General features: G+C 72.9%; 52 protein-coding genes and 1 pseudogene (1 of these 53 only partly in view). 22 read left to right on the top strand and 31 right to left on the bottom strand.

What is annotated here, in order from left to right; translation table 11 throughout:
• Positions 1–3: 3 nt before the first annotated feature.
• Positions 4–426: a DUF350 domain-containing protein gene (locus tag ACIOJE_RS22855; protein ID WP_400665185.1), complete on the bottom strand. Its 423-nt coding sequence runs from the start codon at positions 424–426 to the stop codon at positions 4–6.
• 115 nt (positions 427–541) lie between these two features.
• Complete coding sequence (locus ACIOJE_RS22850) at positions 542–1,030, bottom strand: LURP-one-related/scramblase family protein (RefSeq protein WP_400778325.1); 489 nt, start codon at positions 1,028–1,030, stop codon at positions 542–544.
• Between the two features lie 90 nt (positions 1,031–1,120).
• On the opposite strand from ACIOJE_RS22850, the gene ACIOJE_RS22845 reads away from it, so the two are divergent.
• Positions 1,121–1,630, top strand: a complete 510-nt coding sequence (locus tag ACIOJE_RS22845) for a GNAT family N-acetyltransferase (RefSeq protein ID WP_280674025.1) — start codon at positions 1,121–1,123, stop codon at positions 1,628–1,630.
• A 6-nt stretch (positions 1,631–1,636) separates the two neighbouring features.
• Here the strand turns inward: ACIOJE_RS22845 and ACIOJE_RS22840 are convergent, their stop codons facing one another.
• Positions 1,637–1,885, bottom strand: a complete 249-nt coding sequence (locus tag ACIOJE_RS22840) for a hypothetical protein (RefSeq protein ID WP_280674024.1) — start codon at positions 1,883–1,885, stop codon at positions 1,637–1,639.
• Between the two features lie 114 nt (positions 1,886–1,999).
• On the opposite strand from ACIOJE_RS22840, the gene ACIOJE_RS22835 reads away from it, so the two are divergent.
• Positions 2,000–3,814, top strand: a complete 1,815-nt coding sequence (locus ACIOJE_RS22835) for an NHL domain-containing thioredoxin family protein (protein ID WP_400778321.1) — start codon at positions 2,000–2,002, stop codon at positions 3,812–3,814.
• A gap of 115 nt (positions 3,815–3,929) precedes the next feature.
• Here ACIOJE_RS22835 and ACIOJE_RS22830 read toward each other — a convergent pair whose 3' ends face one another.
• Positions 3,930–5,240, bottom strand: coding sequence for a M18 family aminopeptidase (locus ACIOJE_RS22830; RefSeq protein ID WP_400778318.1), 1,311 nt, complete (start codon positions 5,238–5,240; stop codon positions 3,930–3,932).
• A gap of 354 nt (positions 5,241–5,594) precedes the next feature.
• Entirely contained in the window at positions 5,595–7,424 is a 1,830-nt protein-coding gene (locus ACIOJE_RS22825) for an acyl-CoA dehydrogenase (protein ID WP_280674020.1), read from the bottom strand.
• 214 nt (positions 7,425–7,638) lie between these two features.
• Between ACIOJE_RS22825 and ACIOJE_RS22820 the strand changes: the two genes are divergently transcribed.
• Positions 7,639–8,142: an SseB family protein gene (locus ACIOJE_RS22820; protein WP_400665140.1), complete on the top strand. Its 504-nt coding sequence runs from the start codon at positions 7,639–7,641 to the stop codon at positions 8,140–8,142.
• Between the two features lie 126 nt (positions 8,143–8,268).
• Positions 8,269–9,228, top strand: coding sequence for a pirin family protein (locus tag ACIOJE_RS22815; protein WP_280674019.1), 960 nt, complete (start codon positions 8,269–8,271; stop codon positions 9,226–9,228).
• Between the two features lie 478 nt (positions 9,229–9,706).
• Here the strand turns inward: ACIOJE_RS22815 and ACIOJE_RS22810 are convergent, their stop codons facing one another.
• From ACIOJE_RS22810 to ACIOJE_RS22800, 3 genes are all read right to left on the bottom strand, one after another.
• Positions 9,707–10,528, bottom strand: coding sequence for an integrase (locus ACIOJE_RS22810; RefSeq protein WP_400778314.1), 822 nt, complete (start codon positions 10,526–10,528; stop codon positions 9,707–9,709).
• A 322-nt stretch (positions 10,529–10,850) separates the two neighbouring features.
• Positions 10,851–11,522, bottom strand: coding sequence for a TIGR03086 family metal-binding protein (locus ACIOJE_RS22805; RefSeq protein ID WP_280674017.1), 672 nt, complete (start codon positions 11,520–11,522; stop codon positions 10,851–10,853).
• On the bottom strand, positions 11,519–11,824 hold the full coding sequence (locus ACIOJE_RS22800; RefSeq protein ID WP_400778311.1) for a hypothetical protein: 306 nt from the start codon (positions 11,822–11,824) through the stop codon (positions 11,519–11,521). The genes ACIOJE_RS22805 and ACIOJE_RS22800 overlap by 4 nt, the downstream gene beginning before the upstream one ends.
• On the opposite strand from ACIOJE_RS22800, the gene ACIOJE_RS22795 reads away from it, so the two are divergent.
• Positions 11,801–12,121 carry a TetR family transcriptional regulator C-terminal domain-containing protein gene (locus ACIOJE_RS22795; RefSeq protein ID WP_400778308.1) on the top strand — a complete coding sequence of 107 codons (321 nt, stop codon included), beginning with the start codon at positions 11,801–11,803 and terminating at the stop codon, positions 12,119–12,121. The genes ACIOJE_RS22800 and ACIOJE_RS22795 overlap by 24 nt on opposite strands.
• Here ACIOJE_RS22795 and ACIOJE_RS22790 read toward each other — a convergent pair.
• On the bottom strand, positions 12,118–13,503 hold the full coding sequence (locus tag ACIOJE_RS22790; protein ID WP_400778305.1) for an amidase: 1,386 nt from the start codon (positions 13,501–13,503) through the stop codon (positions 12,118–12,120). The two genes, ACIOJE_RS22795 and ACIOJE_RS22790, sit on opposite strands and share 4 nt — an antisense overlap.
• A gap of 30 nt (positions 13,504–13,533) precedes the next feature.
• Positions 13,534–13,764 (bottom strand): hypothetical protein, encoded by a 231-nt coding sequence (locus tag ACIOJE_RS22785; RefSeq protein WP_280674013.1) that lies wholly within the window; start codon positions 13,762–13,764, stop codon positions 13,534–13,536.
• A gap of 208 nt (positions 13,765–13,972) precedes the next feature.
• Here ACIOJE_RS22785 and ACIOJE_RS22780 point away from each other — a divergent pair, with 208 nt between their 5' ends.
• The gene (locus ACIOJE_RS22780; RefSeq protein WP_400778302.1) at positions 13,973–14,983 is read left to right on the top strand and encodes an LAETG motif-containing sortase-dependent surface protein; all 1,011 of its coding nucleotides are present in this window, start codon (positions 13,973–13,975) and stop codon (positions 14,981–14,983) included.
• Between the two features lie 76 nt (positions 14,984–15,059).
• Here ACIOJE_RS22780 and ACIOJE_RS22775 read toward each other — a convergent pair whose 3' ends face one another.
• Positions 15,060–15,698: an ATP-binding protein gene (locus ACIOJE_RS22775; RefSeq protein WP_400778301.1), complete on the bottom strand. Its 639-nt coding sequence runs from the start codon at positions 15,696–15,698 to the stop codon at positions 15,060–15,062.
• A gap of 229 nt (positions 15,699–15,927) precedes the next feature.
• Here ACIOJE_RS22775 and ACIOJE_RS22770 point away from each other — a divergent pair, with 229 nt between their 5' ends.
• From ACIOJE_RS22770 to ACIOJE_RS22720, 11 genes are all read left to right on the top strand, one after another.
• The gene (locus ACIOJE_RS22770) at positions 15,928–16,758 is read left to right on the top strand and encodes a hypothetical protein (protein ID WP_280674010.1); all 831 of its coding nucleotides are present in this window, start codon (positions 15,928–15,930) and stop codon (positions 16,756–16,758) included.
• Between the two features lie 192 nt (positions 16,759–16,950).
• A complete protein-coding gene (locus ACIOJE_RS22765) occupies positions 16,951–17,703 on the top strand; it encodes a YcnI family protein (protein ID WP_400778297.1) in 753 nt (250 codons plus the stop codon).
• Positions 17,704–17,781: 78 nt separating this feature from the next.
• Positions 17,782–18,450 (top strand): SCO family protein, encoded by a 669-nt coding sequence (locus ACIOJE_RS22760; protein ID WP_400778295.1) that lies wholly within the window; start codon positions 17,782–17,784, stop codon positions 18,448–18,450.
• Complete coding sequence (locus ACIOJE_RS22755) at positions 18,447–18,953, top strand: copper chaperone PCu(A)C (RefSeq protein ID WP_400778292.1); 507 nt, start codon at positions 18,447–18,449, stop codon at positions 18,951–18,953. The genes ACIOJE_RS22760 and ACIOJE_RS22755 overlap by 4 nt, the downstream gene beginning before the upstream one ends.
• Positions 18,954–18,966: 13 nt before the next feature.
• The gene (locus ACIOJE_RS22750; RefSeq protein WP_400778289.1) at positions 18,967–20,976 is read left to right on the top strand and encodes a FixH family protein; all 2,010 of its coding nucleotides are present in this window, start codon (positions 18,967–18,969) and stop codon (positions 20,974–20,976) included.
• A 5-nt stretch (positions 20,977–20,981) separates the two neighbouring features.
• Complete coding sequence (gene efeB, locus ACIOJE_RS22745; RefSeq protein ID WP_280674005.1) at positions 20,982–22,241, top strand: iron uptake transporter deferrochelatase/peroxidase subunit; 1,260 nt, start codon at positions 20,982–20,984, stop codon at positions 22,239–22,241.
• A 218-nt stretch (positions 22,242–22,459) separates the two neighbouring features.
• Positions 22,460–23,395 (top strand): prephenate dehydratase, encoded by a 936-nt coding sequence (gene pheA, locus ACIOJE_RS22740; RefSeq protein ID WP_280674004.1) that lies wholly within the window; start codon positions 22,460–22,462, stop codon positions 23,393–23,395.
• A gap of 585 nt (positions 23,396–23,980) precedes the next feature.
• Positions 23,981–25,255, top strand: a complete 1,275-nt coding sequence (gene serS / locus ACIOJE_RS22735) for a serine--tRNA ligase (protein ID WP_280674003.1) — start codon at positions 23,981–23,983, stop codon at positions 25,253–25,255.
• 47 nt (positions 25,256–25,302) lie between these two features.
• Positions 25,303–26,148, top strand: a complete 846-nt coding sequence (locus ACIOJE_RS22730) for an HAD family hydrolase (protein ID WP_280674002.1) — start codon at positions 25,303–25,305, stop codon at positions 26,146–26,148.
• Between the two features lie 156 nt (positions 26,149–26,304).
• The gene (locus tag ACIOJE_RS22725; RefSeq protein ID WP_280674001.1) at positions 26,305–27,036 is read left to right on the top strand and encodes a FadR/GntR family transcriptional regulator; all 732 of its coding nucleotides are present in this window, start codon (positions 26,305–26,307) and stop codon (positions 27,034–27,036) included.
• A 65-nt stretch (positions 27,037–27,101) separates the two neighbouring features.
• Entirely contained in the window at positions 27,102–28,364 is a 1,263-nt protein-coding gene (locus ACIOJE_RS22720; protein ID WP_400778283.1) for a CynX/NimT family MFS transporter, read from the top strand.
• A 65-nt stretch (positions 28,365–28,429) separates the two neighbouring features.
• Here the strand turns inward: ACIOJE_RS22720 and ACIOJE_RS22715 are convergent, their stop codons facing one another.
• The 6 genes from ACIOJE_RS22715 to ACIOJE_RS22690 form a co-directional block, all read right to left on the bottom strand.
• Positions 28,430–29,146 carry an ABC transporter permease gene (locus ACIOJE_RS22715; protein WP_400778280.1) on the bottom strand — a complete coding sequence of 239 codons (717 nt, stop codon included), beginning with the start codon at positions 29,144–29,146 and terminating at the stop codon, positions 28,430–28,432.
• Between the two features lie 58 nt (positions 29,147–29,204).
• On the bottom strand, positions 29,205–30,122 hold the full coding sequence (locus ACIOJE_RS22710; protein ID WP_400778278.1) for an ABC transporter ATP-binding protein: 918 nt from the start codon (positions 30,120–30,122) through the stop codon (positions 29,205–29,207).
• Positions 30,123–30,148: 26 nt separating this feature from the next.
• Positions 30,149–31,051, bottom strand: coding sequence for an ABC transporter permease (locus ACIOJE_RS22705; RefSeq protein WP_280673997.1), 903 nt, complete (start codon positions 31,049–31,051; stop codon positions 30,149–30,151).
• On the bottom strand, positions 31,035–31,997 hold the full coding sequence (locus tag ACIOJE_RS22700) for an ABC transporter ATP-binding protein (protein ID WP_280673996.1): 963 nt from the start codon (positions 31,995–31,997) through the stop codon (positions 31,035–31,037). The genes ACIOJE_RS22705 and ACIOJE_RS22700 overlap by 17 nt, the downstream gene beginning before the upstream one ends.
• 236 nt (positions 31,998–32,233) lie before the next feature.
• On the bottom strand, positions 32,234–33,478 hold the full coding sequence (locus ACIOJE_RS22695) for a hypothetical protein (RefSeq protein ID WP_400778274.1): 1,245 nt from the start codon (positions 33,476–33,478) through the stop codon (positions 32,234–32,236).
• Between the two features lie 32 nt (positions 33,479–33,510).
• A complete protein-coding gene (locus ACIOJE_RS22690) occupies positions 33,511–33,825 on the bottom strand; it encodes a hypothetical protein (protein ID WP_400778272.1) in 315 nt (104 codons plus the stop codon).
• A 59-nt stretch (positions 33,826–33,884) separates the two neighbouring features.
• Between ACIOJE_RS22690 and ACIOJE_RS22685 the strand changes: the two are divergent.
• A pseudogene (locus ACIOJE_RS22685) lies at positions 33,885–34,145 on the top strand (LLM class flavin-dependent oxidoreductase); the annotation flags it as partial.
• A gap of 88 nt (positions 34,146–34,233) precedes the next feature.
• Here the strand turns inward: ACIOJE_RS22685 and ACIOJE_RS22680 are convergent.
• The gene (locus tag ACIOJE_RS22680; RefSeq protein WP_280673993.1) at positions 34,234–35,607 is read right to left on the bottom strand and encodes a hypothetical protein; all 1,374 of its coding nucleotides are present in this window, start codon (positions 35,605–35,607) and stop codon (positions 34,234–34,236) included.
• A 322-nt stretch (positions 35,608–35,929) separates the two neighbouring features.
• Here ACIOJE_RS22680 and ACIOJE_RS22675 point away from each other — a divergent pair, with 322 nt between their 5' ends.
• From ACIOJE_RS22675 to ACIOJE_RS22665, 3 genes are all read left to right on the top strand, one after another.
• On the top strand, positions 35,930–36,526 hold the full coding sequence (locus ACIOJE_RS22675) for a nucleotidyltransferase domain-containing protein (protein ID WP_280673992.1): 597 nt from the start codon (positions 35,930–35,932) through the stop codon (positions 36,524–36,526).
• On the top strand, positions 36,523–36,990 hold the full coding sequence (locus tag ACIOJE_RS22670; protein ID WP_280673991.1) for a hypothetical protein: 468 nt from the start codon (positions 36,523–36,525) through the stop codon (positions 36,988–36,990). Before ACIOJE_RS22675 ends, ACIOJE_RS22670 begins: the two co-directional genes overlap by 4 nt.
• Before the next feature lie 64 nt (positions 36,991–37,054).
• Complete coding sequence (locus tag ACIOJE_RS22665; protein ID WP_400778267.1) at positions 37,055–37,942, top strand: LLM class flavin-dependent oxidoreductase; 888 nt, start codon at positions 37,055–37,057, stop codon at positions 37,940–37,942.
• A 31-nt stretch (positions 37,943–37,973) separates the two neighbouring features.
• Here the strand turns inward: ACIOJE_RS22665 and ACIOJE_RS22660 are convergent, their stop codons facing one another.
• Positions 37,974–38,177, bottom strand: a complete 204-nt coding sequence (locus ACIOJE_RS22660; protein ID WP_280673989.1) for a hypothetical protein — start codon at positions 38,175–38,177, stop codon at positions 37,974–37,976.
• A gap of 167 nt (positions 38,178–38,344) precedes the next feature.
• Here ACIOJE_RS22660 and ACIOJE_RS22655 point away from each other — a divergent pair, with 167 nt between their 5' ends.
• Positions 38,345–39,211, top strand: coding sequence for an HAD family hydrolase (locus tag ACIOJE_RS22655; RefSeq protein ID WP_400778465.1), 867 nt, complete (start codon positions 38,345–38,347; stop codon positions 39,209–39,211).
• Positions 39,212–39,239: 28 nt separating this feature from the next.
• On the opposite strand, the gene ACIOJE_RS22650 is transcribed toward ACIOJE_RS22655, so the two are convergent.
• From ACIOJE_RS22650 to cydD, 12 genes are all read right to left on the bottom strand, one after another.
• A complete protein-coding gene (locus tag ACIOJE_RS22650) occupies positions 39,240–40,130 on the bottom strand; it encodes a phosphate ABC transporter ATP-binding protein (protein ID WP_280673987.1) in 891 nt (296 codons plus the stop codon).
• A 38-nt stretch (positions 40,131–40,168) separates the two neighbouring features.
• Positions 40,169–41,080, bottom strand: coding sequence for a sortase (locus ACIOJE_RS22645; RefSeq protein ID WP_400778263.1), 912 nt, complete (start codon positions 41,078–41,080; stop codon positions 40,169–40,171).
• Entirely contained in the window at positions 41,077–42,945 is a 1,869-nt protein-coding gene (locus ACIOJE_RS22640) for a substrate-binding domain-containing protein (RefSeq protein WP_280673985.1), read from the bottom strand. The genes ACIOJE_RS22645 and ACIOJE_RS22640 overlap by 4 nt, the downstream gene beginning before the upstream one ends.
• 38 nt (positions 42,946–42,983) lie before the next feature.
• Positions 42,984–44,279 carry a phosphate ABC transporter permease PstA gene (gene pstA, locus ACIOJE_RS22635; RefSeq protein ID WP_400778259.1) on the bottom strand — a complete coding sequence of 432 codons (1,296 nt, stop codon included), beginning with the start codon at positions 44,277–44,279 and terminating at the stop codon, positions 42,984–42,986.
• A gap of 43 nt (positions 44,280–44,322) precedes the next feature.
• Positions 44,323–45,354 carry a phosphate ABC transporter permease subunit PstC gene (gene pstC, locus ACIOJE_RS22630; RefSeq protein WP_280673983.1) on the bottom strand — a complete coding sequence of 344 codons (1,032 nt, stop codon included), beginning with the start codon at positions 45,352–45,354 and terminating at the stop codon, positions 44,323–44,325.
• A gap of 375 nt (positions 45,355–45,729) precedes the next feature.
• Positions 45,730–48,396, bottom strand: a complete 2,667-nt coding sequence (locus tag ACIOJE_RS22625) for a hypothetical protein (RefSeq protein WP_400778255.1) — start codon at positions 48,394–48,396, stop codon at positions 45,730–45,732.
• Between the two features lie 231 nt (positions 48,397–48,627).
• Entirely contained in the window at positions 48,628–49,212 is a 585-nt protein-coding gene (locus ACIOJE_RS22620) for a hypothetical protein (RefSeq protein ID WP_400778252.1), read from the bottom strand.
• A 350-nt stretch (positions 49,213–49,562) separates the two neighbouring features.
• Positions 49,563–50,603: a PstS family phosphate ABC transporter substrate-binding protein gene (locus ACIOJE_RS22615; protein WP_280673980.1), complete on the bottom strand. Its 1,041-nt coding sequence runs from the start codon at positions 50,601–50,603 to the stop codon at positions 49,563–49,565.
• A gap of 322 nt (positions 50,604–50,925) precedes the next feature.
• A complete protein-coding gene (locus ACIOJE_RS22610; protein WP_400778249.1) occupies positions 50,926–51,330 on the bottom strand; it encodes a hypothetical protein in 405 nt (134 codons plus the stop codon).
• A complete protein-coding gene (locus ACIOJE_RS22605) occupies positions 51,320–51,619 on the bottom strand; it encodes a hypothetical protein (RefSeq protein WP_400778246.1) in 300 nt (99 codons plus the stop codon). Before ACIOJE_RS22605 ends, ACIOJE_RS22610 begins: the two co-directional genes overlap by 11 nt.
• 275 nt (positions 51,620–51,894) lie before the next feature.
• On the bottom strand, positions 51,895–53,709 hold the full coding sequence (locus ACIOJE_RS22600) for a GAF domain-containing protein (RefSeq protein ID WP_400778243.1): 1,815 nt from the start codon (positions 53,707–53,709) through the stop codon (positions 51,895–51,897).
• A gap of 85 nt (positions 53,710–53,794) precedes the next feature.
• Positions 53,795–55,734, bottom strand: partial view of a thiol reductant ABC exporter subunit CydD gene (cydD, locus tag ACIOJE_RS22595; RefSeq protein ID WP_400778240.1) — the 3' portion only. Its footprint extends 1,570 nt past the window's final position; 1,940 of the gene's 3,510 nt are visible here — the last part of the coding sequence; its start codon lies off the right edge, out of view — the gene reads right to left on this strand; the stop codon is at positions 53,795–53,797.

Below are 55,734 nucleotides of genomic sequence, written 5' to 3'. Positions count from 1 at the left end.
CCTTCAGGCGATCGCGGCCGACACCACCGCCGCGACCGCGATGTTGCAGCTGGCCGACACCCAGACCGCGGGGTGCGGCTCCGGCTCGACCAGGATCGCGCCGAGCTTGCCGGGCGTCAGCAGGTCCACCGCCCAGAAGGCGACGGTCATCAGCACCAGCCCGAGCAGGCCGTAACAGGCGGTCGAGACCAGGCCCTTGGCGAAGTCCGCGTAGGTGTACATGATCGCGGTGAAGACGATGCCGCCGATGCCGAGCAGCGCGGAGCTGAGCAGCACGGCGGCGTTGCGGTTGCGCTCGACCCAGATCTGGTGGCCGAGCCGGCCGGGCGTCAGCAGGTCCACCAGACCGACGCCGAGGAGCAGCAGCACCACCCCGACGGCTCCGTAGGCGGCCGCCGCGCCGAGCCCGTGCAGGATGTCGTTCATCGTGGTTCCAGCCCCCGGTCCGCTCACCGCCCCCCCCTGCCGACCTGGTCAAGGGTTGGCAAAAGATACCCCACGCGGGTGGGCGGCGGGCCGGGGATCCGGAAACCCGCGACGGTCAGTGGTCCTCCTCCACCAGGTGGTCGACGCAGGCGGCGATGGCGAGCAGCAGGCCGGTGTCGGCGCCGTCGGCGATCTCCACTCCGTAGGTGTCCCGGATCCGGAACCACGCGCGGGAGATCCGGGCGAGGTCGTCGCCGTGGTGGTTCTCGATCCGGTAGTCCTTGTCGAGCAGGTTCCCGTGGATCTTCAGTTCGCCGCCGGAGGCCAGCTCCACCAGGTACTTGTCGCGGAACGGGGTGAACAGCTTCTCCCGGACGGTCGCGATCACCTCGCCGTCGGCGTCCTCGATCTTCATCGCGTCGCGGACGGTGAACGCCTTCTCCTTCACCACCGCGACCACCCGCCCGTGCGCGTCCTTCAGTTCGAAGGTGTGCCGCAGCCGCAGCACCTTGCCGTCCACCAGGTACGCCTTGTGGCCCCGGTCGTCCTCGATCCAGTAGTCGTCTCCGACCGCGAACAGCTTCTCCCTGACCAGGTACCGCACAGCGGCCTCCTCCGTGTCGACGTCCCCTCATTCGACCCGATCCCCCCGCCCGCCGGGAAGCACCGCCGCGCACGGGCGTTCAATACCGGCATGAGCCCCGACCCCGCCGCCCCGCTGCACAGCGAGCGCCTCGACCTCCTCCCGATCGGCCCCGAGCACGCCGAGGAGATGGCCGCCGCCCTCGCCGACCCCGCCCTGCACGCCTTCACCGGCGGCCGCCCGGCCACCGCCGACGAACTGCGCGCCCGCTACGCCCGGCTCGCCGCCGGCTCCCCCGACCCCGCCGAGACCTGGGGCAACTGGGCGCTACGGCTGCGCTCCGACGGCCGCCTCACCGGCTACGTCCAGACCACCGTCCACCCCGACGCCGCCGAACTCGCCTGGGTGGTCGGCACCCCCTGGCAGGGCCGCGGCCTGGCCACCGAGGCCGCCCGCGCCCTGCTCGCCCACCTCACCGCCGCCGGCGTCACCACCGTCACCGCCCACATCCACCCCGACCACCACGCCTCCGCCGCCATCGCCCGCGCCCTCGGCCTCACCCCCACCGACGAGCAGCAGGACGGCGAAACCCGCTGGCAGGCGGGGCTCCCCCGGCCGTAGGGCCCCTCACTCCTCGCCGGGAGCCGGGTGGGGGTTGATGGCCTGCCCCTCGACGGGCTGCCCCCAGTCGTCGTCGCCGACGGCCCCCACGCAGTACCCCGAGCCCTCCACCCACCCCCCGGCGTCCTGGCACTGCTCCGCGGTGACGTCACGCGGGCCGGACCCGGCGGCCGCGGTGGCGGTGGCCGCACCGGTGGCGAGCAGAACGGCGGCCGCGACCGTCAGGGCCGACCGGAGCGCAGATGAGGTGACCATGCGGACAACGACAGCACGGACCCGAGGCCCCGCCCCCCACCGACACGCCCGCCCGCTCCCGCCGCCCACCCCGGCCAGGAATGCCGCCCGCCCTCGATGGGGTTGGATACGGGCATGGCATCTCGTGCACGTGTACGCGCCCCCGAGCTGGTCGGGGCAGGCGGTTGGCTGAACACCGGTGGCAAGGAGCTGGCGCTCGCCGACTTCCGGGGCAAGATCACCATTCTGGATTTCTGGACCTTCTGCTGCATCAACTGTCTGCACGTCCTGGACGAGCTGCGGGAGGTGGAGGAGAAGCACCGGGACACCGTGGTGATCGTCGGGGTGCACTCGCCGAAGTTCGTGCACGAGGCGGACCACCAGGCCGTGGTGGACGCGGTCGCCCGGTACGAGGTGCACCACCCGGTGCTGGACGATCCGGCGCTGGCGACGTGGAAGCAGTACGCGGTGCGGGCCTGGCCGACGCTGGTGGTGATCGACCCGGAGGGGTACGTGGTCGCCCAGCACGCGGGTGAGGGCCACGCGCACGCGATCGCGCGGCTGGTGGAGGAGCTGGAGGCCGAGCACGCGGCGAAGGGCACGCTGCGCCGCGGCGACGGCCCGTACGTGGCGCCGGAGCCGACCGCGGGGGACCTCAAGTTCCCCGGCAAGGCGATCCGCCTGCCCGACGGGCACTACCTGGTCGCCGACTCCGGCCACCACTCGCTGGTGGAGCTGGCCGAGGACGGCGAGACGGTGGTCCGCCGGATCGGCGACGGCCAGCGCGGCCTGGTGGACGGCACCAGCCCGCGGTTCAGCGAGCCGCAGGGCCTGGCGCTGCTGCCGGAGGGCTCGGACTACGACGTGATCGTGGCCGACACCGTCAACCACGCGCTGCGCGGGCTGCGGCTGGCCGACGGCAGCGTGACCACCCTGGCCGGCACCGGCCGCCAGTGGTGGCAGGGTTCGGCCACCGAGGGCCCGGCCCGCGAGGTGGACCTCTCCTCGCCCTGGGACGTCGCCTGGTTCGACGGCCGGGTGTGGATCGCCATGGCCGGCGTGCACCAGCTGTGGGCGTACGACCCGGCCGCCGGCACCGTCGGCGTCGCGGCCGGCACCACCAACGAAGGCCTGGTGGACGGGCCCGTCGACGAGGCCTGGTTCGCCCAGCCGTCCGGCCTGGCGGTCTCGGCGGACGGCGGGAAGCTGTGGGTGGCCGACTCGGAGACCTCCGCGCTGCGCTGGGTTTCACGTGAAACGAAGACGGTCCACACCGCCGTCGGCACCGGTCTGTTCGACTTCGGCCACCGGGACGGCGCGGCCGCCCAGGCGCTGCTCCAGCACCCGCTGGGCGTCACCGTGCTGCCGGACGGCTCGGTGGCCGTCAGCGACACCTACAACCACGCGCTGCGCCGCTTCGAGCCGGCGAGCGGCGAGGTCACCACGCTGGCCACCGACCTGCGCGAGCCGTCCGGCGCGGTCCTGGTGGACGGGGACATCGTGGTGGTCGAGTCGGCCCGGCACCGGCTGACCAGGCTGCGGCTGCCGGACGAGGCGGTGCAGGTCGAGTCGGTCGCGCACCGCACCCAGCGGGCGGCCACCGAGGTCGCGCCGGGCGCGTTCCGCCTGGACGTGGTGTTCTCGGCGCCGAGCGGCCAGAAGCTGGACGAGCGCTACGGCCCGTCCACCCGGCTGCTGGTCAGCGCGACCCCGCCCGAGCTGCTGGTCTCCGGCGCGGGCGCGGACACCGACCTCTCCCGCGAGCTGGTCCTCTCCGACGAGGTCGCCGAGGGCGTGCTGCACGTCTCGGCGATGGCGGCGTCCTGCGACGACGACCCGAAGATCGAGTACCCGGCCTGCCACGTGCACCAGCAGGACTGGGGCGTGCCCGTGAAGCTGGTCGCCGACGGCGCCCGCCGACTGCCGCTGGTGCTCGCCGGACTGGAGTAGCCACCCGACACCCCCACGACCGACACCCCACGCCCGGCGCCCATCGCCCGGCGATGCGGCCACAACGAAGGGGCCCGACGGAACGAACTCCGCCGGGCCCCTTCGCCGTGGTGGATCAGCCCTCCAGGAAGGCCTTGATCGCGCTGGCCAGCAGGTACGGGTCCTCCGCACCGCACAGCTCGCGCGCCGAGTGCATGGACAGCGCCGCGATGCCGCAGTCCACCGTCTTGATGCCCAGGCGCGCCGCCGTGATCGGGCCGATGGTGGTGCCGCAGGGCATCGCGTTGTTGGAGACGAAGGACTGCCACGGCACGCCGGCCTTCTCGCAGGCGGCCGCGAACACCGCCCGGCCGACGCCGTCGGTCGCGTAGCGGTTGTTGACGTTGACCTTGAGGATCGGCCCGCCGTTCGGCAGCGGGTGGTGGCCCGGCTCGTGCCGCTCGGCGTAGTTCGGGTGGACGGCGTGGCCCATGTCCGAGGAGAGGCAGATCGTCCCGGCGAGCGCCCGGGCGCGGTCCTCCGGGGTGCCGCCGCGCGCGTGGACGCTGCGGTCGAGGACGTTGCCGAGCAGCGGGCTCTGCGCGCCGGTGTCCGACTCGCTGCCGGTCTCCTCGTGGTCGAAGGCGGCCAGCACCGGGATGTACGGCAGGTCGGCGGCGCCCTCGGCCGAGGCGACGGCGGCCAGCGCGGCGGTGGCGGCGTGGACGGACAGCAGGTTGTCCAGGCGCGGGCCGGCCAGCAGCTCGCGGTCACGGCCCAGGTAGGAGGCGGGCTGGACGTCGTGCGTCATGAGGTCCCAGCCCGCCACCTCGGCGGCGTCCAGGCCCGCGCGCTCGGCGACGTAGGCGATCAGCGAGCCCTCGTCGACCGGGCCGAGGCCCCAGATCGGGGTGAGGTGGCGCTGCTTGTCGAGCTTCATGCCGTCGTTGACCTGGCGGTCCAGGTGGATCGCGAGCTGCGGCACGCGCAGCAGCGGCTCGTCCAGCTGGACCAGCCGCGAACTGCCGTCCTTCAGCGCGAGGCGGCCGGAGAGCCCGAGGTCGCGGTCGAGCCAGGTGTTCAGCGGGACACCGCCGTAGATCTCCACCGCGACCTGCCGCCAGCCGGCCGAGCCGGTGTCCGGCACCGGCTTGACCCGCAGGTTGGGCGAGTCGGTGTGGGTGCCGACCACGCGGAACGGGGTTTCGGGGCGGGCGCTCTCCGGCAGGTACCAGGCGATCAGCGCACCGCCGCGGATCAGGTAGCGCCCGCCGGCGGCACCGTCCCAGGCGTCGGTCTCGGCGACCTGCCGGAAGCCTGCCTTCTCCAGCCGCTCGGCGGCGCTCGCGACCGCGTGGTACGGGGACGGCGAGGTGCCGAGGAACGCGATCAGATCGTCGCTGTGCGTCCGGTCGAAGAATGCCTGGCGGGCGGCGGCGGTCGACATACTGCTCCTGAGTCGAGGGAGGGCCGAAGCCGGATGGGGAGTCGGCTTCGCATCTTGAGCATATGCCCGTACACGGACAGGGCACTCGGAACCTCCCAACGGATGCAGAACGCGGACGCAACCGTGAAGTGACGCCGCGCCAAACTCCGTACACCCAGAGGTTCGCACCGATCGCGGACGGTCACCGGGAGACCGCACTGCCGCTTCCCGCAAGGAAGTTGGCAGCGCACCGACGGCACCGACCGTACCAACTGCACCGACGCACCCCCGACCGCACCGACGCCGAAGGGCCCGGCGGAGAACCGGGCCCTTCGGCGTGAGGGTGGTGTCAGGCGGTCGGTGGGGTGGGGAGCCTTAGAAGGCCTCCTCCGCCAGCTCCATGATCTCGTTGTCCATGCCCTCGGCGATCAGCCGCTGCGGGGTGACGGTCGGCAGGATGTTCTTGGCGAAGAAGCGGGCCGCCGCGACCTTGCCCTGGTAGAACGGCACGTCCTTCTCGGAGGCGCCGGCCTCCAGCTTGGCCAGGGCCACCGCGGCCTGGCGCAGCAGCAGCCAGCCGACCACGACGTCGCCGGAGACCATCAGCAGGCGGGTGGTGTTGAGGCCCACCTTGTACATGTTCTTGACGTCCTGCTCGACCGAGGTCAGGTCGGCGATGAGCTTGCCGACGATGGCCTCCAGGTCGCCGGCGGCCTTGGCGAGCAGCTCGCGCTCGGCGGCCAGGGCGTCGCCGCCCTCGGCCGAGCCGAGGAACTTCTGGATCTGCTCGTTGAGGGCGGTGAGCGCCTGGCCGCCGTCCTTGACGATCTTGCGGAAGAAGAAGTCCTGACCCTGGATCGCGGTGGTGCCCTCGTACAGGGTGTCGATCTTGGCGTCGCGGATGTACTGCTCGATCGGGTACTCCTGCAGGTAGCCGGAGCCACCGAAGGTCTGCAGGGACTGGGCGAGCTGCTCGTAGGACTTCTCCGAGCCGTAGCCCTTGACGATCGGCAGCAGGAAGTCGTTGAGGCGCTCGGCGGCCTCGTCGCGCTCGCCGCGCAGCTTGGCGGCCAGCATGTCGTCCTGGACGGACGCGGTGAACAGGACCAGCGCGCGCATGCCCTCGGCGTAGGCCTTCTGGGTCAGCAGCGAGCGGCGCACGTCCGGGTGGTGGGTGATGGTGACGCGCGGGGCGGTCTTGTCCAGGAACTGGGAGATGTCGGCGCCCTGCACGCGCTCCTTGGCGTACTCCAGGGCGTTCAGGTAGCCGGTGGAGAGGGTGGCGATGGCCTTCGTGCCGACCATCATCCGGGCGAACTCGATGATCTTGAACATCTGGCGGATGCCGTCGACCTTCTCGCCGAGCAGCCAGCCCTTGGCGGGGTGCTTGGCGCCGAAGGTCATCTCGCAGGTGTTCGAGGCCTTGAGGCCCATCTTGTGCTCGACGTTGGTGGCGTAGGCGCCGTTGCGCTCGCCCAGCTCGCCGGTCTCCCAGTCGAAGTCGAACTTGGGGACGATGTACAGGCCGAGGCCCTTGGTGCCGGGCTTGCCGCCCTCGGGGCGGGCCAGCACCAGGTGGATGATGTTCTCGGACATGTCGTGCTCGCCCGAGGTGATGAAGCGCTTCACACCCTCGATGTGCCAGGAGCCGTCCTCCTGCTTGATCGCCTTGGTGCGGCCGGCGCCCACGTCCGAGCCGGCGTCCGGCTCGGTGAGGACCATGGTGGCGCCCCAGAGGCGGTCGGTCATCCGCTGGGCGACCTTCTTCTGCTCCTCGGTGCCCTCGTCGTGGACGACGCCGGCGAAGGCGGGGCCGGAGGAGTACATCCAGATGGCCGGGTTGGAGCCCAGGACCTGCTCGGCGTAGGCCCAGATGAGGGAGGACGGGGTGACCTGGCCGCCGATCTCCTCCGGGATGCCCAGACGCCACCACTCGGCGTCCATGTAGGTCTGGTAGCTCTTCTTGAAGGTGTCCGGGATCGGCGCGGTGTTGGTCTCGGGGTCGAAGACCGGCGGGTTGCGGTCGGTGTCGATGAAGGACGCGGCGAGGTCGTTCTCGGCCAGGCGCGAGATCTCGCTCAGGATGTTCTTCGCGGTCTCGACGTCCATGTCCGCGAACGGTCCGGTGCCGTAGACCTGCTCGCGACCGAACACCTCGAAGAGGTTGAACTCCACGTCCCGCAGGTTGGACTTGTAGTGACCCATGGCCGTTTTCTCCGGTTCGTCGCTTCCGGGAGACCGCCGCGTTCGGGCGCCCCGTACCCACCAGTAGGCATCATGATGCTACCCAGCGGTAACTTGGGCAAGCCCTCGGCGGTGAATCCGCTATGAACGTGGTCACGTCCCACAAGCCGGGTCGGCCACTCCTTGTCAGGATCGACGCCACCACAGGCGGCTGCGCTCCCGATAGCCTGTCCGTGTGTACGGATATGACCAGAACGCATACCCGGGCGACCCCTACCAGCAGCAGGCGGGTCCGCAGCCGGGCATGAACGGCATGCCCGGCCCCGACGCCTACGGCGCGCAGTCGCAGACGCCTCAGCAGTCGCTCTACCCCGAACCCTCCCCGCCGTCCCTGGCGGACGCCGTCCGGGCCTTCACCACCGGCTCGATGGCGGTCGAGGACTTCCAGGCCATCTTCATCACCTCGAAGGTGCACTGCCCGCGCGGCGAGCGCCCCGGCTTCCTGGCGCTGCACAACACGCCGACCCCGGTGATCCCGATGTTCAGCTCGCTGAAGGAACTGCGCCGCTACGCCGGCAAGGACTCCAAGCACTTCACCGTCACCGGCGCCGAGGTCCTGGACCTGCTGCCGACCGGCTACGGCTTCGCGCTGGACATGGAGGGCGAACACCGGATGGTGTTCGACGCCAAGGCCGTCGAGCAGATGGTCGACTTCACCATGCGCCGGATGTACGGCTAGCCCATCCTGAGGGAGGAGCCCCGCGCTCCTTCGTCACCATATGGTTCAACTTTCAACTTGCCTGTTGTTGAGAATTGAACTAACCTCGTGGACGTAGGCCAGAGGAACCCCCCGAAGGAGGCCGACATGCCCGCCGTGACCGTCGACAACCCGCTGACCCTGCCCCGCGTCACCACCCCGGACGCCGCCGCCTCGACCGCCCGGCCGGTCCTGACCGTGGCTACCGCCCCCGAGGGCTTCGAAGGCGAGGGCTTCCCCGTCCGCCGCGCCTTCGCCAAGATCAACACCAAGTACCTCGACCCGTTCATCATGATGGACCAGATGGGCGAGGTGGATTATGCGGCCGGGGAGCCGAAGGGAACTCCTTGGCACCCGCACCGCGGCTTCGAGACGGTCACCTACATCATCGACGGAACGTTCGTCCACCAGGACTCCCACGGCGGCGGCGGCGTCATCACCGACGGCGACACCCAGTGGATGACGGCCGGCTCCGGCCTCCTGCACATCGAGACCCCGCCGGAGTCACTGGTGATGTCCGGCGGCCTGTTCCACGGCCTCCAGCTGTGGGTCAACCTGCCCGCCGCGGACAAGATGATCGCCCCCAGGTACCAGGACATCCGTGGCGGCAGCGTCAAGCTCCTCGGCTCCGAGGACGGCGGCGCGCTGCTGCGGGTGATCGCCGGCGAGATCGACGGCCACCAGGGCCCCGGCGCCACCCACACCCCGATCACCATGATCCACGCGTCCGTCAGCCCCGGCGCCCAGGTCACCCTGCCCTGGCGCTCCGACTTCAACGCCCTCGCCTACGGCCTGGCCGGCAGCGGCTCGGCCGGCCAGGAGCGCCGCCCGTTCCACATGGGCCAGGCGGTCGTCTTCGGCGACGGCGACTCCCTCACCATCCGCGCCGACGAGAAGCAGGACTCGCGCAACGCCAACTTCGAGGTGGTCCTCCTCGGCGGCCTGCCGATCCGCGAACCCGTCGCCTGGTACGGCCCGTTCGTGATGAACAGCCACCGCGAACTCCAGCAGGCCATGGCGGACTTCCAGGCCGGCCGACTCGGCACCATCCCCACCGACGCCAGCTGACCGCTTCCGAAAACAGGACCGCTCGCGTGAGCCCGTCTCCCCCCGAGACGAGCTCACGTGAGCGCGGTTGCCACTCAGCCAGGCTCCCGCACCAGTTGCCCGGACGTACCTACCAGTGCCCGGGTCGGCGGCGCCGGGCGCCGCCCGTTCGGGATTCGTCGCGCTGCTGGCCCTGAGTGCGGTTCTCACGCTTTCGGCGTGCGAAGGAACCGCGAGCCCCCACCCTGCGCATGCCGCATACCGCCGGCGTACCGCAGGGATCACTATCCGTCACGACCGACAACAGGCCGGAATCCTCAGTAGAGCGGCCCGGAGCCGGCTGAGTCGCGGTGTGGCCGGTGCAGGTTGTTGCGGTCGAGCCGCTTCACCGCCCCCGAGGCGGTGCACACGGCGCTGGCGGACGCCGTGGCGGCCCTCCTCGGATAGGGGCCTCCCCGCCCTGGCAGGGCCGGTGACGCACGACTGGGCCGACTGCGCGCTACAACAGCGCGTAGACGGCCGAGGCGTCGTCGTGCGCCTTTCCGCGCGGCCAGCGCTCGCAGGCGGCGTCGGCCCGCTCGACCTCGCGGACCTGCGCGATCAGCTCACCCGGCCCGGACTCGGCGAGCAGCCGCAGCGCGTCCGCCCAACTCCCCAGCCCGAAGCGCTCGGTGTAGCGCGAGGCGCCGTCGGTGAGCGCGGCCAGCGCGCGCAGCCGGTCCAGCCGGACGAAGCCGGTCTCGGCGTGCCCGGCCGCCTTCGGGCTGGCCGCGGCGATCCACGGGCCGTTGCCCCGGTTGCGGGCGGCCCGGACGGCCAGCGCGTACTCCAGGTGCAGCGCGGCCCGCTCGGCCGAGCCGGGGACGGTCGCCCAGACCTGCCGGCGCAGCCCCTCCCCGCCGGGGAAGCGCTGGTTGTCCCCGATCACCTTCGGCGGGCCCTCCTTGTACTCCAGCACCAACAGCGAGTCGCCGAGCACCAGGTACTCCAGCGACTCGCCGTGCCGCCGGGCCGCGACCACCATCGCGGCGGGGGTGTTGGGATGGCCGAGGTCGCAGCGGCCGCCGTGCAGCGCGGCCGTCTCCACGATGGCGTCGGCCAGGCACTCGGCGATCGAGCGGTCCACCCGGTCGGTGAGCCGGGCGAGCAGGTGCACTCCCAACCGGCGGACGTACCAGGCGGTTCCGTGCCGGCACCCGGACTCCAGGCCGGCCGGCGAACTCGCACCGTCCAGCAGTACCAGCGCCTCCGGCGAGGCCGCCGCGAAGTCCTCGCTCTCGCGGTCCGGCCGTCGTGCTTCCCCTGCGAGCTGTAGCTGCATCCCGACAGTGTGGCCGCCGCCCCCGGCCCCCGCCCAGACCTCTGCGCCGGTGTGGCGCGGGCCGGTCCCCGCCGTCCGGTGGCAGCCGGGGCGAATCGGCCATACCGTCGGATAACGACTGGACAATTCGGCCAATCAGGGCCTGTCGGGTTTGGGATCACCTTCGGGTGTCCAGGCGGCCCCGGACTGACGAGGAGTACAGGATGTTCTGGCAGTTCATCGTGCTACTGGCCGCGTCGGTCGGCTTTCCGACCGCCGCGCTGTTCTTCTTGATCGGCGGGCCGCGCTTCCCCGACGAGCAGCGCGGCGGCCGCTGAGTACGTCAGGCCTTCCAGGCCGGGTCGCGGCCCAGCAGGGCCAGGACTCGGTCGAACCGGCCGTCGGCGCCGCCCGGTTGGCGCGCGCCCGATTCCGGGCCGGGCTCCAGGCCCGACTCCGTGCCCGGCTCCAGACTCGGACGGAAGGCCCGGCCGGGCGCCCGGGCCTCCGGTGTGTTCGGGACGGCCTCGGTCACCGCCAGCAGGGCGGAGGCCAGCGCGTCGTCACCGTCCACCGCCGCCACCAGGCCGCCCGGGGTGCCCAGCGCGGCCGCGACGTCCCAGCCGTGCACCAGGGTGTCGAGCAGGTGGAAGCCCACCGCCTGAGCGAGCGGGAAGGGGCCGCCGTCGCGGATCTCCGGGAGCCAGAGCGCCCGGTCGGCCGCGACCGCCTCCCGGAACCCGGCGGTGAGTTCGGCTCCGGTGCGGCGGAACGCGCCCGCCGGATCGTCCCCGACCGGGGCGTCCGCGAAGAGGGCCGGATCGGGCCCGGCACCCCGGGCGGCTGCGGCGAAGCCCTGGTGCTGGCCGACGATGTGCTCCATCAGCCGGCGCAGCGTCCACCCCGCGCACGGGGTCGGCAGGTCCAGCTGGTCCGGCCGCACGGCGTCCACCACCTCGGCAGCCAACTCCAGTGAACGGGCGTGCAGTTCGACGAGTCCTGCGGCACTGCTCATACGGCGCCAACCTCCTGACCGGCCGCCAGGAAGCCGATCGCGTTGTCGATGACGGTGGGCTCGGCGCCGATCCGGCGCTGGCCGAGCCCTCGGGTGACCAGTAGTTCCAGCCGGTCACCGTACGCGGCTTTCAGGCGCCGCGCGTGCGATATTCCGACCACCTCCTCGCCCTCGTCGTGCGCCGCCAGGATCGGCAACGGGACCTGCTCGGGCCGGTGGGCGGCGTCGAGGCGGCGCCACGGGTCCTCGGTGCCGGCGAACAGCCGGTGCGCGATCCGGTGGCGCCGGTCCCGCTCGATCACCGGGCCGAGGCCGAGTCCGGCGCCGACTGCGCCCGGGAGTGGCGCGAGGTGATCGTCGACGCCCTCGCCCAGGCCCGCGCCACCGGCGGCCTGCGGCCCGACACCGACCTCGGCGACCTCGCCTTCGCCCTGATCGCCGTCCTGGAGACGGCCAACGCACAGGCTGTGCTGGACGAGGAGGACATCCCCTACCAGCGGGCCGGCCGCCTCCTGCTGCGCGCCGAGGCCACCGACCCGGCCGACCCGGTGCTCGCCCAGGGCTGTCCGGCCCGGCAGGATCCGCCGGGCAGGCCCTAAAGCGCTTTCAACGCCCGTTCCAGGTGAGCCGCCTGGCTCAGCAGCCGCTCGTCGGCGCCCGCCGCGCCGACCACCTGCAGGCCCAGCGGCAGCCCGTCCGCCGTCCGCCCGGCGGGCAGGCTCACCGCGGGCAGGCCGAGGTAGCTCCACGGCAGCGACATCACCGCGTCCCCGGTGCTGTGCAGCCCCTCCGGCGCCCCACCGGTCGCGGACGGCGCCAGCCACAGGTCCACCCCGGCCTCCGCGGTCGCCCCGGCGACCCGCTCGCGCAACCGCTCCCGGGCCTGCAGCGCGGCCGCCCGGTCCTCGGCCGCGACGCCCTGGCCGACCCGGATGCCCGCCGCCGTCTCCGGGCGGTACAGGCCGCCGAACCGGGCGAACCAGTCGGCGTGGCTGCGGGCCAGCTCGAAGCGGTTGATCGTCTGCAACTGCCGGGTGATCTCCGCGAAGTCCGGGAACAGCGGGACCCGGCGCACCGCAAGGCCGGCCTGCGCCAGCCGCTCCAGCCACTCCTCGAAGGCGCGCAGCGTCGACGGCTCGGCCCGCTCCAGGTACGTCCCGTCCGGCACCCCGAGCACCGGCCGATCCCCCGCCGCCGCCTCACCCGGCCGGTCCTCGCTCCCTCGGTCCTCGCTCCGCCGGTCCTCGCCCCGGCGGCCGTCCCCTCGCCAGTCGTCCCCTCGCCAGTCGTCGCAGAGCAGCGAGGCCGCCAGCGCCGCCCCGGCCAGGTCGGCCGTGAACACCCCCAGGGTGTCGAGGCTCGGCGCGTTCGGGATCACCCCGACCGTCGGGATCCGCCCGTACGTCGGCCGGAAGCCCACCACCCCGCAGTACGCGGCGGGCCGGACCACCGAGCCCACCGTCTGGGTGCCGACCGCCAGCGGCACCAGCCCCGCCGCGACGGCCGCCGCCGACCCGCTGCTGGAGCCGCCCGGGGTGCGCCCGGGGTGGTGCGGGTTGCGGGTCGGCCCGGGCGCGCTCGCCGCGAACTCGGCGGTCACCGTCTTGCCCGCGACCAGCGCCCCGGCCGCCCGCAGCCGGTCCACCACCACGGCCTGCGGCCCCGCCAGCACCCCCGGTGGCAGCGCCGAACCGGCGTGCGTGGGCAGCCCGTCCACGTGCACGATGTCCTTGACCCCCACCGCCACCCCGTACAGCGGCGGCCGCCCGGCCGGCTCCGGGTACCGCGCGGCCAGCGCCCGCGCCTGCGCGCGCAGCCGCCCGTGCCGCCCCGGCTCCGGGACGAACGCGTGGATCAGTGGATCCACCCGCTCGACCAGCGCGCAGAACCGGTCGACGTGCTCGGACAGTCCCGGCACACCGGACCGCAGCTCGGCGGCCTCACGGGTCAACGACCGTGGCCTGACAACGGGTTGCTCCATGCCGATCACGGTAGACCACCCGCCGGCCCGCTACGGGTGTTCGGCCGACAGGTACGGCGTCTCGCGCAGGTAGTACGCCCCGCAGGTGTGGCAGCACAGCTCCGGCGTCTTCCCCCAGTCCACCGGCTCCCGTACCTGCGCGCCCGGGTCGAGCTCCCGGCCGCACATCGCCACGCTCTCCGTCCCCCGGACCATGTGCCACAACCGCACCCCGCCGGTCGCACCCCCGGCCCCGTACTCGGCTCGCATCTGGTGCATCATGCCGCCATCGTGCGACCGACCGCCCGCCCCGGCAACCGGGGGACGCCCGGGCCCTGCCGCCGCATCGATCAAAAAGGGCCAACCCTGATCGGTATCCAGCCACTGCGACCCGGTAGGGTTCGCGGACGCGACCGCCGTCGGCGGCCTCCTCCGATGCCTCAAGTCGCCCCAAAACAGACACAATTCACCTAAAGCTGGAGCACTGATCGTGCGCTCTTCCCGTCTCCTGGCCGCGTCCGCCCTGGTGGCGCTCTCCCTCGGCGCCACGGTCGGCGCCGCCACCGCCGGAGCCGTCGGGATCACCTCCTCCCCGGCTCCCACCGGCACCGCGACCGCCGCCACCACCACCCCGAGCGCTCCGGCGACCGCCACCACGCCGGGCACCCCGGCCCCGACGGGCACCGCCACCGCCAAGCCGACCACCCCGGCCCCGACGGGCACCGCCACCACCAAGCCGACCACCCTGCCGACCCCGCCGGTGCCGACGCCCACCGGCGGCCCCTGCCGCGGCTACCTGCACGTGGACATCAAGGCCACCGGCACCGGCCTCGCGAAGGCCGTCCTGGTCAAGGGCGGTCCGGCCCAGGACGCCACGGTGACCTTCGAGAACACCAGCCCCGTCGACCTCAAGAAGGTCGACACCTACTTCTTCTTCACCGACATAGTCGAGACCGAGCCGGTGACCAACCCGGTCATCTGGGGCAAGGAAGCCTTCAACATCCAGGTGAAGCTGCCCGGCGGGGACTGGAAGACCCCCGCGTCGAGCACCGTCACGGGGGACATGTCCTACCTGAAGGTGGACCTCGGCGAATACCAGATCGCCAAGGGCGGGAAGCTCACCCTCCAGGTGCGCCTCGCGGCCACCGACAAGGCCCTGAGCGCCCGCTACTTCGCCCAGCTGAGCGCCACCTCGGAAACCTTCGAGGCCAAAGACGTGCCCGGCACCCCCGCCGACGGCAGGTGCCTGTCCTACGGCGCCGACTACCGCGTCGACGACCACTTCACCGTGACTGACGCCAGGGCGGCCACCACCCCGGCCACCACCCCGGCCGCCGTCCCCGCCCCGGCCTCCGCCTCGCCGTCTGCGGGCCCGCACCTTGCCGAGACCGGTGCCGACTCCAGCACCCTGCCGATCGCCCTCGGCGGCGCCGCCGTCCTGGCGGCCGGCGCCGGCACCTTGGTCGTCCTCCGACGCCGCAAGGCCGGCGCGCACAGCTGACCCGCCACCCGTTGAACGGCCGAGAGGGGCGCGAACCGGGGTTCGCGCCCCTCTCGGCGTTCCCGGCCCGGGACTTCTAGGACGCCGCCCGCAACAGCGCGTCGTCCTGCCACTTGAGGATCTTGTCGAAGCTCACGATGGCGCCGCGCAGCGGGTGGTTGCGGAGTTGGACGTGGTCGGTGAGGGCGTGGATGAGGAAGAGGCCGCGGCCGGATTCGGCGGTGAGGTCGGGGAGGGCGTCGAGGTCGACCGGGCGCAGGGTGGGGGCCGGGGGCCGGGCGGGCAGGACGTGGGTGTCGTAGGGGCGGCCGTCGCGCCGGGGGCGGTGGGCGGTGAGGACGCGGGCCGGGACGGTGGCGCGGCCGCGCCGGGGGCGGCGGTGCGAGGCCGGGCGGGGCGGCGGCGGGCTGACCGGGCGGCGGCGGAGCTGCGGGGCGGGGGCCACGGCGGGAGCGGGCAGGCCGGGGCCGGAGTCGGTGACCTCGATCCGCAGCCGGTCACCGCAGATCGAGGCGGTGACCTGGAAGCCGTCGTCGGGCCGCCCGGCGGCGCCGTGCTCGACGGCGTTGGCGCAGGCCTCGCTGAGGGCGACGCCGAGGTCGTCGGCGATCTGCGGGTCGACGCCCGCCGTCGCCATGGCACCGAGCAGGATGCGCCGGGCCAGCGGAACGCTGGCCGGGTCGCGCTTGAGGTGCAGAGTCCACCAGATGTCCACGGGAGGTCCCTCCTGGCTGCGGCTCCACATACAACTAGGTATCTCCGGGCGATTCGGCGGTGAACCGTGCGCGGGGCCCGCTGCCGCCCGTTCGGCGGATGGACTGGGGCCGTGGATTGTGCCGAGTGGCGCACTCGCCGCCCTGCGCGCCGCCGCCGAACGGGGCATTCGTAGGGATTTCCCACCCTGCCCACGTCGGCGAGGTACGCGATGAGATGATGGCCCGGCCATGACTGCCCTCCCCGCCGCCCCGCTCCCGGGCGCCCTCGCACCGGACGCGCCGGTGGGGGCCGCCGCCTGGGATCTGCGGCTTGCCAGGGCCGTCCCGTTCGCGCTGGTCTGCACCTTGATAGCGGCCGCCGGGCACGCCCTGGCCGGTGGCGGGAACGTGCCGCCGGCCGCGTTGGCGACGGGCTTCGCCGCGGTGCTGGTGCTCGCGGTGGCGTGCGGCGGGCGGGAGCGTTCGCTGGCGGCCATCGCCGGTGCGCTGGGCGCGGCCCAGCTCGGGCTGCACTGCCTGTTCCACAGCTTCAACGGCCACGCCGCGATCGGCGGCATGGCCGGCATGCACCACGGCGGTTCCGGCCCGCTGACCCTGCCGACCGTGGCCGGCCGGCTGATCTGCAACGAGTCGCACCCCGGCACGCTGACCGGCCTGCCCGGCAGCCCGACCGCCGAGCAGCTGGTCTCCTCGGCGGGCCTGGACCCGAGCGCGTACGCCGTCGCCCCGTGGTGGCAGGGCGGCGTGTTCGGGATGACGCCGTCGATGCTGGCCGGGCACCTGGCCGCCGCGCTGGTGGCGGGCTGGTGGCTGCGGCGCGGCGAGGCGGCGCTGTGGCGGCTGGTGCGAGTGACCGCGACGGCGGCCCGGGAGCACTGGGCGGCGCCGCTGCGGTCGGCACTGGTGCTGGTGGCCGCGCTGCTGCGCGGCCTGTTCGGCGTGGCCGGTCCGGCCCGCCGGTTCGGGACCCGGGGCGGCGAGTGTCCGCTTCCGGCGGGTGCCGTGCTGCGGCACAGCGTGGTGCGGCGCGGTCCGCCGTGCGGGGCCCTCGCGTACTGACCCGCCCCCTGGCCCTCCGTTCGTGCCGGGTTCCGGTCGTGCGCAGCGTCCGGGTCGGTCCCGCGTGTCCCCGACACGCCGACGGCCCGTGGTTCCGCCCCCACACGTCCCCACGCGCGGCCCCGCCGAGGCACGGTCCTCCGTCGCCCGGCCGCGGGCCGGTCCGCCGAGCTCCGATCGGAGACCCGCATCATGCGTTCCCTTCCCACCCGCCGTCTCGCCGCCGTCGCCCTCACCGCCGCCGCCTCCGTGGTGGCGCTGGCCGGTCCCGCGTTCGCACACGTCACCGTGAACCCGGGCGCGGCCGCGCAGGGCGGCTACACGGCCGTCGACTTCCGGGTGCCGAACGAGAGCGACACCGCCGGCACGGTGAAGCTGGAGGTCAACCTCCCGCTGGACCACCCGCTGGCCTCGGTCCGGACCCTGCCGCTGCCGGGCTGGACGGCGACCGTCGAGAAGGCGAAGCTCGACAAGCCGATCAAGGTGCACGGCAGCGACGTCAACGAGGCCGTCTCCAAGATCACCTGGACCGCCGACGCCGGCACCAAGATCGCCCCCGGCCAGTTCCAGGAGTTCCGGGTCTCGCTCGGCCCGCTGCCGGCCGACGCCGACAGCATGGTCTTCAAGACCCTGCAGAGCTACGACAACGGCGACATCGTCCGCTGGATCGACGAGTCCAAGGACGGCCAGCCCGAGCCGGCCCACCCGGCCCCCGTCCTGAAGCTCACCAAGGCCGCCGGTGACGACGCCCACGGCGGCGTCACCGCCTCCCCCGCCGCGGGCGCCCACGGTGACAGCTCCGACCACGCCGCGGCCGCGGACGGCGGCAAGTCCAGCGACTCCACCGCCCGGGTGCTCGGCGTCATCGGCATCGTGGTCGGCGTGATCGGCACCGCCGTCGGCGTCCTCGGCCTGCGCCGCCGGAACAGCGGCTCCGCCTCCTGACCCACCCGCCGGCGGGGCCGTACCCACGCCCCGGGTACGGCCCCGCCGGCGGTCCCACCGCGCACGATCGGAACTCCCATGCCCCGCACCACCCGCACCACCCGCCTGGCCGGCGCGGCCGCCGTCGCGCTCACCGCCGCCCTGACGCTGACCGCCTGCGGCTCCTCCGGGGGCGGCTCGGCCCCCACCAAGGTCACCCGGCAGAAGGCCGACTCGCCGTACCAGGGCACGGTGCTCACCAAGAACTTCGAGAAGCCTGACCTCCAGCTGACCGACACCTCCGGCCAGCCGTACGACCTGCGGCAGCAGACCAACGGCAAGACCACGCTGCTGTTCTTCGGCTACACCAGCTGCCCGGACGTCTGCCCGACCACCATGGGCGACATCGGCGTCGCGATGAAGGCGCTCTCCCCCGAGGACCGGCAGAAGGTCAACGTCGTCTTCGTCTCCACCGACCCGCAGCGCGACACCCCCAAGGTGCTGCGCACCTGGCTGGACTCGATGGGCAGCGACTTCATAGGCCTCACCGGCGACCTGGCCAAGGTGAAGACCGCCGCCAGGTCGCTCGGCATCATGATCGAGGACCCGGTGGTCAACGCCGACGGCACCGTCACCTCCACCCACGGCGCGCAGGTGCTGGCCTTCCTCCCCTCGGACGACAAGGCGCACGTGCTCTACCTGAGCGGCACCGAGGAGAAGACCTACGAGCACGACCTCCCGCTGCTCGCCAAGGGGGTCGCGGCATGAAGGGCGCGACCGGCCGCACGACGCTCGGCTTCCGTCGGACGGCGCTCACGGGCGCGGTACTGGCGACGGCACTGGGCGGCGGCGCCATCCTGGTCGCCTGCGGGGCGGGCGGTCAGGACGGTGCCGGCGGCGGACCGGCGAAGCTGAGCGTCGCCGACTCCTACATCCCGCTGCCCCCGGCCGGCGGGATGGCCGCCGGCTACCTGACCGTCCGCAACGACGGCGGGCAGGACCAGCTGCTCAAGGTGAGCAGCCCGGGCGCCGAGTCGGTCACCATGCACCGCTCGACCCCGTCCAGCATGGAGGAGGTCGCCAGCCTGGACGTGCCCGCGCACGGCGCGTTGCAGTTCGCCCGCGGCGGCACCCACCTGATGATCATGGGATGGCAGAAGGCCCCCGCCCTCGGCGACGAGCTGGAGCTCGACCTGACCTTCGCCAAGTCCGGCACCCTCTCGGTCAAGGTGCCGGTCAGGGAGCTCACCTACCGCCCCAGCCAGAGTTAGGGGATCCGCCACCATGGAGAAGGCCTCCCACCGCCGGATCGCCGGACTGCTCGGGGTGCTCGGCGCGCTGCTCGCGCTGATGCTCGCCGGCGCCGGACCGGCCGCCGCGCACGCCACCCTGGAGTCCACCGACCCGCACCAGAACGCGGTGGTCGCCGCCGCCCCGCAGGCGGTCACGCTGACCTTCAGCGAGTCCGTGTCGCTGTCCGACGACTCGGTGCGGGTGCTCGACCCGGCCGGCAAGGCGGTGGACACCGGCAACCCGGGGCACGCCGACGGCAAGGCGAACACCGCCCGGGTCGGCCTGAACAGCGGGCTCGCCAACGGCACGTACACCGTGGCCTGGCGGGCCGTCTCGGAGGACTCGCACCCGATCGGCGGCGCGTTCACCTTCTCCATCGGCGCGCCCTCGGACACCTCGGTGTCCGCCACCGCGCTGCAGGGCGCCAAGGCCGACGGCCTGGTCGCCGCCCTCTACGGCACCGGACGCACCGTCGCGTACGCGGCCTTCGCGCTGCTCGCCGGCGTGGCCGCGTTCATCCTGATCTGCTGGCCGGACGGCGCGGCCCGGCGCCGGATGCAGCGGCTGCTGATGACCGGCTGGACGGCGCTGCTGGCCTCCACCGTCGCGGTGCTGATGCTGCGCGGCCCGTACGAGCGCGGCTCGGGGATCGGCAAGGCCTTCGACCTGTCGCTGGTGCGCGCCACGCTGGACGAGCGGATCGGCACCGCGCTGGCCGCCCGGCTGCTGCTGCTCGCGGCGGGCGGGGTGTTCCTGTCGCTGCTCGTCGGCCAGTTGGGGCAGCCGGCCCGGCCGGCGGCGAGGACCGGCGGTGACGGGGACTCCGGAACCGAGACCGCGGAAGCCGCCGAGGAGGCCGAGCTGCGGGAGCTGGAGCAGCGCGCCGCCGAGCGGCCGCAGCGCGAGGCCCGGCTGGGCCTCGGCGTCGCCGGGCTGGTGCTGTCGATCGCCCTGGCGGCGACCTGGGTCGGCGCCGACCACGCCTCGGTGGGCATCCAGGTCTGGCTGTCGCTGCCGCTCGGCATGCTGCACCTGATCGCGATGGCGCTCTGGCTGGGCGGCCTGGCCGCGCTGCTGGTCGGACTGCGCGAGGGCGTCGGCGCGCAGGTCGTCGACCGCTTCTCGAAGATCGCCTTCGGCTCGGTCGCGGTGCTGGTCGCCACCGGCGTCTACCAGTCCTGGCGCGGCCTCGGGAGCTGGGGCGCGCTGACCGGCACCGAGTACGGGCGGCTGCTGCTGGTGAAGACCGGCTGCGTGGTCGTGATGGTCGGTGTCGCCTGGGTCTCCCGCTCCTGGCTGGCCCGGCTGCGCTCGGCCCCGGCCGAGGCGGCGGAGGTCGAGCGGGCCGAGGTGCCGGAGCCGGTCGGTGTCGCGGCGCACTCCGAGGACCCGGTCCGACAGGCCCAGCTGGCCCGTCAGCAGGCGGCCCGGGAGAGCGCGGGGCGCGAGCGCGGGCTGACCCCGACCCGGGCCGGGCTGCGCCGCTCGGTGCTGGTCGAGGCGCTGGTCGCGGTGGCGGTGCTGGTGGTCACCACGATGCTCACCAACTCCCCGCCCGGGCGGGTGGCGAGCGAGGTCAAGGCCGGCGCCACCGCGCCCGCCGCCGGGAGCTCGGCCGGGGCCGCGGGTGCGCCCGCCCCGCAGACCGAGCCGGGCCGCACCCTGGAGCTCAAGCTCCCGTACGACACCAAGGGCCGCACGCCGAACGCCAAGGGCACCGCGACCGTCACCCTCAACCCGGCCCGGACCGGCTCCAACGAGGTGCACCTCGCCCTCGACGGCGCGGACGGGCAGCCGGTGGACGTCCCCGAGGTGCAGCTCGCCTTCACCCTGCCGGACCGCGACCTCGGCCCGCTGCCGGTGGCGCTCACCCCGGACGGCACCGGCCGCTGGAACGGCACCGCGCAGCTGCCACTGGCCGGCACCTGGGTGGTGTCGGTGCAGATCCGCTCCTCCGACATCGACCAGACCACCCCGACCCAGCAGCTCAAGATCGGCTGACCGCGATGGACCACGCACAATCGCCCGACCGCAGCGGCTTCACCCGGCGGGCCCTGCTCGGCACCGCCGGCGCCGGGCTGTTGGCCGGGGCCGGCGCGGGCGTCGCCGGGGCGGTCGCCCTGGACCGCCCCGGCGAGGCGTCCGCCACCGCACCGGGCGGCACGCTCGGCGCGGCCCGGGTGCCGTTCCACGGCGAGCACCAGGCCGGCATCCTCGAACCCCAACAGGCCCGGGTCCAGCTGGCCGCCTTCGACCTGGCCGAGGGCGTCGGCCGGGACGGGCTGCGCACGCTGCTCCAGCGCTGGACCGGAGCGGCCGAGCGGCTGACCGCCGGGGAGTCCGCCGAGGAGGCCGACACCCAGGTGGCCCTGGACGCCGGCCCCTGCTCGCTCACCCTCACCGTCGGCTTCGGCGCCGCCCTGTTCGACAAGGCCGGGCTGGCCGACCGCCGCCCGCAGGCGCTCGAACCGCTGCCGGCCTTCCCCGCCGACGCGCTCGACCCGGCGCGCGGCGACGGCGACCTGTTCGTCCAGATCGGCGCCGACGACGCCCTGGTGGCCGTGCACGCGCTGCGGGTGCTGCAGCGGCAGGCGGCCGGCACGGCGGCGCTGCGCTGGCAGTCGGCCGGCTTCGCCCGGACGCCCGGCGCCACCACGCGCCCGATGACCGGCCGCAACCTGATGGGCCAGATCGACGGCACCAACAACCCCGCTCCCGGCGAGGACGGCTTCGCCGCCAAGGTGTTCTGCACCGCCGGTCCGGACCAGCCGGCCTGGCTGGCCGGCGGCTCGTACCTGGTGTTCCGGCGGATCCGGATGCTGCTGGACAACTGGGAGGCGCTGCCGCTGGAGCGGCAGGAGCGGGTGATCGGGCGGCGCAAGTCGGACGGCGCACCGCTCGGCGCGCCCGCCGGGGCCGGCGAGCGCACCCCGGTCGACCTGGCCGCGCAGGGCCCGGACGGCGCGCTGACGATCCCCGCCGACGCGCACGTGCGGGTCGCCGCCCCGGCCGCCAACGGCGGGGCGGCGATGCTGCGGCGCGGGTTCTCGTACCACGACGGCCTGCTGCCCGACGGCTCGCCGGACGCCGGGCTGCTCTTCCTGGCCTTCCAGGCCGACCCGCGCAAGGGCTTCACCCCGGTGCAGCGCAAGCTGTCCCGGGGGGACGGCCTCTCCCGCTTCCTGCGGCACGAGGCCAGCGGCCTGTACGCGGTGCCGCCGGGCGTACCGGCGGGCGGCTACCTCGGCCAGCAGCTGTTCGACTAGCCACCCGATCGGGGCGGCTCGGTCGGGGGCGCGCTGGGTCTGGGCCACCCGATCGGGCCGCTCGACGAGGGCCACCCGATTGGGCCGTTCGGTCCGGGCGGTCGAACGCCCCGGTCCCGGCCACTGGAACGCTTTCCTGGCCGGCCGGCGAAGTCGTTATGGTGACCTCTTCGGCACCACCCCTGCTCCGGTTCCACCCAGTTCCCCACGGAGGCGTCATGTCGGCCACCCGCTACACCTACCTCGGTCCGGCCGGCACCTTCACCGAGGCGGCGCTGCGCACCCTGCCCGAGGCGGCGACCCGGGAGCTGGTGCCGCTGGCCACGGTGCCGCTGGTGCTGGACGCCGTGCGCGGCGGGGACGCCTCCGGGGCGTTCGTCCCGATCGAGAACTCGGTCGAGGGCGCCGTCACCGCGACCAACGACGAACTGGCCGCCGGCGCACCGCTGATGATCTACCGTGAGGTGCTGCTGCCGATCTCCTTCGCGCTACTGGTGCGGCCGGGCACCGACCTGGCGGGGATCAAGACGGTGACCAGCCACCCGGTGGCCCAGGCGCAGGTGCGCCGCTGGCTGGCGGCCAACCTGCCGGACGCGCTGTGGGAGTCGGCCGCCTCCAACGCGGACGGCGCCCGGCTGGTCGCCGAGGGCCGGTACGACGGGGCGTTCGCGGGCGAGTTCGCGGCGCCGATCTACGGGCTGGACCCGCTGGTCAAGGACATCGCGGACGCGCAGACCGCGACCACCCGGTTCGTCCTGGTCGGCCGCCCGGGCCGGGTCTCCTCGCCGACCGGCGCGGACAAGACCTCGATGGTGGTCTGGCTGCCGGACGACCACCCGGGTGCGCTGCTGGAACTGCTGCAGGAGTTCGCGGTGCGCGGGGTCAACCTGATGCGGATCGAGTCCCGGCCGACCGGCGAGGGCATCGGCAACTACTGCTTCCTGATCGACTGCGAGGGGCACCTGTCCGAGCGCCGGGTGGCGGAGGCCGTGATGGGGCTCAAGCGGATCTGCCCGCAGGTGCGTTTCCTCGGCTCCTATCCGCGCGCCGACCGGCAGGTGTCCACCCACCGGCGGCCGGGGACCTCGGACGCCGAATTCACGGCCGCGGCGGACTGGCTCTCGCGGTGCCTCGACGGGCGCGCGGACGCCTGACCCGTGCCCGTCGGCTTCCCGGACGTCTCCCGACGCTTCCCGAACACCTCCCGCTCCTCGACGCCTTCCGTCCGCCTGATGTCTTCGTGATGTCTTTCTGACCTTTTCCGACCGTTTTCGACGGCGCCGATCAGGTCGGAGAGGTGACCGTACCGGTCATCCACAGGGGCACCGACACCGGAACCCGCTGTCCACAGGGGCGGCCACTGTCCACAGCCGAAAGTTATCCACAGGCCTGGGGATGAGTCGACAAACCGGTATAGCCATTGCGCAGAACGGTCGGATCACCGGTTTGCGTCGCAGAGATGATTTATCGGACCAGAGTCACCCGGGTGCCAGCAAATCACCCGTCCGAGTGCTTCAATTCCCTCACCCGAGAAGGTCAAATGAGGTTTGAAACCTCGATTTCCTGGTTCCGGTGATCGGAGGCCTCGCCTCCCCTTTGATCCACAGGTTCCGCCCCGGGCCTGTGGATAACCCGGCGGCGGCGAGTTCCCCACAGAAGTTATCCACAGGATCCGGACAGTTATCCCCAGGGGAAAACCGGTACCGGTGGACGAGCCTCCGCCCGGTACGCTTGGGCCTGTGATTGACCTTCGCCTGCTTCGTGAGGACCCTGACCGAGTGCGCGCCTCGCAGCGCGTCCGTGGCGAGGACGTCGACCTGGTCGACGCCCTCCTCTCCGCCGACGAACGGCGCCGGTCCTCGGGCAGTCGCTTCGACGAACTGCGCAACGAGCAGCGGACGCTCGGCAAGCAGGTCGCCCAGGCCAAGGGCGAGGAGAAGACCGCCCTGCTGCAGCGCACCAAGGAGCTGGCCGCCGAGGTCAAGGCCGCGGACGCCGAGCAGTCCGCCGCCAAGGAGGAGGCCGACCGCCTGCTCCGCTCGCTGGCGAACCTCATCGACCCGGCCGCCCCGGTCGGCGGCGAGGAGGACTTCGTCACCCTGGAGGAGATCGGCACCCCGCGCGACTTCGCCGCCGAGGGCTTCGAGCCGCGCGACCACGTCGAGCTCGGCCAGATCCTGGGCGCGATCGACACCGAGCGCGGCGCCAAGGTCGCCGGCGCCCGCTCCTACTACCTGACCGGCGTCGGCGCGCTGCTGGAGCTCGCCCTGGTCAACATGGCCATCGCGCGGGCCACCGCGGCCGGCTTCATCCCGATGATCACCCCGACCCTGGTCCGGCCCGCCGCCATGGACGGCACCGGCTTCCTCGGCCAGGCCGCCGAGAACGTGTACCACCTCGCCGAGGACGACCGGTACCTGGTCGGCACCAGCGAGGTCCCGCTCGCCGCGTACCACATGGACGAGATCCTCGACGCCGAGAAGCTGCCGCTGCGCTACGCCGGCTACTCGTCCTGCTTCCGCCGCGAGGCCGGCACCTACGGCAAGGACACCCGCGGCATCATCCGCGTCCACCAGTTCGAGAAGGTGGAGATGTTCGTCTTCACCACGCCCGAGGACGCCGAGAACGAGCACCGCCGCCTGCTCCAGTGGGAGAAGGACTTCCTCAACGCGCTGGAGCTGCCCTACCGGGTGATCGACGTCGCCTCCGGCGACCTCGGCTCCTCGGCCGCGCGCAAGTTCGACATCGAGGCCTGGATCCCGACCCAGGGCAAGTACCGCGAGGTCACCTCGACCTCCAACACCACCGAGTACCAGGCCCGCCGGCTCGCCATCCGGATGCGCGAGGAGGGCAAGATCCGCCCGCTGGCCACCCTGAACGGCACCCTGGTCGCCGTCCCGCGCACCATCGTGGCGATCCTGGAGAACCACCAGCAGGCCGACGGCTCGGTGGTCGTGCCCGAGGCACTGCGGCCGTTCCTCGGCGGGCGGACCGTCCTCGAACCGGTCAAGTAGCAGCGCACCACCCGCACCACCCGCAACTCCCGGGAGACGCACGGCCCATGAGCACCACCAGCCCCAGCCCCGTCTCCCCCGACGGTGGCGGCCTGCCCTACCGGCTGGTCGCCACCGACCTCGACGGCACCCTGCTGACCAGCACGGAGGCCGTCTCCGAGCGCACCCGCGCCGCGCTGGCCGCGGCCACCGGCGCGGGCGCGCTGCACATCATCGTGACCGGCCGCTCGGCCGTCTGGGCCCGCCCGGTCTTCGACGAGATCGGCTACACCGGGATAGCGGTCTGCGGCCAGGGCGCCCAGGTGTACGACGCCGGCGCGCACAAGCTGCTCACCTCGCTCACCCTGGACCGCAGGCTCGCCGCGCTCGCCATCGCCAAGATCGAGGCCGAGACCGGCCCGCTGGCCATCGCCGCCAACCAGGACGGCCTGGACGGCCAGGTGCTGGCCGGCCCCGGGTACGAGCTGCTGATCGGCTCCGACCTCCCGGTCGTCCGGGTCGACCGGGAGCAGCTGCTCGACTCCCCGGTCAGCAAGCTCTACATCCAGCACCACGGCCTGACCGACGACGCGCTCGCCGAGGCCGCCCGCCGCGCCGCCGGGGACCTGGTCGGCGTCGTGATGGCCGGCGCCGGCGTGGTCGAACTGCTGCCGCTGGGCCTGTCCAAGGCCACCGGGCTGGCCGTGGCCGCCCGCCGGCTGGGTGTCCGCGGAGCCGACACCATCGCCTTCGGCGACATGCCCAACGACGTGCCGATGTTCGGCTGGGCGGCCCGCGGCGTCGCGATGGCCAACGCGCACGAGGAGCTGCTCGCGGTCGCCGACGAGGTCACCGCGACCAACGACGAGGACGGCGTCGCCGTCGTCCTGGAACGCCTCTACCGCACCGCATAGGGCCTGCCCGGCCGATCTTGCCGGCCCCTGGAGCGGGCCCCACTCCCGTCCGCCGGTCTGTTCGGCGGCCGTTCATTCCCGGTTGTAGGATGACCGGGCAAGCGGTTGTAGGATGACCGATGACCGGCGGTGACCAGCAGCGGAGGGAGTACCGGCATGACCAGCGACGGCAGTAGCCTGCACGCGGCCGGGCGGCGCTCCCTGGTGGACACCACGATCGACCAGCTGCGCGAGCAACTGGCCGGCGGGGCCTGGCCGGTGGGATCGCAGATCCCCACCGAGCACGAGCTCGCCGAGCGGCTGCAGGTCGGCCGGAACACCGTCCGGGAGGCGATCCGGGTGCTGGTGCACGCCGGCATGCTGGTCTCCCGACAGGGCGAGGGCACCTTCGTCCGATCCACCAGCGACCCGGCGGCCGTCCTGCGCGGCGTCCAGCGCTCGGGCATCCGGGACGTCCTGGAGGTCCGGGCCGCGCTGGAGACCGAGGCCGCCCGGCTGGCCGCGCTGCGGCACACCCCCGCGGACGTCGACCGGATGCGGGCCGCGCTGGCCCGCGAGGCCGAGGTGATCGCCTCGCACCCCGAGCGGACCGGCCGCGAGGCCACCGTCGAGCACGACCTGGAGTTCCACACCGCCGTCGTCGAGGCCGCGCACAACCCGGCGCTCACCGAGGTGTACCGCTACTTCGGCGCCTCGGTGCGCGAGTCGATGACCACGGCCTTCGGCGACCACGACATGCCCGAGGTGGTCGTGGCCACCCACGCGGCGCTGGTCGACGCGATCGAGAGCGGCGACCCGGACCGCGCCGAGGCCGCGTGTCGTGCGCTGCTCGCCGGCCCGACCGCGGCCGTCGAGCAGCTCCTCGCGGCCATCGCGGCCCGGAAGTAGGACGGCGCGAGCCCCCTTCCGCCGTCCGCTCCCTCCTCGCACATTCACGAAAGAACAGCACACCCATGGCCGTCACGCGTGCCCGGCAGTCGGTTGCCACCGCCACCACCGCCTCCTCCCTCCCGCTTCCCGTCCGCACCCGGCTGGCCCACCCCGCCCTGCTGCTGACCGGCATCGTGCTGGTCGCGCTGAACATGCGGGCCTGCCTGGCGGCGGTGTCGCCGATGATCGTCGAGATCCAGCGGACCTTCGGCCTCTCCGCCACCGCGGGCGGGCTGGTCACCACCGTGCCGGTGCTGTTCCAGGGCGTCGGCGCCCCGCTCACTCCCCGGCTGACCCGGCGGTTCGGCACCGAGCGGGTGGTGCTGGGCGCCGTCCTGGTGCTGGGCGCGGGCGTGCTGCTGCGGGTGCTGCCCTCGGTGGTGGCGCTGTACGCGGGCTGCGTGGTGATCGGCGTGGCCATCGCGGTGCTGAACGTGTCGATGCCGGGCCTGGTGAAGCGCGAGTTCCCGGACCGCGCGGCGGCGATGACCGGCGTCTACTCGACCACCATGCTGGTCGGCGCGACCCTCGCGGCCGGCCTCTCGGTGCCGCTGGAGCACGCCCTCGGCGGCGGCTGGCAGGCCTCGCTGGGTACCTGGTCGCTGCTCGCCCTGGTCGCCGCGGTGGCCTGGCTGCCACAGGTGCTGCGCTCCCGGCAGGAGCGCGCCGCGGTGGCCGCGGCGCCGGCCGGCCGCCCGGCGGAGAAGCCGATCGAGGGCATCTGGCGCTCACCGCTGGCCTGGCAGATCAGCCTCTTCATGGGCATCTCGTCGCTGCTCGTGTACACCCTGGTCGCCTGGATGCCGACCATCCTGGCCGACCACGGCATGGACCGCGGCGAGTCCGCCCTGGTCTTCGCCTTCTCCAACCTGGTGCAGGTGGCGGGCGCCTTCCTGGTGCCGCTGCTGGCCGGCCGGATGACCCACCAGCGCGGGCTGGCGATCGCCATGGCCGGGCTGAACGGCCTCGGCATCGCCCTGCTGCTGGTCGTGCCGGTCTCCGGCGCCTGGGTGTCGGCGACCATCCTGGGCGTCGCCCAGGGCGGTTCGCTGGGCCTGGGCCTGGCCTTCATCGTGCTGCGCACCGGCAGCGCGGCCGGCGCCGCCCAGCTGGGCGGGATGTCGCAGGCGGTCGGCTATCTGGTCGCGGCGGCCGGCCCGGTCGGCGCCGGCGCGCTGCACCAGCTCACCGGCGGCTGGACGGCCACGCTGGTGCTGATGCTGGTGCTGGTCACCGTGGTCGGCGCGGCCGGCTGGGGCGCGGGCCGCAACCGGACGCTCGGCTGAGCCGGTCGTCCGGCTGACCGGACCGGGCGGACCGGGCGGCTCCAGGCCGGCCCCCGCCCGGGCGGCTACTCGTCGCCGGCCAGGGTCAGCCCGGCCAGCTTCACCGAGGCCAGCACCGTCGCCGCGACGGTGACCGCCAGCAGCAGCGGGACGGCCACCCCGAACGAGACGTCGGCGCCGATCGCGACATCCCCCGCGACCGCCTCGGCCACCGAGCGGCCCCACTGCTGGACGCTCAGCGTCCGGGCGCCCGCCACGAAGTTGCCGATCAGCGACTCCCAGATCAGCGCGTACGCCAGCCCGGCCACCACCGCGTGCCGGGTGACCACGCCGAGCAGCAGGAACAACGCGCTGTACGCGGCCCCGGCGACCAGCACGGCCACGGTGTAGCCGAGGGCGACGCCGTCCCTGGTGCCGTACAGCAGCAGGCCGGAGAGCAGCGTCGGGACGGCGGCGAACACCCAGGTGGTGCCGATCGCGACGGCCAGCTTGGTGGTGACGATCTGCCACCGCGGCAGCGGCTTGGCCAGCAGGTAGACGATCGAGCCGTCGTCGATCTCGGTGGCGATCACACCGGTGCCGACGACCAGGCCGAGGATCGGTACCAGGGTGCCGAGGCCGAGCTGGCCGAGGATCTTGACGGTCAGGTCGTGCTCGTCCCCGCCGGCGCCGCTCGCCAGGGCCGAGACGAGCAGCAGCAGGGCGGGGACCACCAGCAGCAGGATGCCGCGGCGGCGGCCCAGCAGGCCGCGCAGGGTCAGCCTGGCGACGGTCGGGTTCATGGTCGGTCGGCCCTTTCCTGGGTCCGGTACGGGAGTTCGGTGGCTCGGGCGCCCGGCCTCACGCGGAGACCAGGTAGGAGAAGACGCTCTCCAGCGACTCGTCGGCCGGCGAGACGGTGTACAGCCGGATGCCCGCGTCCCGGGCGACCCGGGGCAACAGGGTGGTGAAGCCCTGGAAGTTCACCGCCTCGATCCGCAGCGCCCGCTCCCGCCCGTCCACCTCGACGCCGGTCGTGGAACCGTCGGCGATCAGCGCGGCGGCCAGCCGGCGGTCGTCGCTGGAGCGGACCAGGTAGCGGTGCGGCCGGTCGGTCATCAGCCGGCGGATCTTCCGGAAGTCGCCCGAGGCGGCGTGCCGCCCGGCCACCACGACCTCGATGTGCCGGGCCAGTTGCTCGACCTCCTCCAGGATGTGGGAGGAGAACAGCACCGTCCGGCCGTCCGCGCCGAACCGGCGCAGCAGGTCCATCAGCTGGAGCCGCTGGCGCGGGTCCATGCCGTTGAACGGCTCGTCGAGCAGCAGCACGGACGGGTCGTGGACCAGCGCGGAGGCCATCTTGACGCGCTGCTTCATGCCCTTGGAGTACGTCCCGGTGCGGCGGTCCTTGGCGTACGCCATCTCCACCAGGTCCAGGGCCCGCCGGGCCGCGGCGCCCGGGTGGGCGAGCCCGTGCAGTTCGGCGTTGGCGAGCACGAACTCCCAGCCGGTCAGGTAGTCGTACATCGACTCCCGTTCGGGGACCAGCCCGATCTGCCGGTACACCTGCTGGTTGCGCCAGATCGGCGCGCCGTCCAGGGTGACCGCCCCGCTGGAGGGTGCGAGGAAGCCGCTCATCATGTGGATGAGCGTGGACTTGCCCGCGCCGTTCGGCCCGAGCAGGCCGGTGATGCCGGGGCCGATCGTCATACTGATGTCGTTGACGGCGACCACGTTCCCGAACCAGCGGGAGACCTTGTCGATGGTGATGGTGGCCATGACGCCCTCTCAAACTCCTCGGTTCATCAGACGCTGCGGTAACGGCGCAGCAGCAGCCCGTACGAGCCGGACACCATCGCGAGGACGGCGGCGGTGAAGACGACCGCGCCGAGCCCGCCGGGCGCGTGCATCCGGCCGACCGCGCCGTCGACGTCGAAGAGCTGGTTGGTCAGGCTCTCCACCAGGTCGTTCGGCGACAGCAGCGCGAACCACTGGGCGGAGTCCGGGACGGTGAACTCGGTGGCGGTGCCGATCCGGGTCAGGATCGCCACCACGACCGTGCTGATCGCCAGGTACCCCATGATCCCGGCCACCCCGAAGCCGCGGCGCGGGGTGGCGGCGGCGATCACCAGCGCCACCGAGGACGGCACCAGGGCGTACAGCAGGGCGGCGACCAGGCCGATCAGGAAGTGCTCGGTGTTGTGCCCGAAGTCCAGCCGGCCGAGCACCGCGCCGAGGTAGAGCACCACCAGCGGCGCCGCCATCAGCAGGAACTGGGCGCAGACCATGGCGGCGAACTTCGCCCGGACGTAGTCGGCGCGGGTGATCGGGCGGGAGAAGTACAGCGGGACGGTGTGGTACCGGAGGTCCCGGGAGAGCAGGACCGGCGCCTGCGAGGCCAGGAAGATCGAGACGACCGGCGCGAACGACGACAGGTAGCGCGGGTAGTCCAGCGGCAGCGCCTTCGCGCCGGTGGCGAGGGCGATCGCCACCATGACCACGGCGGGCACGGAGACCACGCCGAGCACGAGCATCGGCAGCACCTTGGACTTGCCGGAGCGCCCGAGCCCGTACGCGGCGCGCAGGCTCTGGGTGAACAGCGAGCGGGTGGCGTAGGCGCGGCCGAGCCGGGGGCCGGTGTAACCGCGGTAGCCGATGTCGTGGATGACGCCGGTGTCGGCGGACCTGGTGTCAGGAGGCAGCGACATCGTCCGTCCCTCCCCTGCTCTCGTCGGTGAAGAGTTCGGCGACCCGGTGGCGGCGCTGCTCCAGCCGCACCAGACCGAGGCCCAGGCCGGCGACGGTGTCGCGGATGGTGTCGTAGGTGTCGTCGCCGGCCAGCCGGACCAGCAGCAGGTGCGAGCCCTCCGGCTGGACGGACAGCCCGGCGGCGGCCAGCCGTTCGCGGACGGCGTCGCCGGGTTCGAGCGCGAGGTCCTCCGGGTGGTCGGTGACCTCGACCGCGAGGACGGCGGTCGCCTCGGTGAAGGAGGCGGTGGAGGAGGAGCGCAGCAGCTTGCCGCCGTCGATGACGACCAGGTGGTCGCAGGTGCGCTCCAGTTCGCCGAGCAGGTGGGTGGTGACCAGCACCGAGATCCCGAAGTCGGAGTGGACCCGGCGGATCAGCCCCAGCATCTCGTCCCGGCCGGCCGGGTCGAGGCCGTTGGTCGGCTCGTCCAGCAGCACCAGCTTCGGGTCGTGCACCAGCGCCTGGGCGAGCTTGACCCGCTGCTTCATGCCGGTCGAGTACCCGCCCATCGGCCGGTACCGCTCCTCGTACAGGCCGACGTGCCGCAGGGTGTCCGCGGTGCGCTCGCGGGCGGCGGTGGCGGGCAGCCCCGCCATCCGTGCCATGTGCACCACGAACTCGGTGGCGGAGACGTCCGGTGGCAGGCAGTCGTGTTCGGGCATGTAGCCGACCCGTTCACGGATCTCCGGGCCCCTGGTGGCGACGTCGAGGCCGAGGACCTCGCCGCGGCCGGCCGTCGCCGGGGCGAGGCCGAGCAGGATCTTGATGAGGGTGGACTTGCCCGCCCCGTTGGACCCGACCAGCCCGACCACCCCGGGCTGCACCTCGACGGTGAGCTGGTCGAGGGCGGTGACCCGGGGGAACCTCTTGGTGAGGCCGTCCGTCTTGATGACAGCTGTGGACACCCACTCAACGTAACGGGCTTACGGGGCAAGGGCCATGAGCTGGAATGACGAGCCCGTCTGCTGCTGCGGTATGACGCCGCCGCGGCTCTCCCCTAGGGGTCGGCGAACAGCCGGGCTGCGCCAACGGCGCCGAGTCGCTCACCGTGAAGTGACCCGACCCGCCCGCGGCATGCGGGCGGGCTGCCCGGGAGCCGTGGATGCGGGCGAGTATCCATCCCTGAGCGTCGAATTCGCTCCTACGGGTGGTCGGGCTGGCGCGGAACGCGCCGCGCCCTGGAGAGTTTCGGCCGGCGGCCGCCGGCGGCGAGTTCGCTGAGGCGCTCGCCGATCACGGAGACGCCGGGACGGGGCTCCTGGGCGTAGTACCAGGGCTTGCGTCGGCGCAGCAGTTCCTCGCCGTGCTCGCTCCAGGTGAATCCGGGCTTGCGCAGCAGCTTCCGGAACACTTCATCGACGGTTTCCGGGTGGGCGGCGGCCAGCCGGCGGATCGGCAGTGGCGCGATCGACTCCTCACGCAGGTACACGCGCAGCAGGTCCTGGTGCTGCCTGCGGCCCGCGAGGGCCGGGTCAGCGAAGAGGTCGCGCAGCATTCCGTAGTCGGCGTAGAAGTTGAGCCCGTCGACCTCGTCGTAGATGACGCCGACGGAGCCCGAGTCCGCGAGTTCTGGCGGCAGTTCGAAGGCCGGGAAGGCCAGACCGGGGAGCCGCCTGCCCCGGATTCGGTCGGGATGCTCGGCGACGGCGGCTTCCTGCCTGTGCCGGTAGTAGGCGTTGAGCCGGTCCTCGGCTTCGGCAGGGGGAAGGACCAGTTCGTCGCTGCCGCAGAACTCGATGAACGCGGCCCGGTCCTCCCGCATCGAGCGCCATCCCTGCTCGATCTTCTCGGGGTTGCGGAAGACCAATGAGGGGTGGCTGGTGGCCAGTTGGAGCGCGGCCTGGGCGATCTCGGTGGCGCTGGACTTCGGGTAGTGCGACATCATTCCGGAGACCAGCCATGCCCCGTCGGCCGAGTGGACGGGTACCAGGCACGCGAGGAGGAATCCTCCCTTGGACACTCCGCGGAAGGCCGCCCGCCCGACGTTCGAGTAGGTGCGGTACTCGAGGTCGTCGACCAGGTTCAGCAGGACGACGGCGTCGCCGTCCTTGCGTTGGATCTCGAAGATGCCCTCGACTGGGTCGCGCCAGCCGAGCAGCATCGCCCGGTCGACTTCGGTCAAGTCCCGGCGTCCGGCGACGAACCGGTCCACCACGGTCGAACCGTCCGGCAGGCGGTACCGCAGGATGAAGTTGTCGGTGATCCGGATCGCATCGCCCTCCTCCAACTGCCGCTGAGGCCCTGCTGCCTCCAGCAGGAGGGGCGTCAACCACCGGTCGAAGCGCGCGCCCTGAGCGAAGGCGACGAGTTCGCCCTTCAGCTCGGAGCTGCGCTCGATCAGGCGTCGCAGCGGCGCCTCGTCCTCGTTCCGTACAACGACAGCCATGGAAGCCCTCCCGGTCTTGAAGGTTCCGGCGCTCACTGCGCCCAGTAGTAGCGATATGCCTCGACCCACTCCGCTCCGTCCGGAGCCGGGTCCGGCAGTGGAAGGTCCAGTAGCCCGATCGTCTGCCGGAATCCTTCGCGGGTGCACCGGGCGACGATCCTGCCGTCCCGCGAGAGGTCGACGCCGCGCACGGTCACCTCGACGCCCAGCACCACGGTGCTGAACGGCACCGCCAGGTTCTCCTCGACGGCGGTGAACAGAGCCGTCATCTGCTCGTACTCGTCGTAGGTATCGACCGTCGCCTCGTCGACCAGCGCGGCGAGTTCCCGTTTACTCAACGTGCCCATGGCGCCACGCTAGCCGACCTGCCCGTGACGTCTCGCGGGCGGTCCGAAGGTGCGCCGAAATGCGCGCGTATCGTCGTTGCATGCGCTTGAGTACCGTTATCCTCCCCATCCACCGGTGGAGCGAGGGACAGAAGACCTGGCGGCGGGCCGAGGAGCTCGGGTTCCACGCCGCGTACACCTACGACCACCTGTCCTGGCGGTCGTTCCGCGACGAGCCGTGGTTCGGGGCCGTGCCGACGCTGACCGCGGCGGCCGCGGCGACCGAGCGGATCCGGCTGGGCACGCTGGTGACCTCGGTCAATCCTTTTTCACCTATCACGGCCTGACCTGCGAGAACGCGACGTAGGGGCCGAGGCGGCGCGATGAAGGCGTCAGATCGGCTCGACCCGCCCTGTGTCGGCAGCGGCATCAGTGGACGTCGCGGCAGTGTTCGGCGGCCCGCTGGCCGCCCCCCGACACGGTGGCCAGCGTCTCGAGGGCGGCAGCGGCCGCAGTGTCGGGGATGTTCGCCCGCTGCGCGAGGAAGCGCACCCAGTGCGGCAGCAGCCGCTTGGCCCCGATGGTGGCCGGATGGTCGGGCATCCAGTCGTTGATCAGGCCGAGTTGGTGCTCGATCCGATGCGGTGACACCGAGTCGGCGGTGTCGGGCAGGGCGCCCTCCAGCCACTCGCCGACCAGCGCGTCCACGGGCTCCGGATCGGGGTCCTCGCCGTGCTCCTGCCGCAGCCAGGCGGAGAACGCATCCACCGTCGGTGTGACGTCGATGTCCTGGTAGAGGTTGAGGGGCGTCGGCAGTGAGCTGCCGTGCCGCTGCAGGGCGTTGGACAGGTCGTGGATGCGCCGCAGGGCACGGAACCACTCGTCCCACACCGCCCGCGACTCAGTTCCGCGGATGGTGATCTCACTCAGGTCCACCTCGATGAGGCAGCGCAGCGCCTCCGTGCGGGCCTTGTCGAGTGGTTGCGGGACGCAGTCGGCGGCTGCCGCGCCGACTGCGGTGCGCCAGGCTGCGGCAGCCTGCTGCACGTCGTCGAAGGTGCCGCCTCCGGCGAGCACGACGAAGCCGCAGGCGTCGATGTCGAAGAGGTAGACAGCCGGGTCGGCGCCGTCCGGATAGCTGGTGGCCGCGATGACGCCTAGCCGTGAGCCGTACACGTCGCGCATCGTCCACACGTCACCGGTCATCAGCGGCTTCGCTGCCGAGCCGAGCCAGTCCGGCCAGTTCTCGCCCCCGGCGCCCGTGCCGTGCCCGTCCGGGTGCAGCCGGGATAGTGCGGCATCCGCCATGTACGCGACCGCGGGTGAGCCGACCGAAGTCAGGCCGTGCAGGAGCAGGTGGGCGGCCCGGCTGCCGGGCGCCCCGGCGACCGGCCATTCCCGGGCCCGCCGCTCCGCCACGCCGATCAGTTCCTCGACCCAGTCGCCGATGAAGAGGGAGTGCTCGTCCTGAACGGCCTTGTGGATCTGTGCTCCCAGCAGGCGAGCTGTCATGTCCTCCAGCTGACGTGGGCCCTGGGCGTCGAGCAACACCTCGGCCTCGTCGAGGAGCCCTTCGATGGACGGTCCGAACCAGTCGAGTCGTGCGGACCCCGAGCCCGCGAGCCGCTGCAGGAACGACAGGCCGGACGGATCCCCGAAGGGGCTGCCGGCGTGGAGGCCCGACAGGTCCAGCCGCTCGCGCGGGGTGGGGATGTTCTTCGGTGACGCCGGGTTGCCCGAACGCTTCTTGTTGCCCTGCTGCCTCTTGGTGTTCGACCTGCGGTTGCGGGACACGGGTGACATGGCGGACCTTCGCGGAGAACAGACGACGGTGTACTGCGGGGGCAGGCTATCGCCATCGCCCTGGACGGTGGCGGCGGATCGGGAGTACTACGCTCGATCGGGTTGATCGGTGCGGAGGCTGTTCCGCAGCCTCGGGCGAAGACTGGGGACCGCAGCAGTTACTCGCGCAGGTGCGGGAGGACGTATCTCGCCGGCGACCCGTGAGGAGCCGGGCGGGGGACCGGTCGCTGCGCGAGCGTGCCAGCCCCGCGACGTTACGTAGCGTGATCGCTATCTGACCATGAGGTGCTATATGCATTACGCGCATGATATTCTGCGCGTAATGAAGTCTTCTGCCCCCTCGCTGCTCCCCCTGTTCCGGTCTCAGCTGCAGGGGGACCTGTTGGCGCTCACTCTGCTGAGCCCGGAGCGCAGTTGGACGCTCATCGAACTGGCCAAGGCGCTGGACGTCTCACACACGGCAGTGCTCAGAGAAGTGGACAGGCTGATCGGCGCTGAGATCCTCACAGGGAAGCGGCTCGGCCGCACCCGGATCATCAGTGCCCGAACGGACACCCTGCTGTATCGACCGCTGTGTGACCTGCTGCTCGTGACATACGGGCCGGTTTCTCGACTCACGTTGGCCCTCTCGACTCTCGACGGAGTCGAGGAGGCATACATCTACGGCTCGTGGGCGGCCCGTTACGAGGGGGAGCCCGGTCCGATCCCGGGAGATGTCGATGTCCTGGTCGTCGGGCAGCCTGACCCGGACGAGCTCTTCGACCTCGCCGAGCAGGCCTCGCGGGAGCTGCACCGAGAGGTCAACGTCCACCGCATCTCCTCGCAGGCATGGGCCTCGGAGAGCGACGAACCGTTCCTCACCTCGGTCCGCGAGCGACCGTTGGTCCGCCTACCACTGCACAAGGAGAATGGCGCGTGAACCGCTGGGAGCAGGGCCGTGCGACCGTTGACGACCTGATCCAACGACGTGAGGTCGAGAAGGTGCCGGCGTCTGCGGAGCACGCGCAGGCGGAGTTGGCACAGGCGCGGCAGCACCTGGCCTCCGCGAAACTGCTCCTCGACGTCGACCCGGTCGGTGCGTACAGCCTTGCGTACGACGCCGCACGCAAGGCGCTTGCGGCGGTCTTGATGAACCAGGGTCTCCGTGCCACGAGTAGGGGTGGCCATGTCGCCGTGTACGAGACAGTAAAGGCGCAGCTCGACCCGCCGCTGGGTGGAGTCTTGCGACCGTTCAGCCGCATGCGAATCCGCCGCAACGAGAGCGAATACCGGTCTGCCGAAGCCCCGGCCATCACCCCCGAAGAGGTGAGCGGCGATCTGCCGAAGGCGCAGGCGATCATCGATCTTGCCGAGAAGGCGATGCCGCACATGAGCCGTTACTGAGCCTCGGGGAGAACCTGCCCCGGCGATCAGGGGTCGCGCCGATTGCTCCCGTAGGGTCGGAGACATGCGTCTGAGCACAGTGATCCTCCCCATCCACCGGTGGAACGAGGGACAGAAGATCTGGCGGCGGGCCGAGGAGCTCGGGTTCCATGCCGCGTACACGTATGACCACCTGTCATGGCGGTCGTTTCGGGACGAGGCGTGGTTCGGGGCGATCCCTACCCTGACCGCCGCAGCGACTGCTACGCAGAGTATGCGCTTGGGCACCCTCGTGACCTCGCCGAACTTCCGGCACCCGGTGACGCTGGCGAAGGACCTGATCACGCTGGACGACGTGTCCGGCGGGCGGGTCACGCTGGGGATCGGGGCCGGCGGGACGGGCTTCGACGCGACGGCGCTGGGGCAGGAGGCGTGGTCGCCGAAGGAGCGGGCGGACCGGTTCGGCGAGTTCCTGCCGCTGCTGGACGAGCTGCTGCGCAATGACACCACCACCCACGAGGGCGCCTACTACTCGGCGGTCGAGGCGCGGAACATCCCCGGCTGCGTGCAGACGCCCCGGGTGCCGTTCTACGTCGCCGCGACCGGGCCGCGCGGGCTGCGGCTGGCGGCCGAGTACGGGCAGGGCTGGGTGACGTACGGGGACCCGAAGGGCCCGGCGGACGTGCCGGTCGAGCAGGCGCCCGGCGTCATCGCGCAGCAGATCGGGAAGCTCACTGCGGCCTGCGAAGCGAAGGGCCGCGACGTGGCGACGCTGGAGAAGGTGCTGCTGCAGGGCTCGACGGCGGAAAGGCCCCTGGAGTCGCTGGACGCCTTCGTCGACTGGGCCGGGACGTACCGGGAGCTGGGCATCACCGAGCTGGTGATCCACTGGCCGGTCCCGGACTCGATCTTCGCGAACGACCTCGCCGTCTTCGAGAAGATCGCCACCGAGGGCCTCGCGCAGCTGGGCTAGGGGTTCGGCCGCCGGAAGCCGGGCCGGGCCCTCACGGGTGCGGGCGGGTGCGCTGGGCCGGGAGGCTGGGGGCGGGGGCGCGGCGGGCGATCTCGGCGAGGGTGTGGAAGAGGACGTCGCCGAGCAGAACCGGCTCGCGAGAGGCGGCCGGGGAGACGTCCGAGGAGGCGTCCGGGGAGGGGGCGGCGGGCGGGACGGTCGGGGGAGGCTCGTCTCGGAGCTGGCGAGTGGGCATGGCTCTTCCTGCCGACGGGGTGACCGTGCACAGTCCTGCCCGCCACCCCCGGGAGACACCCCGGGCAGCGGGCGAATCGGCCGGAAACGGCGCCTCCGGGGCCGAAAGCCGGGCGCCCGACGGGTCGGCGGGGCGGTCCTGTCTCGCCGGTGACCGGCGCGGCACCGATGGGCGAAGATGGACCGGTGACCGAAGCCCGTACCGCCCCCCGCCTCATCGCCACCGACCTGGACGGCACCCTGCTGTGCGCCGGCGGCACCGTCAGCGAACGCACCGCCGCGGCCCTGGCGGCCGCGGAGGCGGCCGGGGTCCAGGTGGTGTTCGTCACCGGGCGTCCGCCGCGCTGGATGCAGCAGGTGAGCGCGCACACCGGCGGCCACGGGGTGGCGATCTGCTCGAACGGCGGCGCGGTGGTGGACGTGCGGCGCGGTGAGCTGCTGGAGTCGTTCCCGCTGCCGGCGGAGACCGCGCTGGCGGTGATCGAGGTGCTGCGCGCCAAGCTGCCCGGCACCGCGTTCGCCTTCGAGTACCCGGCCGGGTTCGCCCGCGAGCCCGGGTACGAGGTGCCGATGTGGGGCGAGGAGGAGGACCACCCGGTCGGCCCGGCGGAGGAGCTGCTGGGGACGGGCGGACCGGTACGGGGCCTGTTCAAGCTGCTGGCCAAGCACCCGGACCTCGACCCGGACAAGCTGCTGGGCGAGGCCCGGGAGGCGGCCGGGCACCTGGCCGAGATCACCCGCTCGGCGCCGATCCCGCTGCTGGAGATCAGCGCGCCCGGCGTCACCAAGGCCAGCACGCTGGCCCACTGGTGCGCCGGGCACGGGATCGACCGGAGCGAGGTGGTGGCCTTCGGCGACATGCCGAACGACCTGGAGATGCTGGACTGGGCCGGCACCGCGTACGCCGTCGCCAACGCGCACCCGCAGGTGCTGGCGGCGGTGCCGCTGCACACCGTGAGCAACGAGCAGGACGGCGTCGCGGCGGTGCTGGAGGAGCTGCTGCGGCTCCCCCGGCAGGCGCCCGAGCAGGCCTGAAAGCCCAGCCGAGGAGGCCCGAACAGGCCTAGCCGAAGCGGCCGTTCACGTAGTCGGAGGTCCGCTGGTCGCGCGGGCTGCCGAAGATCTGCGCGGTCGGCCCGGCCTCCACGATCCGGCCCGGGGTGTCGTGGGTGGCCAGGAAGAAGGCGCAGGTCTGCGAGACGCGCTGGGCCTGCTGCATGTTGTGGGTGACGATCACGATGGTGAGCCGCCCGCGCAGTTCGGCGATGGTCTCCTCGACCCGCCGGGTGGAGGTCGGGTCGAGCGCGGAGCACGGCTCGTCCATCAGCAGGATGTCCGGCGAGACCGCCAACGACCGTGCGATGCACAGGCGTTGCTGCTGCCCGCCGGAGAGCGCGCCGCCCGGGGTGTGCAGCCGGGTGTGGACCTCGTCCCAGAGCCCGGCCCGGCGCAGGCTGGTCTCCACCAGGTCCTGGCGCTCGTCCTTGGAGACCTTGATCCCGGCCAGCTTGAGCCCGCTGGCGACGTTGTCCTGGATGGACATCGCGGGGAACGGGTTGGGCCGCTGGAACACCATGCCGATCCGGCGCCGCACCTCGGCGGGACGCCGCCCGGGCCGGTAGACGTCGTCGCCCTCCAGCAGCACCTCGCCGGCGAGCGCGGCGCCGCGCACCATCTCGTGCATCCGGTTGAGGATCCGCAGGTAGGTGGACTTGCCGCAGCCGGACGGGCCGATCAACGCAGTGACCTCGCCGGCCGGCATCGCCAGCGAGACCCGCTCCAGCACCTTGTGGGTGCCGAACCAGGCGGAGACGTCCCTGGTCTCCAGCCCGGCCAGCGGCCCGCCGCCGGGGTGCGCGCCGGGCGGCAGCGGCGGGAGGGTGAGGGTGTCGGCGGCCGGGTCGATCGCCAGGGCGTCGGCCGTCGCCACGCCGGTCATGGGTGTGTCGGTCATCGGTGCATCCGTCATCGGTACGGTCCTCCGGGCGCGCTTCAGTAGAGGTTGGGCAGCAGGGCGGCGGCGTTCTCGTAGACCGCCCAGAGCAGCGCGCCGACCACCGGCGCGAGGCTCAGGTAGGCCGCCGACGTCCGCCAGTACCGGGCCAGCAGGAGCGCGCCGAGCACCGCGCCCAGCAGGCCGAGCGACCACAGCTGCAGCGTGGCCAGCGCGCCCTTGTCGGCGGCCAGCGCCTTGTCGTACGGGACGGTCCGGGGCCGGCCGCCGGGGTTCTGCTCGGGGTCGCCCTCCAGCCGGGCGCCGACCATCACGGTGGAGCCGGGGATCCAGTCGGAGTCCCCGGTGACCAGGACGAGCCGGTCGCGGGCCGGGTCGGTGATCGGGTGGTCGCCGTCGCCGTACACGTTGACGGTGTAGGTGAACGTGCCCTGCCCGGTGGTGGCCTCGATCTTGTCGCCGACCCGGAGCTTGGGCAGCTCGGCGAACGGCGCGCCGAAGGTGGCGCCGCGGCCGAACACCACCGCGACGCCGCCCTGGCCGGGCAGTGCGGTGTCCCGGCGGTGGCCGGGCCCGCGCATGAGGTCCCGGCCGGTGGTGCCCTCGACCACGACGGCCTGGTGCAGACCGATCGCCGGGATGTCGATCAGGGCCACCGGGTCGCCGTCGGCGGCGGCGCCGGTCGGGGCGACGGCCCGGGCGAGCTGGTCCCGGAAGGTCTTGAACGCGGCGGACTGGAAGTGCCGCTCCTGGACGTGCGAGAGCGTGAACAGGTAGCCGACGAAGCCCAGCACGAGCGCGGCCAGCAGGCTGACCGCCCAGGCGCCCTGGAGGAAGCGGCGCCGCGCGGGGGTGACGGCGGGCCCGGCCGCGGGGGTCTCGGCCCGGGGGGCCGGGGGCTCGGCCGGCCGCCCGGGGGCGGTCGGCTTCTCCAGCACCGGGGCGGTCACGAGGCGCCGTCCGAGGACTTGCGCCGACGCAGCAGCCGACGGCCGAGCAGCGGCGGAACGAGCACCACGGCGAGCAGTTCGAGGGCGGTGAGCGTGCTCAGCGTCCAGTCCTCGGGCTTGCCCGACACCTCGACCACGTTCGCCGCGACCTCGGTGGAACCGCTGCCCCGGCCGCGGGCGACCACCTGGCCGGTCTGCGGGTCGACCACGTCCTCGGCACCCGGGTCGCCCGCCGCGGCGTCGGCCGCGTTCGGGTCCGCGGCGGCCGCACCACCGGCCGCCGCGGCGGCGTCCCCGGCACCGCCGGTGCCGGCGCCGCCCGCACCGCCCGTACCGCCGGCGCCGCCGGCCGCACCACCGCTCGTACCGCTGCCGGTCCGGCCCGTGCCGCCGCTGCCGCCGCCCGGGCCACCCGTACCGCCGGTGCCACCGGTACCGGCGGCCGCGCCGCCGCCACTGCCGCCGCTGCTGGAACCGCCGGCGCCCGCACCGGTCTTGACCGCCTGGCCGTCCTGCACGGTGCAGTCCAGCGGAGCGCCCTGCTTGTCGCACGGGCTCGGCATCGGCGCGTTCTTGAGGACGGTCAGCTCACCGGCGGAGTTGAAGGTCGGGTTGGCGCAGTTGGACAGGGTGTCCGGGTCGACCGGGCTGGCGTTGCCGGGGATGCTCCTGGTCTGCAGCAGGCCGCCCTTGACCAGGCCGCGCGGGATCGGCGAGTAGCCGAGGCCGTCCGCCTCGCCCTGGCCCTCGCACAGCACGTAGGCGAGGAAGCGGCTGAGGGCACTGCCCTTGTCGTTGTTGAAGCGGGGCGGCGGGGGCAGCGCGGCCCCTGAGCGCGGCACGATCACGTAGCTGTAGCTGGAGATCGGGTAGGAGCGCGGGTCGTCCATGGTGTAGACGGCGTCGAGGTTCTGCTGCAGGTAGTTCGGGTCGCTCACCGGGGTGTTGTCGTCCACGCCGCGGATCCTGGCCGCGGTGAGCGCCACGGCGACGTTGGAGGCGGTCGGCAGCGCGTAGTAGCCGGCCTGGTTGAGCACCTTCACGACCGGCCAGTTGCTGCGCTTGGCGAAGGCGTACTCGTCGTAGCCGATGGTGCCGAGGCCGGAGGAGGCCTTGATGTAGCCGGCGACGACGTCCGAGCCGTTCTGGGCGACCATCCGGCCGGACGGCGGGAAGAACTCGGTGTAGTCACCGCAGGAGACGCCGTTGACGGAGGAGCAGTACGCGTCCCACTGGTCCTTGTGGGTGTGCTCCATCCAGCGGGTGAACTGCGCGGTGGCGCCGGAGCCGTCCGAGCGGACCACCGGGGTGATCGGCAGGTTGGGCAGCGTCTTGCCGTAGTCGGCGGTGATCTTCGGGTCGTTCCAGTTGGTGATCTTGTTGGTGAAGATGTCGACGACGGTCTGCGGCGAGAGCCGCAGGTCGCGGACCTGCTTGCCGCCGACCACCAGGTTGTACATGAAGGTGGTGCCGCCGGCGGTGATCGGTACGTACGAGAAGCCGTAGGTCGGCTGCTCCGCGCTGCCCTGGCCGTTGCGGCGGCCCGCGTCGTTCACGCCGGCGTCGGGCGTGGTGCGGAACGGCACGTCGGAGGCGGTGAAGTCGTTCTGCCCGAGGGTCCAGGAGTTGCGGCCGGCCGCCGAGCCGACCGGGTTGAAGCTGATCTGGATGCCCTGCGGCCCGACGTCCTGGCGCCACTGGTCGATGGCCGGACCGGCCCAGCTGGAGCCGTCCGCGCTCAGCGCGACGCTCGCCGCGAAGGCCCGGGAGCCCGGCCCCAGCATCGGCGCGGCCGCGAGCAGGAACAGGGACATCAGCAGGGCGAGCGCGCGGGCCACGGGGCGGCCGGCAGCCTCCCACGACATGGGGACTCCTCTGGGACGGAGGGTGGTTGGGTGGGTCATCAGCCGTTCCCGGGGAGTGGGCCGGCGGTGGCCGACGCGTGAGCGGACGCGGTCCGCGCCGTCGCCGGACGGACGGTGCCGGACGGCCGGGCGGCTCGTGCGGCGGCCTCGGCGCGCCGCGCCTCCCGGTCGATCCGGCGCTTCTGACGCCTGGTCAGCTCACCCGGCTTGCGGCCGCCGAGCACGCGCGCGGTGACGAAGAGGATCAGCACCAGGACCATCAGGGTCAGTCCGGCCGCGAAGGCGCGGGCGACCATCTCGGGGTAGGGCTGCTTGACGTAGTTCCAGATGTACAGCGGCAGCGACACCTGGTGCTCGTGGAACGGGTCGGCGTTGAACTGCGAGGTGAAGCCCGAGGTCAGCAGGACCGGCGAGGTCTCGCCGACGCCGCGCGCCATGCCGAGCACCACCGCCGTCACCAGACCGGGCCGGGCGGTGGGAAGCACCACGTTCCACACCGTGCGCCACTGGCTGCCGCCGAGCGCGTACGAGGCCTCCCGCAGGGTGCCGGGCACCAGCCGGATGACCACCTCGGCGGCCCGGGTGACGATCGGCATCATCATCACGGTCAGCGCCAGCGAGGCCGCGAAGCCGCTCTTCTCGAAGCCGAAGGTGATGATGAAGACGCCGAGGATGAACAGGCCGGCCACGATGGAGGGCAGCGCGGTCATCGCCTCGACCAGCGTCCGCACCGGGCGCACCAGCCGGCCGCCGACCTCGGACATGAAGATCGCCGCCGCGATGCCCAGGGGCACCGCGAACAGCGTTGCCAGGCCCAGCTGTTCGAGCGAGCCGACGATCGCGTTGAGCGCGCCGCCGGAGGTGATCGGGGAGAGCGCGGCGGTCTGCTCCATCGACTCGGTGAAGAAGTTGACGTGCTGGGCCGCCTCGTAGCCGCGGCTGGCCACGTAGCCGATCTGGTCGACGATCAGCGCGACCACCAGCAGCCCGGAGCTCCAGGAGGCCACCGCCACCAGCCGGTCGCGCACCATCAGCTTGCCCCACTGGAGCCGGCCGAGCGCGAAGTAGCCCGCCAGGAACAGGAGGTACCAGCAGACCAGGAAGCCGAACGCGCCGCTGAACGGCAGCACCCGCTCGTACAGCAGCCAGTTCAGCGCCAGCGAGCCGACCAGTGAGCCGGCCACGGTGAACACGTCCTCGCGGGTCACACCGCCGAGCCGCACCTTGGTCTGGGGGCGCGGTGGCGCGGCCTCGGCGGGCACCTCGGCGGAGCCGGGGGGCGTCGGACCTCCGGGCTCGGACGCGGCGACCGGTGGCAGGTCGAGCGTGGTCATCGGGTCGTCCCTTCGACGCGGTGGGTCATGTCGGTACGCCGCCTCAGTCCGCGGTGGAGGCCCCGGAGCGGGACCGGTTGATCACGAAGCCGGCCGCCACGTTGACCAGTAGGGTCAGCGCGAACAGCACCAGGCCGGCTGCCATCAGCGCGGAGAGCGAGAGCGCGTCCGACTCGCCGAAGCGCAGCGCGATGAGCGCCGAGATCGAGTTGGCGCCGTTCTCCAGGATGTGCGTGATGGTCTTGAAACTCGGCGAGATGATCAGCGCGACCGCGATCGTCTCCCCCATCGCCCGGCCGAAGCCCAGCATGATCGCGCCGATCACCCCGCCCTTGCCGAACGGCAGGACCACCGCGCGCACCATCCCCCACCGGGTCGAGCCCAGCGCGTACGCGCCCTCCCGCTCGCCCTGCGGGGCCTGGGAGAACACCTCCCGGCTGAGCGAGGTCACGATCGGGATGATCATCAGCGCGACGACCACGCCCGCGATGAAGGTGGAGGAGGTGTAGGAGGTACCGATGTCGCCGGTGCGCACCTTGAGGAAGGGGATCGTGTCGCCGAGGTGGTTGGTCAGCCAGCGGACGAAGCCGATGATGCGCGGCTGGAGGAAGAACAGCCCCCACAGGCCGTAGATGATGCTGGGGATCGCCGCCATCAGGTCGATCAGCGAGATCAGCGCCGCCCGCAACCGGACCGGCGCGTACTCGGAGATGAAGATCGCGGTGAAGAGGGCGACCGGGACGGCGATCACCAGGGCGATGACGGCGATCAGCAGGCCGTTCGGCAGGACGGCCGCGATGCCGAAGTTGTGCGCGGCGGTCTGCCACTTCTGCTCGGTCAGGAAGGACCAGCCGACCGCGCGCAGCGCGTCCGTGCCCCGCAGGACCAGGAAGAACGCGATCATCCCCATGATCGCGAAGACCGAGAGCCCGGCCACCCGCAGCACCCCGCGGAACAACCGGTCGCCCGGGGTCGCGGGGGCGGTGATGGTGCGCGGGACGTCCCGGTCGGGCCCGTGGTCGGGTTGGCCTGGCACCCCGGCGTACGGTGCCGCGGGCTCGGCGGCGGATGTCATGGTCTGCTCTCCGTGCTCGGGTGCGGGGGACGGATCCGGTGCGTACCCATTCGGCCAGCCGCAGGTGGCCGGATCGGGTCGTGTGTGTGTACGAGGGCCCAACGCGGCGACTCGGTAACGGAGTTGGGAACTCCGGGTGGCCGGACCGGACCGGAGAATGACGTGTCCGTGCTGGGGTTTCTCACCCAAGTCCTTTGATGTGGACGGTATTTGACTTCGCTCACGCATGGTCGGACCATTGGCCGATTCCGTTCCGGACGCAACGCGCGTTGACTCCAAGCGACTTCACCCATGCGGAAACGACTCGGCGGGGCCGAAACGGCGGCCCCGCCGAGTCGTGCTCCGGTGATTCCGTGGCGTCACCGCGTCAGACCGTCACGGCCGGCGGCGCACCCGCGACCAGCCCTTCCGCACCTCCGCCAGCGCCCGCGCCCCGGCGGGCGTCCCGCCCAGGAAGAGCGCCGCCGGACCGCCGACCAGCAGCACCAGGCCGCCGATCAGCGCGACGGGCAGCAGCAGCCGGGCGGCGCCGGAGCGGTCGGACGCCGGAGTACCGGCGGCGACGGGCGCGGCGGACAGCGACTTGCCGGGCGTGCCGGGCGCCGCACCTGGCTTGGCACCCGCACCGGCACCCGCCACCGCTCCGCCGGCCGCCGCCCCCGCTCCACCGGCCGCGGCACCCGCACCGCCGGTCGCGGCGCCCGTACCGGTGCCGGACAGGCCGCCGGTGGAGGCCCCGCCGGACCCGCCGGACGCCAGGTCCCCGGTCCCGCCGGCGGCCGCGGCCCCGCTCCCGCCGGACGCCCCGCCCTCACCGGCCTGGCTGACCGAGGCGACGCCCTGCCCACCGCCCGTACCGGAGGCCGGCGTCGAACCGTCACCGCCGGTCGCGGGCGGGTTCGGCGGCGCGGCCTGGTTGCCGGGCAGCTTGGCGTCCTGCGCCGCCAGGTGGCCGATCGCGTCCGCGGTCTGGGTCCGCTGGGCGGCGGTCAGGGCGAGGAAGCCGGGGGCGAGGTGGCCGGGCTCGTACCCGTAGACCTGGCCGGTGGTGGTCACCGCGCGCATGAACGTGGTCATCGCGGCCACCTTGCCGGCCGCGACGTCCTTGGTCGGGAGCATCGCGTACTGCACGGCGGTCAGCGGGTAGGCCTTCTGGTCACGCGAGAGGGCCGAGTCGGACGCGCCGTACGGCAGGGACTGCACGCCGGTGGCCTGGTCGACGGTCATGTCGGCGACGGCCGCCTGGAACCCCGGGCCGTCCGGTGAGACGAAACCGCCGGCCGGGTTGAGCAGTTGGGCCTCGGGCAGCGAGTAGGCCTTCGCCTCACCGGTGTCCATGATCGCGAACAGGGTCCGCTTCCCGATCTTGAGCGGCGGGCACAGGTCGTGCGAGCCGTCCGACTTCGTGTCCCCGTTGACGCAGTTGGGCTGGTTCCACAGCACCTTGCGCACCACGTCGTTCAGCCCGGTCGAGATCGGGTTCCACTCGAACTGCTTCCAGTTGCGCTTGGCGTCCTCCGTCGCGTCCGGGATCCCCGAGGAGTCCTGCCGGACGAGGGAGTCGGTCGGGTAGCCGGAGAAGGCGGGGCGCAGGTAGAAGCTGTCCACGTGCATGCCCCACGGGTCGGACTCGCCGTCCAGGAAGCGCACCGCGTCGGGGTCCGCGGCGATCCACGACGTCAGCTGGTACGTCATGTCCGCCGTCCCGCCGAACACCGTCGGGGTGGTGTTGTTGGAGAGGCAGCCCGTGGGCCAGGAGACCGTGCCGTCCGAGGGCAGCGGGTTCAGCTTCTGGAACTCCGGGTCGTCGAAGATGCAGATCGGGTTGCCCTTCACCGACGGGATCGCGGCGCCGGGCGAGGCGTAGGACTGTGTGAGCAGCTTGGCCAGCAACCGCGCGTTGAGCTTCATGCTCCTGATCTGCCGACCGGTGTTCGGGTCGTCCACGACGAACACCACGGAGATTCCCGAGGTCGCGATCGGCGCGTACACGTACGGGCGGGGTGGCGGCGCCTGGGTGTCCGGCCGGGACGCCAGCGCCATGTCGCCGCTGCCCGACAGGAAGTCCGTGCGGGCCTGCGCGTCGCCGTTCGCGAAGCCGTACGTGAGCGACATCGGCTCGGTGCCCTGGCACAGCCCGGCCTGCCACTGCGCCATCGCCCGCTTGGCCGGTTCGAGTCCGGCCACCCTGAAGGCCGCGTGCTGGTCCGGACAGGCCGCCGCCGTGGGGGCGAACTCCAACGGCACCACCGCGCGGCGCTCCCAGGAGCACTGCTCGGACGTCTTCATGTTCGTGTAGCGGTTGATGGTGCCGTTGAGCTTCAGGTCGGACGCCATGCCGAAGTCCAGGTCCAGGCTGTGGTTGTCGCAGCCGAGGACGCCCTTGCGGGTCTTGTCCGCCCAAGCGATGGAGTCGCCACCGTAGTTGGGCTCGACGACCAGCGAACACGGGTGCTTGTCGTCGCAGCGCAGGGTGGGGCTCTGGTCGGACGTGTAGAGCTCGATGTCCGCGAAGCCCGAACCGTCCGCGCCCGTGACCGAGACGACCATGTTCGACGGGTAGTCGGGGAAGGTCGTCCCCGGGGCGGGCGTCTTCTGCTGGAAGCCCGCCGCCGCGTCGGCGTTGTACAGAGTGCTGTCGTAGCAGTCGGTGACCTTGGGGTCGGTGCCCCGGCACTGGTACACCCGCACCTGGTAGAAGGGCTGCTCGCTACGCGGTGCCGGCCCGTTCAGCCAGGGATCGCCGTTGGCGTCCGAGGTCGGGGTGAACCCCTTCCAGCTGACGTGGACCACCTGGTTGACCAGGTTCCTGGTCTGCGCGACGCTCACGCTCCCCGCGGGGCCGTACACGCCGTCGTTCGGCTGCCACACCTTGGGCCCCGGCACCGTGACGGCGGAGTCCTCCGCCACGGCCTGCGGCAGCGCCCCCAGGCCGATCGGCAGCACGCCGATCGCGACCACCGACGACCACACCATCGCGAGAGCGGGCAGTCGGCGGCGCCACCGGCCCGAAGGTCTCCGGTCGGGCGGTCGGACTCTCATGGCGGGCACCTCCGTGCGATTGCGCGCCGCCGGGAGACGCGGCGCAGGGGATCAGGCATCGAGCGGCCAACGATTCCGGTACCCGTCCATTCGGCCAGCCGCAGATGGCCGGATCCGGTCGCGCGCGTGTACGAGACCACAACGCGGCACCTCGGTCGCAGAGTTGACGCCACCACGGGAAAACAGGCCCGTGCCTGTCGGCACGGGCCTGGACCAACCGGTGGGCGGTGCTCAGCCGTTGACGGTCAGCGTGAAGGAACCGACCGCCTGACCGTTCGTGAAGAAGGCGGTGTTCAGCTTGCCGTCGAGGAACTGCGCGCCCGAGGCGTCCACGGTGAGGGCGGACGCGGTCAGGGACTGCGTGGTACCGCTCTGCTCGGTCCGCTGCAGGCCGGCCGGCTTGAACAGCAGGACCGGGTCGGTGGCGCCGTCCGGCACACCGGTGAGGCGCCAGTCGTCGGCGCTGAACGCGAGCTGCTTGAAGAGCACGCTCTTACCGGTGAAGACGTCGACGAACAGCAGGCTGCCACCGAGCGTCGCGTTGCCGTAGTAGCCGCGCAGGTTGACGCTGCCGCCGGTCACCGGGAGGCTCGTCGACAGGCCCGCGGTGGTGTCGTAGGAAACGCCGGCGTTCGGCAGCGGAACGATGAACACGCCGTTGCTCGCCGCGGCCTGGAGGAAGGTGTTGTTCTCGGTCACCACGGCGCTGCCGGTGGGGGCGGGAGCGGTGTCGGCCGCGGCCACGCCGCTGAAGGCGGTGACGGCGAGGACGACCGCGACGCCGCCGGCGAGGAACCGACCGGTGGTACGGGACATGCTGGTCTCCTTGGGAGAGGAAGGTTTCGCGCTGAGGGTGGAGCACCGGTCCGAGGACCGGCCGACGGGTCCGGCCGGAGCCGGATCCGTGGTTCAGGGGTGCGGTACGGAGCCACAGGTGGGCAGCGCGAGATTCCGCGTCCCGCCGGGTCGGCGGCGACGGTGGGCCGCGGGGTGCCCCGTGGTCTCAGGTGCGGGTGGCGACACCGCGGGCCGCGGTCGGCAGCAGGTGGGCGTTGGGGTCGGGGGCCGGCGGGTTCCTCAGCCGGCCCGTTCCCTTCGGGACGCCCTGCCGGTGGGCCGGCGGCCACGGGCGCGAAGCCCGTGGCCGCCGGATGGTGCGGGGTGAATCAGGTGAGGGTGGCGACACCGCAGGCCGGGGTGGCCAGGAAGCCGTAGCTCGCCAGGTCGGCGGCGGCGACCGGGTCGTTGCAGATCCAGCCGTTGGAGCCGAAGATCGCCTGGAGCGCCTGGCCGTGCGCGTCGGTCGCCGTCCACTCGGTGTCGCGGACCACGTTGTAGACCACGCGGCCGAAGGAGGAGTTGGCGAACTTGGTGTTGATCACGTTGTTGGTGATCGGGGTCAGGGTGGCGCCGTTGACCACGATGTTGCGCAGGGTCAGGCTGCCGGGGGCGTCGGTCGCCGTGCCGTGGCCGCCGACGGTCTGGCCGAGGTAGTGGGCGACGGAGTAGGGGAAGACGACGTTCGGGTCGGTCAGGTTGGCGTCGGTGCCCTCGTTCTCCTCCGGGCCGGTGGTGACGCAGGCGCCGGGGGTGGTCACGCCGATCGCGCCCAGGAAGAAGGAGCGCGTGCCGGAGTCGGCCTGCGGCAGGAACGGCTTGATGGTGGCGTTCGGCAGGCTCGCGTTGATCTGGGTCCAGTTGGTGGTGGTGCAGTTGTAGATCGCGGTCAGCTGCGCCGAGGTCAGCTGCGCCGGGGCGTTGCCGGTGCTCGGGGCGGACCAGGTGACGGCGTCCTTGGCGAGCGCGACGAAGTCCAGGCCGTGGGCGTCGGTCGCCGCCGGGCCGCGCGAGGAGCGGGCGAAGTCCACGGTCGCGCTGGTGTTGGCGACCAGGGCCTTGATGCCGGCGCCGGAGCCGTTCGGGCGGGCGATCGAGGTGGCACCGGTCTTGGTGGTGATCGGCGAGGTGCCGGTCGCGTCCCAGCTGTACAGGTGCGGCGCGGTGGAACCGGCGCCCAGGGAGGCGTTGTAGTCGGCCGAGAACTGGTTCAGCAGAACCTGGATGGTGTCCGAGCCGACACCCACGATGTCCTGGGCGGCCGGGGTGACACCGGCGGCCGGGTCGGCGACGGCCGAGCCCGAGGCGACGGTGGCGAGGGAGGTCGCCAGCGCGGCGGCGGCGAGAAGCTTGGCAGCGGTCTTACGCATGTTCTTGTTCCTCCGGTGGGAGAGACCTGCATCGCGTTACCCGGGCCCTGATGGGGAGCCCGGGGCCGGGGGACCGCCTCCGCTGCGGCCCGGTCCGGCAGTGCTGATCCTGTCTGGCCGGGAGGTTGCGCCGGAAGGGTGGTCGAGACCGGCCCGGGAATGTCGACTCATCGGTTCGACGAGGTTTAGGCACTGGTCAGTGCGCACGTGACAGGGGCACAACCCGGTGTCCGAACCCGGTCGACGTTCTTCTCCAGGAGGCGGCTCGGGGGGGTGCCGGAAACCTTCGCTTCACCGGAAGAGCACGAACGCCCCGGTCGCCTCACAGCGGCCAGCGGACGTCCCGCCCGCTGCGCCGCAACTCCTGCCCCACCCACTGCAATCCGGCCAGGAACCCCTCGATCCCCGCCTGGCACTGGTCGCGCCGCAGGTACCCGCGCGCGCTGCGCGCGACCGGGACGGCGTCGGCCGCCCCCGGCCGGGTGCTGCGCACCGGCAGGTAGGCGGACCAGACCCACTGCCGGCCCTCGGACTGCCCCGTCGAGCACCGCAGGGCGGCCCGTTCGATGATCAGTTCCCGCACCGCCTCGGCGAGTTCGTCCTCGCTCCGGTACGTGCGCACGCCGACGCCGAGCGGCCGCCCGTTGGCGGCGCGCAGGGCCCAGCCCAGACAGCGGTCGGCCGCGGGCACGATCAGCAGCCGCGGGCCGCGCCGCTCAGCGGCCATCGGTGTGTCTCAACGACACGGCCCTCTCGGGCAGTTCCCGCGGGGGCTGTTTGGCGAGCAGCACGACGAAGCGGCGAAAGGCGTTCTGGCAGGTCGCGTACCGCTCGTACGCGCGGCTGGAGCGCACTTCGGGGAGGCTGCGCGAACCCGGGATGACCCAGATCCAGCCGATGCCGTCGCGGACGTGGGTGATCCGCGCGGTGAGCTCGGCGGCCCCGACGCGTAACCCGTCGAAGCCGCGCTCGGCCTCGCCGGGAGTCTCGAACATGGCCGGGGTGATCGCCACCACTCGGCCGTTCGGCGCCTTCAGCTGCCAGCGGTAGCGCCCGTCCGGGGCCCGCTCAGTCCTGAACCCGCCCCGACTTACCCCTGCTGCGGTGTTCCCGCGGCCAGACGCGTCCACTGCTCCCCCGTCCGGTTACCCCTCCGAGACCGGAGCAAAGCTATGTGTGCACACTGAGCCGCCGAAAGCCCAGAACGTTCACAACTTGCGCTGTTGGTCGGGAAGTTCTCCCTCGTTTAACTTTCACCAGCCAGCTGCGAGAGGACGATCGGGGCCGGGGCTCAGAGCCGGGCCGTCCAGCGGACCATCGCGCCCTTCCGGTACGGCCCGACCTCGTGCCAGGCGTCGCCGCCGAGCGCCTCGGCCCGCCGGGTCAGGTTGCGCAGGCCGCTGCGCCGGCCGCCCGGCGGAATGCCGACGCCGTCGTCGGTCACCGTCAGCAGCACGCCCGGCCGCCCGCCCCGGTCCAGCGAGTCCGGGTCGCCGCTGACCGGCCGGCCGCCGTCGTCCAGGTGGGCGGTCGCGTCGATCTCCACGCCGACCCGGGAGGCCCGCGCGTGCCGGGCCGTGTTGGAGAGCATCTCCCGGAGTGCGGCGAGCAGTTGACGGCCGGTCTTCTCGCCGACCAGGCTCTCCACCGGGCCGACGAAGCTCACCGACGGCTTGAAGCCGAGCGCCGCCGCGGCCTGGCTGGCCTCCCGCAGCACCCGGGTGCGCAGGGTGTCCGGCGTGTCACCGTGGTTGTCGTGCTGGAGGGCGTAGATGGTGGTGCGGACCTCCTGGATGGTGGCGTCCAGCTCGTCCACCGCCTTGCCGATGCCGACCTTCACCTCGGGCACCACCGACCGTCGGGCCGCGCTCTCCAGCATCATCCCGGTGGCGAACAGCCGCTGGATCACCAGGTCGTGGAGGTCGCGGGCGATCCGGTCGCGGTCCTGGAAGACGGCCAGGCGCTGCTGGTCGCGCTGGCCCTCGGCGAGCCGCAGGGCGAGCGCGGCCTGCGAGGCGAAGGTCTCGGCGAGCTGCTTCTCGGTGTCGGTGAACGGCAGCGCGCCGCGCGGGCGCCAGACGCAGAGCCCGCCGAGCACCCGGCCGGCGGCGACCATCGGGACGGCCATGGACGGGCCGAAGCCGCGGGCGAGCCGGATCATCACGGTCGGGTCGCTGGACATGTCGTCCAGGTAGACGCTCTCCCCCGAGAGCAGCCGGGCCGCGAAGCTCTCCTGGGGCAGCAGTTCGCCCCGGACGAACTCGGCGGCCTCGCCGGAGGCGTGGGCGACCCGCATCTGCCCGCCGTCGTCCCCCGAGGGTTCCGTCGGTTCGGTCGGGAGCAGGATCATGCCGAGCGCGGCGTCCGCCAGCTCCCGCACCTGCTCGGCGGCGACGGTCAGCGCGGTCTCGGCCTGGTCGGTGGAGAGCAGTGCCGTGGTGACGGCGGAGGCGCCGGCGATCCAGCGCTCCCGGCGCCGCCCCTCCTCGTACAGCCGGGAGTTCTCGATCGCGACGCCGGCCGCCGCGGCGAGCGCGTGCACCACCTGCTCGTCCTCGGGGGTGAAGGCGCCGCCGCCCTTCTTCTCGGTGAGGTAGAGGTTGCCGAAGACCTCGTCGCGGACCCGGATCGGTTCGCCGAGGAAGGTCCTCATCTCCGGGTGGTGCGGCGGGAATCCGGAGGAGCGCGGGTCCGCGCCGAGCTCGCTGAGCCGCAGCGGCTCGGGGCGGTCGATGAGCGCGCCGAGGATGCCGCGCCCGGCGGGCAGCTCGCCGATCGCGGCGGCGGTCTCGTCGTCGATGCCGACGTGGATGAAGTCGGCCAGGCCGGTGCCGCCGGGGGCGATCACGCCGAGGGCCGCGTACCGGGCGTCGACCAGTTCGGCGGCGCCGGTGGCGATCCGGTGCAGGGTGGCGTGCAGGTCGAGCCCGGCACCGATCGAGACCACCGCCTCCAGCAGCCGCTGCATCCGGTCGGTGACCGCGGCGGCCGACTGCAGGCGCTCCGCGACCTCGGTGACCAGGGTGTCCAGCCCGAGCGAGGCGATCTCCGGCACCCGGTGGGGTGTCGGCTCGGGGGCGGAGGGGAGGTCTGGCGTGGGGTCCATGAAGAAGAGCCTAGTTTGTACGGTTTTCAGCCGAAGGATGGCGCGACCAGCGACCAGCGACCGGCGGACGGCGCGCGGCAAGCGGCTACCGCCCCGCGCCCACCGGCTCCAGCAAGCCGTCCGGCTCCAGCAGCCCGTCCGCCGCCCGCTCCCGCCGCCACATGGCGTGCAGCCGCCCGTCCTCGTCCGCGACCAGCTCCGACCAGCGGCCGCGCTCGGCGACCCGGCCGCCGTCCAGCACCAGCACCTCGTCGACCGTGGTGTCGTCCAGTCCGGCCAGCCGGTGGGTGATCAGCACCGTGGTGCGGCCCTCGGTGGCGGCCAGCAGGTCGGCGGTGAGCGCGTCGGCGGTGGGCAGGTCGAGGTGTTCGGCGGGCTCGTCCAGGACGAGCACCGGGAAGTCCGCGAGCAGTGCCCGGGCGAGCGCGAGCCGCTGCCGCTGGCCGCCGGAGAGCCGGGCGCCGTGCTCGCCGACCATGGTGTCCAGGCCGTCGGGCAGGGTCTGCGTCCAGTCCAGCAGCCGGGCCCCGGCGAGCGCGGCGCGCAGCTCGTCCTCGGCGGCGCCCGGCCGGGCCAGCCGCAGGTTCTCCCGCAGCGAGCTGTCGAAGACGTGGGCGTCCTGCGCGCACAGCCCGATCACCCGGCGGACGTCCTCGCCCGCGAGCGAGCGACTGTCCACAGCCTGTGGACGGTCCGCGGCGAAGGTGACGTCGCCCGCGCCCGGCTCCAGGAACCGCAGCAGCGCCTGGGCCAGGGTGGTCTTGCCGGAGCCGGACGGGCCGACCACGGCGATCCGGCGGCCGGGGGCGAGGTCGAGGTCCACCTCGGCCAGCGCGTCCACGGCCTGCCCGGGGTGCCGGACGGTCAGCCCGCGCACCGCGATCGGCAGCGGCCGCTCGGGCAGCGCCACGGGATCCGAAGGCTCGGCCACCAGGGTTTCGGCAGCCAGCACCTCGTCGAGCCGGGCCTGCGCGGCCCGGCTGCGCTGGCGGGCCTGGACGGCCAGCGGCATCCCCGTGACGGCCTCGAAGGCGGCCAGCGGCGTGAGCACGACCAGCGCCAGGCAGACCGGCGCCAGCGCCCCGCCGCGCACCCCCTGGATGCCGACGGCCGCCGCGGCGGTCACGGTCAGCCCGGTGAGCAGCGCGATCAACCCGGTGCCGAGCGCGGTGGTGGCGGCCGAGCGGGCGGCCAGCCGGGTGAGCGCGGCGTCGGCGGTGCGGACGGCGGCCAGCCGGCCGGGCAGCGCGCCGGCCACGGTGAGTTCGGCGGTGCCGGTGAAGGCGTCCACGACGGTGGTGGCGAGCCGCCCGCGCGCCGGGGCCTGCCGCCGTTCGGCGCCGGCCGACCAGCGGGCGGCCAGCGCGGGCACCACCGCGCCCGCGAGCAGCAGCCCGAGCCCGAGCACGACCCCGGCGGCGGGCAGGAAGGCGCCCAGCGCGACCGTCGCGACCAGCGAGACCACGCCCGCCACGGCGGCCGGCAGCCGCCAGCGCAGGTGGTGGTCCTGGATCGCGTCGACGTCGGCGACCAGTCTGGAGAGCAGGTCGCCGCGCCGGAAGGCGGGCAGCCCGGCCGGGGCGAGCACGGTCAGCCGCCGGTAGACGGCGGCCCGCAGGGTGCCGAGGGTGCGCAGCACGGCGTCGTGCGAGACCAGCCGCTCCGCGTAGCGGAAGACGCTGCGGCCGATGCCGAAGGCCCGCACCGAGGTGACGGCCATCATCAGGTAGAGCACCGGCGGCATCTCGGAGGCCCGGGAGATCAGGTAGCCGGAGGTGGCCATCAGCGCGACGGCGCAGCCGAGGGCGAGCGCGCCGAGCAGGACCGACAGCGCCAGCCGGGGGGTGGCGGCGGCCGCCGCGGGCTCGTCCTCCGCCTCGGCGGGGGCGGGCGTCGGCCGCCCGCTGTGCGAGAGCCGCTCGACGGGAGCGGCGGCCGGCGCGGCGGCGCCCGCCAGCCGGACCCGCTGGTCGGCGACGGCCAGCAGCGCCGGCCGGTGCGCGACGATCAGCACGGTGCGCGCCG

Source organism: Kitasatospora sp. NPDC087861, assembly GCF_044742585.1.
Taxonomy (GTDB): Bacteria; Actinomycetota; Actinomycetes; order Streptomycetales; family Streptomycetaceae; genus Kitasatospora.
The sequence above is the reverse complement of the archived record's forward strand: the minus strand, read 5'-3'. Positions and strand labels throughout refer to the sequence as shown.

Coding starts and splice junctions, on each gene's coding strand:
- ACIOJE_RS22760 (WP_400778295.1), top strand. CDS start 17,782: ATGCCCCGCACCACCCGCACCACCCGCCTGGCCGGCGCGGCCGCCGTC.
- ACIOJE_RS22805 (WP_280674017.1), bottom strand. CDS start 11,522: ATGAGCAGTGCCGCAGGACTCGTCGAACTGCACGCCCGTTCACTGGAG.
- ACIOJE_RS22785 (WP_280674013.1), bottom strand. CDS start 13,764: ATGATGCACCAGATGCGAGCCGAGTACGGGGCCGGGGGTGCGACCGGC.
- ACIOJE_RS22610 (WP_400778249.1), bottom strand. CDS start 51,330: ATGGCCGCTGAGCGGCGCGGCCCGCGGCTGCTGATCGTGCCCGCGGCC.
- ACIOJE_RS22660 (WP_280673989.1), bottom strand. CDS start 38,177: ATGCCCACTCGCCAGCTCCGAGACGAGCCTCCCCCGACCGTCCCGCCC.
- ACIOJE_RS22600 (WP_400778243.1), bottom strand. CDS start 53,709: ATGGACCCCACGCCAGACCTCCCCTCCGCCCCCGAGCCGACACCCCAC.
- ACIOJE_RS22620 (WP_400778252.1), bottom strand. CDS start 49,212: ATGTCCCGTACCACCGGTCGGTTCCTCGCCGGCGGCGTCGCGGTCGTC.
- ACIOJE_RS22855 (WP_400665185.1), bottom strand. CDS start 426: ATGAACGACATCCTGCACGGGCTCGGCGCGGCGGCCGCCTACGGAGCC.
- ACIOJE_RS22715 (WP_400778280.1), bottom strand. CDS start 29,146: ATGAACCCGACCGTCGCCAGGCTGACCCTGCGCGGCCTGCTGGGCCGC.
- ACIOJE_RS22825 (WP_280674020.1), bottom strand. CDS start 7,424: ATGGGTCACTACAAGTCCAACCTGCGGGACGTGGAGTTCAACCTCTTC.
- ACIOJE_RS22655 (WP_400778465.1), top strand. CDS start 38,345: ATGGGCGAAGATGGACCGGTGACCGAAGCCCGTACCGCCCCCCGCCTC.
- ACIOJE_RS22830 (WP_400778318.1), bottom strand. CDS start 5,240: ATGTCGACCGCCGCCGCCCGCCAGGCATTCTTCGACCGGACGCACAGC.
- ACIOJE_RS22845 (WP_280674025.1), top strand. CDS start 1,121: ATGAGCCCCGACCCCGCCGCCCCGCTGCACAGCGAGCGCCTCGACCTC.
- pheA (WP_280674004.1), top strand. CDS start 22,460: ATGTCGGCCACCCGCTACACCTACCTCGGTCCGGCCGGCACCTTCACC.
- pstA (WP_400778259.1), bottom strand. CDS start 44,279: ATGACCACGCTCGACCTGCCACCGGTCGCCGCGTCCGAGCCCGGAGGT.
- ACIOJE_RS22680 (WP_280673993.1), bottom strand. CDS start 35,607: ATGTCACCCGTGTCCCGCAACCGCAGGTCGAACACCAAGAGGCAGCAG.
- ACIOJE_RS22730 (WP_280674002.1), top strand. CDS start 25,303: ATGAGCACCACCAGCCCCAGCCCCGTCTCCCCCGACGGTGGCGGCCTG.
- ACIOJE_RS22675 (WP_280673992.1), top strand. CDS start 35,930: ATGAAGTCTTCTGCCCCCTCGCTGCTCCCCCTGTTCCGGTCTCAGCTG.
- ACIOJE_RS22665 (WP_400778267.1), top strand. CDS start 37,055: ATGCGTCTGAGCACAGTGATCCTCCCCATCCACCGGTGGAACGAGGGA.
- ACIOJE_RS22765 (WP_400778297.1), top strand. CDS start 16,951: ATGCGTTCCCTTCCCACCCGCCGTCTCGCCGCCGTCGCCCTCACCGCC.
- ACIOJE_RS22710 (WP_400778278.1), bottom strand. CDS start 30,122: ATGGCCACCATCACCATCGACAAGGTCTCCCGCTGGTTCGGGAACGTG.
- ACIOJE_RS22755 (WP_400778292.1), top strand. CDS start 18,447: ATGAAGGGCGCGACCGGCCGCACGACGCTCGGCTTCCGTCGGACGGCG.
- ACIOJE_RS22615 (WP_280673980.1), bottom strand. CDS start 50,603: ATGCGTAAGACCGCTGCCAAGCTTCTCGCCGCCGCCGCGCTGGCGACC.
- ACIOJE_RS22640 (WP_280673985.1), bottom strand. CDS start 42,945: ATGTCGTGGGAGGCTGCCGGCCGCCCCGTGGCCCGCGCGCTCGCCCTG.
- efeB (WP_280674005.1), top strand. CDS start 20,982: ATGGACCACGCACAATCGCCCGACCGCAGCGGCTTCACCCGGCGGGCC.
- ACIOJE_RS22690 (WP_400778272.1), bottom strand. CDS start 33,825: ATGGGCACGTTGAGTAAACGGGAACTCGCCGCGCTGGTCGACGAGGCG.
- ACIOJE_RS22815 (WP_280674019.1), top strand. CDS start 8,269: ATGCCCGCCGTGACCGTCGACAACCCGCTGACCCTGCCCCGCGTCACC.
- ACIOJE_RS22705 (WP_280673997.1), bottom strand. CDS start 31,051: ATGTCGCTGCCTCCTGACACCAGGTCCGCCGACACCGGCGTCATCCAC.
- ACIOJE_RS22790 (WP_400778305.1), bottom strand. CDS start 13,503: ATGGAGCAACCCGTTGTCAGGCCACGGTCGTTGACCCGTGAGGCCGCC.
- ACIOJE_RS22725 (WP_280674001.1), top strand. CDS start 26,305: ATGACCAGCGACGGCAGTAGCCTGCACGCGGCCGGGCGGCGCTCCCTG.
- ACIOJE_RS22650 (WP_280673987.1), bottom strand. CDS start 40,130: ATGACCGACACACCCATGACCGGCGTGGCGACGGCCGACGCCCTGGCG.
- ACIOJE_RS22720 (WP_400778283.1), top strand. CDS start 27,102: ATGGCCGTCACGCGTGCCCGGCAGTCGGTTGCCACCGCCACCACCGCC.
- ACIOJE_RS22810 (WP_400778314.1), bottom strand. CDS start 10,528: ATGCAGCTACAGCTCGCAGGGGAAGCACGACGGCCGGACCGCGAGAGC.
- ACIOJE_RS22770 (WP_280674010.1), top strand. CDS start 15,928: ATGACTGCCCTCCCCGCCGCCCCGCTCCCGGGCGCCCTCGCACCGGAC.
- ACIOJE_RS22625 (WP_400778255.1), bottom strand. CDS start 48,396: ATGAGAGTCCGACCGCCCGACCGGAGACCTTCGGGCCGGTGGCGCCGC.
- ACIOJE_RS22835 (WP_400778321.1), top strand. CDS start 2,000: ATGGCATCTCGTGCACGTGTACGCGCCCCCGAGCTGGTCGGGGCAGGC.
- ACIOJE_RS22750 (WP_400778289.1), top strand. CDS start 18,967: ATGGAGAAGGCCTCCCACCGCCGGATCGCCGGACTGCTCGGGGTGCTC.
- pstC (WP_280673983.1), bottom strand. CDS start 45,354: ATGACATCCGCCGCCGAGCCCGCGGCACCGTACGCCGGGGTGCCAGGC.
- ACIOJE_RS22695 (WP_400778274.1), bottom strand. CDS start 33,478: ATGGCTGTCGTTGTACGGAACGAGGACGAGGCGCCGCTGCGACGCCTG.
- ACIOJE_RS22840 (WP_280674024.1), bottom strand. CDS start 1,885: ATGGTCACCTCATCTGCGCTCCGGTCGGCCCTGACGGTCGCGGCCGCC.